Genomic DNA, 57,401 nt, shown 5'->3' on the forward strand with positions numbered 1-57,401 from the left:
GTTCCGATGATGATCGACGCAATCAAGGCTGCTAAGGAGTCTAAGTAATTTTTGACTGCGCGATAGCGGCGCATCCCGTCGTCAAACGGCTCGTTGCGTACTGTTGTACGCGGCCTCGCCGCTTTCCTCGGCCTGCTTGCTCTTGCTTGTCAAAATACTGCTTCGATTGAGCATCAATTCGAATAGAAAAAGCCTCTGTCCGATGGACAGAGGCTTTTTTGTGCCGCTTTAGGTTTCATTATCCGGAGAATACGGCGGATATTCGGGATAATGGTCGAAATAATATTCGACGTGATAAATACCATAGTAATCGTTTACGATTTTGCGGACTTCCTCGGCGTAGAGGTTTGTAGAAAGGCTGCCATAAGTACCGGTTAATATTTTGTACGGATTTTCTTCGTATCGAGTGACAAGATCGGTTGTTAGCTCTTGAAAACCGACAGAGGTTTTGTAGTTATGCGGCACAGCTGCACCTTTTGACGCCATAAATTCAGTGCGTTCGAGGTCTGACAGGTCAGACAGCCGGATTCCGGTCCGCATATATTCCGAAACCGGCGGCGTGTTTTTGACTGCAACGGTCATAATCACAATGGTGGCGAACAGCAGGACGAAAAGTGCTTTGATTCGTGGTTTCAGCATGGTATCACCGCCTTGTCTTGTATATGTTCATTATACTATAAAATCGGTCCGATTTGGAAGAATAGATTTCGATTGGTTGCGAATTACGGGTGCTTCCATTCTCCATTTTTCATTCTCAATTCTGTGCACAGACCCGAAAGACGCAAAACCCAAAGAGGTACGATTCTCACGAATCGTACCTCTTTCGCTATCCAGATAAGGATTATTCGTCCTTATTTTCAGTTTCTGCGGGAGCCTTTGCATCCTGATGCGTCAGCACCAGCTTATCATCGGCGGCATCGAGCGTTACGCTGTCGCCCTTCTTGATCTTGCCCTCAAGGGATTCCTCGGCAACAAGATCCTCGACCTCGTTGGTAACGGCACGGCGCAGCGGGCGGGCACCGTAAACCGGATCAAAACCAGCCTTGGCAAGGTGCTTCTTGGCGGCCTCGGTCCAATCCATGGTGATCTCCATATCCTGCATGCGGGCAGCAACCTTGCGCAGCATGCCGTCGGCAATCTGTGCAATTTCGTCCTCATTCAGACGGTTGAACACGATGATGTCATCAATACGGTTGAGGAATTCCGGACGAACCGCGGTCTTGAGTTCTGCCATAACGTCGGCCTTGATCTGCTCAAAGGTGCGCTCTGCGGCGTCCTCCGGCTTGCCGTCCGCGAAGCCGAGCGACTTGCGGCCGCTGCCGGTGATCTTCTGCGCACCGATGTTGGAGGTCATGATGATGATGGTATTCTTGAAGTCTACATGGCGGCCCTGACCGTCGGTCAGGATACCATCTTCAAGGATCTGCAGCAGGATGTTGAATACATCCGGGTGCGCCTTCTCGATCTCATCGAACAGGACAACCGAGTACGGATGACGGCGAACCTTCTCGGACAGCTGACCGCCCTCATCGTAGCCAACGTATCCCGGAGGCGAACCGATCATACGAGAAACGGCGTGCTTCTCCATATATTCGGACATATCAATGCGGATCATGGCGTTTTCATCACCGAACATCGCTTCGGCCAGCGCCTTGCTCAGCTCGGTCTTGCCAACACCGGTCGGGCCGAGGAACAGGAACGAACCGATCGGGCGCTTCGGGTCGCGCAGGCCGACACGGCTGCGGCGGATTGCTTTAGCAACGGCGGTTACAGCCTCGCTCTGACCGATGACACGCTGATGCAGCGTATCCTCGAGGTGCAGCAGGCGCTGACCCTCGTCCTCGGTCAGCTGAGCAACCGGAACACCGGTCCAGCCGGAGATAACGGCTGCAATGTCGTCCTCGGTGACAGCACCGTGCGACTTGGTCTGCTGGTCGGCCCACTCCTTCTTGCGAGCCTCCATCGCTTCGCGCTTGGACTTCTCCTCGTCACGCAGCTTGGCGGCGTTCTCAAAGTCCTGACCCTTGACGGCCTCTTCCTTCTTTGCGGCAACGGCGGCGATTTCGTCCTCGAGCTGCTTCAAATCCGGCGGAGTGGTCAGGCTGGACAGGCGAACGCGGGAGCAGGCCTCATCAATTACGTCGATTGCCTTATCCGGCAGATAACGACCGGTTACATAGCGGACAGACAGCTTGACAGCGGCTTCAATGGCCTCGTCCGGAATCTTGATGCGGTGATGTGCTTCGTACTTGTCGCGCAGACCCTTCAAAATCTCAACGGCATCCTCGGCGGACGGCTCGTTGATCTGAACAGGCTGGAAACGACGTTCCAGAGCGGCATCCTTCTCAATATTCTTGCGGTACTCGTCAAGCGTGGTTGCACCGATGACCTGTACCTCACCGCGGCTCAGTGCCGGCTTCAGGATATTCGCAGCGTCAGCCGCGCCCTCAGCCGCACCGGCGCCCATCAGCATGTGCATCTCATCAATGAACAGGATGGTGTCCTTCTTGGCGGTCAGCTCTTCGATGACCTTCTTGATGCGCTCCTCGAACTCGCCGCGGTACTTGGTGCCTGCGATCATGCCGGTCAGGTCGAGCGAGATCAGGCGCTTGCCCTTCAGGGTCTCCGGTACGTCGCCGGAAACAATCTTCTGAGCAAGACCCTCAACAACGGCGGTCTTGCCGACACCCGGATCACCGATCAGCGCCGGGTTGTTCTTGGTGCGGCGGGACAAAATCTGGATGACACGCTGAATCTCCTTGGAGCGGCCGATAACCGGGTCCAGCTTGCCCTCCTTGGCAGCGGCGGTCAGGTCGCGGCCGAACTGGCTGAGCGCGTCCTTGCTGTCAGCGCCGCCGTTTGCAGCAGTACCAGGCTCGCCAGAAACGCTGTCCTGTACGCCGCCGAGCGCCTCATTCAGCTTCTCGACAAGGATCTGCGGGGTGATACGCAGGTTGGCCAGTGCGGTCAGTGCCACATTCTGCCCTTCGCGCAGGATGCCGAGCAGCAGATGTTCGGTGCCGACATAGCCGGTGCCCATCTCATTCGCGGACTGTACAGACAGCTCCACAATGCGCTTGGTGCGCGGCGTCATGCCCTGCGGCGCGGTGGAATCCGGGGTGCCGCGGCCGGACAGTTCCTCGATCTGATGAACGAGAGCTTCGTCGGTCACGCCTGCGGCAGTGAGTGCCTTTGCGGCAGGGCCGCCGCCCTCACGCAGCAGGCCGAGCAGCAGGTGCTCCGAGCCAATGTAGCTGTGACCGAACGAAGCGGCCGCTTCCTGTGCAAGCGTCAGTGCCTGACGGGCACGCTCGGTAAAACGGTTTTGATAGAACATAAATAACACTCCTTTCAGAGTAGGAAAATAGTTTGATTTAGGGGTAAAACGTCCTCGCAGGGGCGCACAGTGTGCGTCCGGATTTCAGCATCGTGGTTGGAGTGGGCGCACACTGTGCGCCCCTGCGGGACAGGTGATTAGTTGAACTGAATACGCTTTGTCGCTTCACGCAGGATTTCCGCGCGCTTCTTATCGCGGTCCTGCGGTGCGCCGGTCAGCATTGCAGGACGGATGTGCTCCTCCAGTGCGTACAGCTTCTGCGCATCCATGCCGGACAGGAAGCCCATCTGCAGACCGATCAGCACATCGGAAATGCACTGTACGGCTTCATTCGTGTCAATCAGATATGCACTCCGCAACGTGCCTGCTGCGCGGTAAATACGGTCGCGCAGTGCGGGTTCGTTCTGGCTGCGTACCTGCTCACGCGCCTTTTTCTCGGCGTCGATGATAGTGGTCGCGGTCTCTACCAGCTTGTCGGTCAGCTCTGCGGCAGACGCACCGAGAGTAACCTGATTGGACACCTGATAGAATCCGCCGACCGCCTGCGAGCCTTCACCGTAGGTGCCGCGAACGGCACAGCCGCGGCTGCCCGCGTAGCCGATGATGCGGTCCATCTGCTCGGTTGCGGTCAGCATCGGCAGGTGCAGCATGATAGAGGCGCGGAGACCGGTGCCGATATTGGTCGGGCAGGCGGTCAGGTAGCCGAGGCGCTCGTCATACGCGAACGGCAGCGCCGCTTCGATGAGCGAAGCTACACGGTTTGCGGTTTCGAGACATTCCTTCGGGCAAAGGCCGGTGCCGATGACCTGCAAACGCAGGTGATCCTCTTCGCCGACCATGATGGACACGCCGCCGTCCTTGGAGACGATCAGCCAGCCGCCGTTCTGCGCCAGCTCAGGGGAGATGAGATGTTCCTCAACCAGTTGAGAGGCTTCGGTCGAACGAGGGATGATCTGCTTCTTGTCAAACTCCGGACCGATGGTCGGGTTTTCTTTCAGTGCAGCGAATATCTTGTCAGCAATTTCACTGTGCTGCTGTTCGGTCAGACGGAACGGATAGCCTTTAATATTTCGTGCCAGGCGTACGCGGCTGGACGCTGCCAGACCGGTAAAGCCGCCGTGAATCTCAAACATACTCATTTCTGTTCACCCTCCATTCTGCGGATCTCATCGCGCAGGCTTGCTGCGCGTTCGTAATCCTCGCTTTCAACTGCCGCCTTCAGCTGTGCCTTGAGGTCAGCCACCGGATCGGCCTTCGGCTGCTCGGGAGCCGCCGGAGCCGTGCCGATATGACGCGTTGCACCGTGGATCTTCTGCACATACGGATTCAGAATGTCCGCAAACGTGGAGTAGCAGTCCGGGCAGCCGACGCGGCCGGTACGGCGCAGTTCGCTTTCGGTCATGCCGCAGGTCGGGCACTTGCGCTCGGTGCCGAGCATGGTAGCGGTCGGAGCTACCTCGCCCAGCATGTCATTCCACAGGCTGCCAAAGCCGCCGCCGAGGAACGAATGGAACGGATCGCTCCAGAAGTGGTTCATCGACTGAAATGCGTTTTCAAACGCACCGCCGAGGTTTTCCTTCTGTGCACATTCCGGACACAGGTGCATCTCACGGGTGACACCGTTTACGGTTTCCTTATAATACATGGTAGCTTCATTCTTGCCGCATTTTTCGCATTTCATAAGTCAAAACTCCTCTCTGAGAGATTATATATAATGTAGTGTTTACGGAGAAAAGGGCATCACGTTGTTGCAATGCCCATGACTGCGCATCGGAAAATCGCAGAACGCAGTCTGTCGCGGTCGGTTTTATCAACCTCCGCCAGCGCACCGTCCGAGCAGGCGGACAGCAGCAGCTGACCTTCGCGCTGGGTAAGCAGCTCAGCGGAAACGAGAGCGCGTGTCAGACGCGCCGCGTCGTTCTGGCTTAGCCGTCCGCCGATACCGCGTGCCGCTTCGAGCAGCGTGCGCTGCTTGTCATCCAGCAGGCGGATGATGCGGATGAAACCGCCGCCGCCGCGCTGGCTCTCAACCAGATAACCATGCTCCGGTGTGAAGCGGGTCTCTATCACATAATTGATTTGACTCGGTACGCACGAAAACCGGTCAGCAAGGCTTTTGCGCTGCAGCTCAGCAACGCCGCCGCCGTCTGACAGCATCTCACCGATGAAGTCGGCGATCACATCGGACATTTTCATGGTGTTTCACTTCCTTCCGGGGAAGGCACTCACTCATCTGACCTTCCCTGATCATTGTCTATATTGTATATCCGGAGGCGTCCAAAATCAAGAGAAAAATTTGACCATTTCTGACTATTAAAGAGAGGTAGATAAGGCTAACCATGTGTTTTCTCGCTATATCGCTTTGAATCACGATTTTTCTCTGTTTTTCATAAACTGACCCAAATTGTGTACTATGATAAAAGTTACCAAAGACTAACCACTTGTTTTTGTTGCTTTTTTTAAATCTTGTGGTAAAATGATAATTGTAAAATACATTTGGAGGTGCAATACCAATGGCATATGTTATCGGTGGCGGCTGCATTATGTGCGGCTCTTGCGCTGGCGAGTGCCCGGTTGGCGCTATCGCTGAGGGCGACGGCAAGTACGAGATCAACGCTGACGCATGTGTAGATTGCGGTACCTGCGCAGGTTCCTGCCCGGTAGGCGCTATCTCTCAGGGCTAATTCCTGAACACATATAAAAGCGAAGTACAAAACCCTGTTCCGTTCGGAATGGGGTTTTTACTTTTGCCTAAAACAGCAGAGCGGTCGCGCATTCTTGGCACCGAATGGCTGGGGGACGCGAACTGTGTAAGCGTGTTCGTCCTTTTCCGGGCGGCACCTTTTTTTGCACCGGCTGAGCGGGGTATTTGAACCGCGTAGGCGGTTCACCCTAACGGGCGGAGAGTTTTTCGCTGAACCTCAGCAGGGAATTGCGCTCTGCGGAGCGCGGGAGAGTGCGGCGCCCGCCGCGGGGGCAAAAAGGAAGGACAACCTGCGGTTTTCCTTCCTCTTTGAACTCCTACCTTTCCCTTGTTTCCTAATCTGGCGCAGATTACCGACATGTGACCGCTCCGAAATGGGGGAACGGCAGTCGGGTTACCGTTGCGTGTCTTTCGCAACCTGTTCGCAGTTCACAAACAGCGTACTGCTACACATGTGGTTAAATCAACGCAGGCGCGACATAACAGTGTCGCGCAACACTTTGGCATGTTGTAACGCACGGCACCTGCGGATTAAGCATTCGGTACAATTTATCTTCGCAGGTGCCTTCCGGCACAACGCGCAAAAAAATTGCGCGGCACGGTTATGCCGCGCCTGCGTAGAGTAAACCACCTGTGTAGCAGTAATCTATCTGTGAACTGCGAATATTTCACGAAAGACACGCAACGGTAACCCGACTGCCGTTCCCCTCTTTCGGAGCGGTCGCCGGTCTCTGGTCTGCGCCAGACCCTCTAAGGGAAAGGGGAGATACACAAGAGGGTGGAAACCGCAGGTGTCTACCCTCTTGTGCGCCCGCGCGGCGTCAGCGCACATTTCGTTCGCTTCTCAAGCGGCGGCTATATTATAATAGGAATAGGCAAAGAAAAAACACTTGAAATTTCCGTGCAAATATAATAGAAAAGCTGAAATTTCAATGCCTTGCGGCATAGACGGGGCAGAAAAACAGTGTTCAAAACCAAGTTAGATGAGTTAGGCTTCCTGCTGGCGTATCCGCTGCGGATTTTCGTGGTCGGTCCGTTCTGCCGCGCCGTATTCCGCAGCCGCATGTGCGCGCGCACGCACGCGGCTGATGAGGAGGAACAGACGATTTCGGAAGGATTTGCTGAATAATGTCAGAAAATAGCGAAACTGGCAGACTGCACAGAGATTGGATGCGCTGTTTGGTAATTTCGTTTAAAATCACGGAGCAAAAATTGAAATCTTAGCTGGTTCTTTGCGTGAAAAAGAGTATAATATTCTATGCAAAAGGTTATCACATTAAGAAAGGGTGGGAACAATGTCATATGACTTTCTGTTGACGATTGCGATCATCATGTTGTTCACAAAGGTATTCGGCCTTACTTCGGAGCGCGTGCATATGCCGCAGGTTGTCGGTGCACTGATTGCCGGTGTGCTGGTTGGCCCGAGCTGCCTCGGCTGGGTAGGCGAGACCGATTTTCTGGTAAAGGCCGCTGAGATCGGTGTAATCATCCTGATGTTTAACGCAGGTATGGATACTGATCTGGACGAGCTGAAAACCACCGGTTTTGCGTCCTTCATTATCGCACTGATCGGTGTTATCGTGCCGCTGATCGGTGGTGTTGCATGCTATCTGGCGTTCGACAATGATCCGACCGACCCGATGAACATGCTGAAGGCTGCTTTCATTGGTGTCGTTCTGACCGCTACCTCGGTTTCGATCACCGTCGAGACCCTGCGTGAGATGGGCAAGCTGAAAAGTAAAGTCGGTACAGCAATCCTCGGCGCGGCTGTAATCGACGATATCCTCGGTATCGTGGTGCTGACCATTCTGACCGCACTGACTGACCCGTCGGTAAAGCCGATTCTGGTACTCGGCCGCATCGTTGCGTTCTTCGGTTTCGTACTGGTTGTTGGTCTCGTTATGTACCGCGTATTCCTCAAGATGGAGGAGAAGTGGCATCGTCATCGCCGTATCGCGATCTATGCGGTTGCATTCGCATTCCTGATGAGTTACGTTGCGGAGCGTTACTTCGGTATTGCAGATATTACCGGTGCATACTTCGCAGGCATCGTAATGTGCCGTCTGTCCTCCGCGCGTGACTATGTTGCAAGCAAGACCAACGTGCTCGGCTACATGCTGTTCTCTCCGCTGTTCTTCGCTTCCATCGGTATTAAGACCAACCTGGAAGGTCTGACCAGCACCATGGCGATCTTCGCAGTGGTACTGACCATCGTTGCAATCCTGACCAAGATCATCGGCTGTGGTCTCGGTGCCCGCGTCATGGGCTTCCAGACCTATGATGCATTCTCCATCGGTCTGGGCATGGTATCCCGCGGTGAGGTTGCGCTGATCGTAGCACAGAAGGGTGAGCAGGCCGGTCTGATCGACCCGCACATGTTCCCGCCGATCGTACTGGTCGTTATCGTTACTACGCTGGTAACGCCGATTCTGCTCAAGCTCGGCATGAGCAAGCAGACCCCGGCAAACACGGAGTTCAATGCACAGGAAAAGGTGCAGATGCCCAAGGTAAGCCAGCACTGATTGCTGTCGCGGAACCATGGTTCCGCCGGCAAGCAGGAACGGACCGCAGGCTGTTCCAAAGTTGTCCGAAAGTTCCCGTACGGAAATTTTCTCCCTCTCAAAGTCAAAAATCCTGCGCTATCCTTGCGCGGCTTCTCGGCCGCGCTGCGCCGGTACATGCTCCCGGATTTTTGGAATTTGCACGGCAAATTCTATTGAACACGCGCAATGCGCGAAACAACCGTCTGTTTTGAACAGGCGGTTGTTTTTATATGCAAATATCAATTATTCGCTGTATTGAAGCCTTGCGGCAAGTATGCTATAATAGTAGCGTTTAATACTATCTCTTAATGGAGGAAACAACATGAAAGCAACGAAGCTTCTGCCGATTCTGTCGGTCGTGCTGTGCGTTCCGGGGATTGCGCTGCGCGCGCTGCACCTGCTGAACGGTTTTGACGTAAGCACCGGCTTGCCGACGGCAGGCGATAGATGGATCTGGTTCGTGATCGCGCTGTTCGCTATCAGTGCAATCGTATATGCTGTGCTGGCGCTGCCGCTTAAGACGCGCAATAAGGTACCGTTTGAGCAGCTGCTCGGCACGAAAGAGGTGCTGTTCCGCATGGCGGCTGTCGTTGCGGGACTGATTGTAGCGGCGGGCAGTCTGGGTTACCTGTATCTGACCATCACCACGGCAGAGCAGGACGCGGCTGCATGGGCACGCGTTCTGGAGATCGTCTACGCGATCATGGGCGTGCTGACCGGCGGCTGCATGATCGGTCTGGCCAAGGCACAGGGCGTACAGATGACGGAAAAGAGCGCCGCAATGACGCTCGTACCGCTGTTCTGGAGCTGCCTGCATCTGCTGGTCAACTACCGCATGACCTGCACCGATCCGAAGCTGGCGTCGTTCGGCTTTGGTCTGGTTGCCGATGTGATGATTGTGCTGGCGTTTTATGAGTTGGCGCGTCTGCTGTTTGGCAAGCCGGCTCCGGCTATGCTGGCGTTCTTTACCGCAGTGGCGGTCACCATGTCGGTGTCGGATATCGGCGGCTACGGTCTGGCTATGCTGATGGGCATCCCGTCCATGTGGTCGATCAAAATGGTGCTGCGCGGCATTCTGGGTGCAGCAGCGTGCGTTATGCTGGCCGCTGAGCTGTTCTGCCTGTGCCGCTCGGACGCAGCGCAGACGGCAGATGAGAATTAACAGAGGAGGACAACGAAATGCTGTTTGTATGCTATCCCAAGTGCTCGACCTGCCAGAAGGCGAAGGCGTGGCTGCAGGAGCGCGGCGTGGCGTTTGACGAGCGTGATATCAAGCAGGACAATCCGACCGAGCAGGAGCTGCGTGCGTGGCACGAAAAGAGCGGTCTGCCGCTTAAGCGGTTCTTTAATACGAGCGGCCTGCAGTATAAGGCGCTGGGGCTCAAGGACAAGTTGCCGGCCATGACCGAGGACGAGCAGTATGCGCTGCTCGCGACCGACGGCATGCTGGTCAAGCGCCCGCTGCTCATTGGAGAGGACTTTGCTCTTCCGGGTTTTAAGGTAAAAGAGTGGGAAGAGCGGCTGTAACAGCCGTTCTTCTTGTAAAAAAGCTGTTGACAAGCAGGAGAAATTCCTGTATAATAAATCTTGCTTATCGGGCAAGATACGGAACGGTATCGAAGTGGTCATAACGAGGCGGTCTTGAAAACCGTTTGTCCGAAAGGGCGCGTGGGTTCGAATCCCACCCGTTCCGCCAATCACGAGATTGCGCGCGGAGGGTTCGATCGAGAATAACTCCGCGCACAACTCAATACCTTGACATGGAGACATACCCAAGCTGGTGAAGGGGCTCCCCTGCTAAGGGAGTAGGTCGAGAAATCGGCGCGAGAGTTCAAATCTCTCTGTCTCCGCCATGAAAGCTGCACTTTTTGTTATGGAAAGTGCAGCTTTTCTGCATTTATAGATAGAAAACGATAACTTTTAGAACGACTTAATTTTTCTTGACAGCAATCGTGACAGCAACGGGCTAATTTACGGCTCCCAGACTGGAGATCAGCTCCTCCATACGGGCGGCACTGCTGCGCTGCATTTGGTCACTGACATGAGCGTAGGTTTTCAGCGTAAACGAAGCCGTGCTGTGGCCTAAATTCGTCTGTACGGTCTTAATATCATCGCCGTTTTCCAGCGAAATCGTAGCGAATGAGTGGCGCAGAGAATGAAACGTATAATCCCCCATACCGCAGGAACGCAGCAGACGCTTGAGGTGCTTGTATACGGTCTGGTGGTTGAGTGCGCGGCCAAATTCATTGGTGAAAACCAGATCAAACGGATTGTTCCACAGCGGTCCGGCGGCTAAACGCTGACGTTGCTGCTTGGTGCGCTGCTTCTGAAGCGTAAGCATAGCCGTTTCCGCCAGAATAATACGCCGCTGCTTGTTCTCTTTCGGGTCAATGAGCGTATAACTGTAATCACCTTTCTTGCATTTCTGCTGGAGCTGCTTGCGTACAACAAGGCTGTTCCGGTCCCAGTCAATGTCAGCCCAGCGCAAGCCGAGAATTTCGGACTGGCGCATACCGGAGAAAATATCGAGGAAGAACAGATAATAGAATTCGTCCTTGCGGATCAGATCGAGAAACTGATTCAGCTCGGCAGAGGTGATCGCTTTGGCGCGGGTTTGCGTTACACGCGGCAGAGAGCAGAAGTCAGCAACATTGCGCTGTAAGATCTCATCGCGCTGTGCGGCGGTCAACAGGGCGTGCAGCGTGCCGAATACGGTGTGTACAGTCTTGGGGGCAAGTCCTTTACCGCCTACGCCTAAAGACAAAGCAAAGCGCTGTACCTCGCGGTGGGTGAGGTCGGTCAAACGGCGAGTACCCAGTGCGGGAAGAATATGCAGCCGAAGATTTTTCTCGTAACTGCGCTGTGTGGAATCGGTCAGCGTGGCAACATGAGTTGCCATGTATTCTGCGGCATATTCGGCTACCGTGATTTTACGCGGTTCCTGAAAGGTGCCGTTGTCAATACTGGAGGTTGCAGCACGCAGTTTCTCTGCGACCTCTTTCTGCGTTTTGCCGTAAATGGTATGACGACGCAGCTTGCCGGTTTTCGGATCATAGTCGGACACATACTGACCCTGCCAACGGCCGTCTTTCCGCTTGGTAATAGAGCCGCTTCCGGCTTCACGCTTTTTATTTTTTCGTGCCATAAGTAAAAGAATACTCCTTTCCGGCACATACAGTTCGATTGTATGTAAATAGTATAGCATAGGTATGCAAGTTTTGCACAAGCTGGGGATAAATGCTGTGCGTGAGATAAGCAGAGGGTAAGGTTTTAGACCTTGCCCTCTGCTGCATATTCAGGCGCTTTTCTTGGCGGCATCCTCTGTGAGCCATTGCATCAGCGCATCGTGCGTTACAAGCAGGCGGCGGCCTATTTTGAGTGTTGGGAAATCCTCGCGGTGAAAGAGCGCATAGGCAGCGCTACGGCTTATGCCGAGCAGTTCAGCCAGATCACGGGCGGATAAGGTGATACATTTTACTTGTGCTGTCATAGAATCAGACCTCCGTATTGCCTAAGTACTGCTGCATGAGCGACCGGACCGTGATAATACGGCCAAGCGGCAGTTCGAGTGGAATAGGAAGACCGGGTGCAATCTCTCTGAGGTGGTTCAGCGCATCGTGCTGTGCGTCTAAGTAAGAGCAATGTGAGATTTGACGTTTAGGAGAGCAGATGTACTTCTGGAAACATTCGTTTGCCTGATCCCAGTTGTAGGCGATCATAACGGCATTGCTGCCCTTGAGAACATAGTAGCGGCCATTTTTGCTTTTGTAGTTATTTTTATGCTTACTCATAATTTATTTCTCCTTATTGGTTCGATAGTTTAATTCCAATGTACCCATTGTAGGTCTTGTCACCGATCCGTATTTTTTTCGGCTCGACTTTATTCGCAAGCTGGCTGCGCAGTATGCGCGAAAAGCGTGTCCGATCGGTTATGATCGGCAAGTCGTGTCCCACGCAATAGGCGGTGCAGGCTTCGTGCAGGTCTTGCGTAGAGGTAAAGCTGTTATCGTCGGTCAGGATACAGCAATCATTCAAAAATGCAGCGATATTCTGGTTTTCGGACATAGGCGATGCATAGGACTGGGATAACAGTTGATCGACGAGGGCCTGTCCTGCAAAGATGTACTTGTCCGCAAGCAGACGGTGATATGCGTGGATTGCGCGGAGAAAGATGCCGTCCCGCTCGGCGAGGATTTTCTGCGTGAGTAGATGATCCTGCTGTTCCGTAGGGATAGAGAACCGAAAAGGTATCACCACCATGCGGGATAACAGCGCCGTATCTTCTTCGGCCATCCGAATCGGAAAGTTCGATGCGAACACGAGATTGATCGCTGGTGCCATGGTTGCAAGCGGCTTATACTTTTCCTCCACTGTCATAAGATCGCGTCCTGTGATCTGTTTAAGCGTTGCAACGGCCTGTGCCGAGAGCGTACGATTAGGAAGATCACCGCAGATATTGAGCTTCTTTTCAATCAGGGCTGCACCGGAAAAACGATCGCCAAGACGGTAAAGATCAAGTGTGCTCACAGCTTCGGGATTGAACATAGAGCGCAGCAGCTCAAGCAGCACGCTTTTGCCGCTGTTGCTGACACCTTGCAGCAGGAAGAATACCTTACCATCGGTATCACAGGCAAAAATATAGCCGAGCATTTGCCAGATACGCATTTGCAGAGCGTAATCATTTCCGGTGATAAAACCTATGAAATTGTCAAAGTGCGGCGTACCATGGCACAGAGTAGGCAGCGATACATTCAGACAATGCGTGAAAAAGTAGGCAGGAGTATGCGGCGATATGGTGTTCGTTGTCATATCATAGATACCGTTCTGGATGCAGAGCAGCGAATGGTTGCCTGGTGGTTCAGCAAGCAGCTTGGAATTGCTGAGCAGGAAGACTTCGATGTCCTCGAAAACCCGCTTGCTGCTGTGTTTTTCGATGTCATCAGCACAGAGCGCGCGCATTAGGCGGCGTAGCTCACCAATCTGCAATAGGTGATACCAGCCGTTCGCATACCAGTAAATGTGCTCTTGGTAGATGCGGATTTTTCCAGTTGCGGCAATGTGGTTGGCGATAGTCGCGGCATTGGCCGCTTTGGGACGCTCTATTACGGGTGGACAAACGGCTGTTTCCGTTGGCGCAGGCTGATTCTGTGGAATCGAAACTGCTGCCTGCTGTGCAGGTGCACAGGAAACTGGTGCCAGAGCGGGAACGGATATAGCCTTTTCAGGATTGTTCGTATTGTTGGCACACCCCTGTTGTGATATAGTAATATCAGAGGAATTGGAACAAAATGCAGACAGGACATTGTTCATCACATCTTCTGGCGATGCTGTCGGTGAATCAGTGGGTACTGCTTCATGGTTTTCGAAGTTGATCGCATCAAAGAGGATGGGAATAGCGTATCCGTTTTTGTCCAGTGGGTAATTGTTTGATGTCGTAGGAATACCTCCTTGTTTTTGTACTTGTGAGGCCTCGATGACATAATACACTAAGTAGTAAGAAATACAAAATCTACGAAATCAGCAACAATTAGAGGTGTTTGTGAAAAGAGAACATTGAGGGTTAGCACGGAATTAGCTATCAAAAGAAGATTTAGTTGTAATGAAATTTGCAGACCATAAAATAAGAGAATAGAAATTCATATAAGTTTATGGATAAAAACGAAAAAATCATTAACAGGAAGGAGAAAAATAGTATGTCTAATGAAAATAAAGTGCAAATAGAATGGGTACAGTGTTGTATAGCGCACAAGCCGCGCAACATAGCAAGACAAACACCTATACGATGGGAAGTTGATCCGGTGCTCTTTGGCAAGCGGTATCATGAGGAGCGAACAAAACGTCGCCTTTCACATGAGCAGGTGAGAAAAAAGGTTATGGATATGATAGGTGAAGATATATCGGTGTCCTATTTGCAGGAAATTGAGCAGGGAAAATGCAACAGTAGGGAATGGTGCCATTATCTTGCAAAGATTTTTGATGTATGTCCGGAATATTTTGCAGGTGTGGAAGATTTTCGTTGGATTACAAGAGAGAAGGCTCATAATAGCGTTTACCCTGAGAAACAGACAGAAGAAAAGCTGATAAAGGCTATTTCGTTTGAAGATGAATTGCGGCCATCGTTGCAAGCGCAGGAAAAGTTTGTTGAGAATTTTGTTGAAGAACAAAATGAAATGACATGGCAAAAGTCAAAAGGTCAGCAATCAGAATCTATATATGCAGACGTTTTTTATCGTTTAGCATATGCAACTCCTGAAGAACAGAAAAATTTTATGGATCTCTGGGAATTACAAAAGCAATATGTGAAAAACAGAGAGAAGGATCAACGTAAAGAAGATGAATTGCGAAAAAGTTTGACAAAGAAATATACATTGCATAAGGAAAATCCTGAAATTGAAAAGCGTATAGGATATGCTTTTTATAAGTTAGCAAAAGAAAATGAAGGATTGTTTAAGGTTCTGTATGAAGTGGCATCAGATTCCAATAGCAGAGCGCAGTTTCAAACGATTATGATGAGAAATTATCAATACAAGGAGTGGAGCGATTAACTGTTAAAAGAAATGGTCTGTTCCGCGTTCTGCGTTCCGCATAGATACTTTTTCCACAGTGTATATTAAGAATAATAGTAATAATAAGTATAAGTGTAAAAAGTATACCGTCAGAACGCGGAACGCGGAACACAGAAGATTTCCCCCATTTATGTGTGCATAAATGGGGGATTTGTACTATTTCTGTAAATAAGCGTATTTTCAATTATATATTATCTCCATGAAGTATCAACAACCCAACAAATACTGAATGGAGGAAACCAAAATGAAAGATACTCGAATTTGCGACAACTGCGGTGCAGAGCACCCGATCAGCAAAATGTTTGAGGTAGAGGGCGACTGGCTCTGTGAGGACTGTGTAGATCGTTTGACAGTAACCTGTGACCGCTGCGGCGATCGCATCTATCAGGAAAGCGCCGTTGAGGACGATCATCACACGCTCTGCGAGGGCTGCTTTGACGAGCACTATGTCCGCTGCCACGACTGCGGCTGCATCCTGCGCAGCTACGATGCATACTTTGATGACGACGATCTTCCTATTGCTCGGACTGCTGGGACGAGCACGAGGGCGCGATTCACGACTACAACTATACGCCCGACCTTGTGTTCCACGGCAAGGGCCTGCGGCATTTTGGCGTAGAGCTGGAGATTGATGAGGGCGGCACGGTGAACAGCAACGCACAGAAGTTGCTCGACATTGCCAACGCAAACGCCGAAAACTTGTACATCAAAACCGATGGCAGTCTGGATGAGGGTCTTGAACTTGTTACACATCCCATGACGCTGGAATACCACCTGAACGAAATGCCGTGGGAGCAGGTACTCTGTAAAGCACAGCGCATGGGGTATCTCAGCCATGCCGCCGGCACCTGCGGCCTGCACGTTCACATCTCTCGCCTGGCCTTTGGCTGTACTTACGAACAGCAGGAGGCCGCGATTGCCCGTCTGCTCTACTTCGTGGAAAAGTTCTGGGCCGAGCTTCTGCGGTTCAGCCGCCGCACGCAGTCGCAGATGAATCGCTGGGCGGCACGGTATGGTATCCGTCTTACGCCGTCCGAGCAGATGAGCCACGCGAAAAATTCTTGTGCTGGTCGTTACACGGCGGTCAACCTTACGAACTCTGACACCGTAGAAATCCGTATGTTCCGCGGAACCTTGAAGTTAAACACACTGAAAGCCACCTTGCAGATGGTAAATCATCTGGTCGAGGTGGCTGTTTCTTTGTCCGATTATCAGGTGCAGGACATGAGCTGGTTTGACTTCCTCGACGAAATCAAGGAGCCGGAGCTTATCCAGTATCTTAAGGAACGCCGCCTGTATGTCAACGAACCTGTCACCGCAAGCGAGGAGGAATGAGTATGTGCAGTCTGTTTGGCTTAATCGACTTCAAAGGTGTGCTCAACACCCATACGAAAAACAAAATCCTGAATACGCTGGCTCGTGAGTGTCAAGTGCGCGGCACGGATGCAACCGGCATTGCCTACAACTTTAATGACCGCCTGCGGATTTATAAGCGCCCGATTCCCGCTCGAAAGATGAAGATTCACATTCCGAACGGCGTGAATACCATCATGGGCCATACCCGCATGACAACACAAGGCAATGCGCAGTTTAACCAGAATAATCACCCGTTCCTTGGTCATGTTGACGGCAGTAGCTTTGCTCTCGCGCATAATGGCGTACTTTGGAACGATCGCGAATTACGTTTGAACGAAAATCTTCCGCAAACGAGCGTTGAGACCGACAGCTACATTGCCGTCCAGCTCTTAGAGAAAAACAAAACCCTCGACTTTGACAGCCTCAAAAATATGGCTGAAAAGGTCGAGGGTTCTTTTGTGTTTACCGTTTTGGATACAGACAATTCCATCTGGTTCGTAGTCGGAGATAATCCGCTGTGCATCATGTTCTATGATGGTTACTTGCTCTACGCTTCTACGAGGGATATTCTCTGCAAAACCATCAAGAAGTTAAAGCTGAACACACCCTCTGATATTCTGGATCCAAAGGAGGGTGAGATTTTGAAGATTGACCGAGCAGGACATATCACTACCGGCAGCTTTATGCCGAAAACCAGCTATGAGCATTGGTGGCGGCGTTATCCTTATTACTGCAGTTACTACGAGGATACGACTGCGAACTACGATGATCTGTTCAGCGTGGCAAAGGCGTTCGGCATAACGGCGGATGAAATTCAGGCACTGCTCGACTACGGCTGTTCCATGGAGGAAATCGAGGAAATGCTCTACGATCCTACTCTGCTGCACGAAATGACCGGAGAGTTGTTATACGCATACTAAGAGGGGAGGACGAACAACATGGGCTTATTTAGTGTAATCTGGGTACTCGGTGAAGTGCTGGAAGCATTGGACGAACTGCTCGATCTGACCGATGATGTGTAGTTTCAAAAACGCCTGACTTTTGGCACATTGATTTTGAAACGAGTTTTGGAACAAAAACTGCCCTCGGAATACCACATTCCGAGGGCAAATTTTTTTGTTTCATAAACGAAGATTTTTGCAACCGGAGGACGATATGAAGCACTATAAATTCGGCTATGCCCGTGTCAGCACCGAACAGCAGAACCTTGCGCGGCAGCTTGATATGCTGTCGCAGTACGGCGTGGACTACATTTTCAATGAGAAAATGACGGGCACCAAACGCGATCGTCCGGAGCTGAACAAACTGCTCGACCGTATGATGGAGGGCGACACGGTGGTGATTGAGAGCCTGTCCCGCTTGGGCCGCAGCACGAAAGACCTGATTGAGCTGGTGGAACTGTTCCGCGAACGCGGTGTGCATCTGGTCAGCCTGAAAGAGCAGATCGACACCTCCACACCGGCAGGCAAGCTGCTGTTTACGCTGATGAGTGCCGTCGCGCAGTTCGAGCGTGATGTGATTGCAGAGCGCACCAAAGAGGGTTTGGATGCCGCCAGAGCACGCGGCCATATCGGCGGCAGACCGCGCACCAATGCACAAAAAGTCAAGCAGGCTGTGAAGCTCTATCATACCAAACAGTATACCGTTCGGGAGATTGAGGAGCTGACCGGGGTGAAGAAGGCAACGTTGTATCGGAATCTAAAGTAGCAATCATCCGCATTAACGCTCTTCCACAATAACGCCAATAATCTGAAAATCTGTGACTTCACCATATAATGTACCTTCATGAACCAACATATCTCCTTCATATTCAGAACCATATCCCGTTTGGTTCATAAAAGTCTGACCGCCTAAGTGACAAGGCATTGTGAAGGGTATCCTTGCCCCCTCTTTAATCTTCCCTTCCGGAATACGAGATAATTCCTTGAATAGTTCGGCAGCAAAAGAAGGGCGTCGTAAATAAGTACTGGAGATATATGCTCCGGAGAGCTTCTTTAAACCTGTCATGGTAAGAATATCTTTCGTCTTTATTACCTGATAAGGACTTCTCATGACAACCAGCGATAAACTCTTCCAATTAGATGTAATACCAAATTTTCTAAATACTAAAAACTTCTTTTTAGAATAATAGAACTTATCCATAATCGGTGTAGTTTTGGTCCTTGCATCTAAAAATGCATACATAGAATTATCTGTATTCACCTCATAAATGCAAGAAACACACGAATCAGCAATCTCCTGCCGTTGAATATTATTTAATTGCTGATACAGCTCAATTTGCTGTTTCTCTGCATCATCTATTTAATGCCGCAGATTTTCAATCAATTTATCAAGATCCGCAATTTTCTGATTAATTACATCCTTAGTATTCATAAAGCACTCTCCTTTTCCCTAAATTACTCTAACAGCGGCTGGTTCTGTGCCTCCAATTTGGTATTGCACGCAATGATGCCGCATCGCTGGTACAGACACTCTATAATAACCACATCACGCGCGTTTCGCGGGTACAGCACAGCATGACCTGCGGCTTTGAGAAGCGCCTGCGTTTCCTCTACCGTAAGCTGAAAGCCAAATGCAAGCTGTATCAGCTTGTCCCGTGTCGGTGTATAAGTACCGTCGAAAAGCTGGTAGCCATAGGTACGCGCCAAGCCTGCCGCACAGATTACTGCCGCTCTTGTCAGCTGTTTACGTTCCAGCAGGTCCGCTAATAGCTCCGGTACGGTTTTATTCTGCAACTCGTCAGCGTTCTCCCGAACAAAGGCTGCTGCATCTGGCTTGCTGCGCAGAATATCCATCAATTCGCCTGTGGTCTTTTCCATCTGTATCACCGTTTCTGTCATCTATTGATTCCCATTATAGCACAGAACCATTTCACCTTAAAATCAAATTCTAACCCGATCCGAACTCATCAGTAAAACCGCATCGGAGGCATTACAGATGAACAACAATAAGAAGACTAAGAAAAAGCGTCACAACGGTGAGGGCAGTATCCGCCAGAAACCGAATGGGCGCTACGAAGTCCGCGAGATATGGAAACCGGTAAATCGACTCGTATTTCCAAGTACGCCGATACACTTGATGAAGCTGTTGATATACAGCACGCTTTGAGTGTCACTATGGTACAGACACCGCAGTATTTACAGAACAATACGACCGTAGGCGAATGGCTGGATAACTGGCTGACAACTTATATGCAGCACACGCTCAAGCAGTCCACCTATAAGAGTTATGAAACCTATGTCCGCAAGCATTTCAAACCGTCGCTCGGCACTATCAAGCTGAAAGAGCTGACCCCGCGTACGCTCCAGATATTCTACAACTACAAGCAGGAGCAGGAGAACTTATCTCCCAAAACCATTTCCAATCTGAATATGTGCTTACATAAGGCTCTCGCACAGGCACAGTCAGAGGGACTGATTCTCTCCAATCCGTCCGGCAGTGTAAGCCTGCCGCCGCTCATCAAACCGCATATTGAGGTTTTGACCCGTGAACAGCAGGCCCGTTTGGTGCAGGCAAGCTATCAGTTCCGGTATGGCGTATTCGTGCGGATGACCTTGGTAACTGGCTTACGATTGGGTGAGGTCGTCGGCCTGCGCTGGTGCGATATCGATTTCTATACGAATATGCTTCATGTCAACCAGACGCTCAATCGCTTACAGCGCTATGATGATGACGAGGCCGACAGCAAAACCGAGATCGTTACGCAGACACCGAAATCGCAGAACAGTATCCGCAGTATCCCTATGCTGCCCGATCTGGTGATGGACCTCCAGAACTGGCGAACCGTGCAGATGCAGGATGCAGCCGCACTGGGCACTGCCTACTTCGACAGCGGTCTGATTGCTACGCAGGAGAACGGCCTCTATGTCGAGCCGCGCCTCATGCGCGAATATTATCAAAAGATGCTGGCGGCGGCCAATCTGCCGAACTGCAACTTTCATGCACTGCGGCATACCTTTGCGACCCGTGCAATGGAGCAGGGCATGGATGCGAAAACGCTCTCGGTTCTGCTGGGACATTATTCTGTTGGATTTACGCTGGATACCTATGCCCATGTGCTGACCGACCAGAAGTGGACCGCGATGCAGACGATGGCGAATATGTATAATATGGAGCCGCCGCTGCGTCAACCGATCCAGTTCTTTTGAGAGAGAAATAAAGCTGCCCGAGCGGGCAGCTTTATTTTTTTGCCTAAATCTTATAGTAATTTCTTCAGCAATCGATCCATCTTTTCATACTGTCCTGCAGAATCTATTCCTTCTATTAAGGGGAATATTTCTATAAATGGATAGATTTCAGTGCCTAATATTTGCTTATCATATGCTGTTTGCAGTCGTTCCTTAGACTTGCATTTACCATACATAATACAAAGACCGCATACTAATTCATTTTCCTCGATTGGACTAATTGAAAATAAATACTTAAACACCAAATCTTTTACATAATAGCGTCGTACACTACTATAATCACTAAATTTTGCATCTACGATCATATATTGGGAATCGCCATTTTCTTCAATTTTAATCAGAAAATCTGGCACATAGTAATGACCGCCTTGCCTACAGTCATCTTCATTACCCGCATACACAGATATAGAATTATTTCTATACAACCCGATACCATTTACAGAGCGCTGATCTGTATCAAAAATTACAGGCTGATAATATAAAGTAATCCTTTTCTGACCATTTTTTAATACAAATGTATTTCGTACAGAAGTATTTTTGTATTTCCATCGTTTTGATACCGGATATACGCAACGTCTAGAAGACTCCAATGAATACCCTCTATCTCTGAAATAGCAAAGGAATTTCGCCAAAAGATAACTTTCATACAAAGCTGAAATTTTAATAAAGGAGAGCATAAAATGTTCTTTAGAAAAATTATATATTCCAAAACTAAACCATTGATGAATTCTAACGAATATTCGATTATATTGTGGAACGGAGAGAAAAATTGCAGTCGGTCTAGGGGGTACTATATGTTGATCTAGGGGGATACGAAGAATATCACTATACATTCCCCATAAATATGTAAATTTTTCAGACAATTTCTCCAACTGAGTCTTTCCATCTTCTATCATTTTTCTTGTTTCAGAAAACATAAAAAATGATGAATAAATGTACTCTGAGCTATAATCTTCATCATTGGGGATTTTACTTAATAGATTACAGCAATATCCTTGCAAAGATTGTACCGAATCAATCATATTCCTTAGAAATGCTAAAATCACTCTATTCTCATATATATCATATGAGCGTGTATTTTGAACAGTTTCTGTTTTCTGTGGTTGATACACACGATTTCCAATAAATATACCTTGCGTACTATTTACTTGCCGCAAGTACTCTGGATGCGTTGCTGTATATGACAGCGTTCCCTGCGTCACATATTGTATTCGCTCTAGTCTCTCAATTACAGACATCTTTTTCAACTTGAATCTGCTATTAGCTTTGAAATATCCATAACTACTCTCATATATAGCTGCAATCTCTTCTGCTAACAAAATCTGTGTCGCAAGACTACGGTACCCATTCTCTTTAAGCCCAGATGGTTTTTTCGGTTTGAGTTCTCCATTTAACAAAAGCCATTCTTGATTATTATAAACAAATCTAGCCATTGCTTCTACCGAATTATTAAGTTCCTCTCGTCGCACCAAAATCGGTAAATACTCTGAATTCAGCGTACATTCTTGTCCATCTACTAATATAAGCGTAATAGACAACTCCGCAAACCCATAACAATCTAGAAAAATTCGTCTATTGCTTATCCCTCGACTAGGAAAATAAATTCGTCCATTATTGTAAACAGAGGACTCAAGCACATCATTGACATATACACGAACATCAGCAATTCGGTTCAAATCTTCACAATTCAATCGCATTTCATAACTTAAATCAGCGAAAATTTTATTGTTATTGCCCGTAGAATTCTCTATAATATGCTCTAGTCCAGCTTGGCGATTATCTATCCACCTACAAACTTACCCCCAGAGAACTTGCAATGAAAATTATCCTAGATGTGATCGAGAATACCGGAATTACAGCCACCGCAGGTATTGGTACGAATCTTTATTTATGTAAAGTCGCAATGGATATCTTGGCAAAACATATCCCTGCGGATGAGAACGGCGTGCGCATCGCAGAGCTGGATGAGATGACCTACCGTCAAACCATGTGGTCGCACCAGCCACTCACCGATTTCTGGCGGGTTGGACGTGGATACGCCAAGAAGTTAGAGGCACACGGAATGTTTACCATGGGCGATGTTGCGCGAATGTCGGTATGCAATGAGGATCTTCTTTACCAGCTCTTTGGGAAAAACGCTGAGTTGTTGATTGACCATTCGTGGGGCTGGGAACCCTGTACCATCCAAGCGGTTAAGGCATATCATCCCAGTGAAAACAGCCTTGGTTCCGGTCAGGTCCTGCATTGCCCGTATTCCGCAGAAAGGGCTCGGTTGGTGCTGAGAGAAATGGCAGAGCAACTGGCACTGGATTTGGTGAGTAAGAAGCTGATGACCGACCAGATTGTTCTGACGGTCGGCTATGACATTGAGAACCTAACTGATCCGGCACGGCGAAATCGTTATCATGGCCCAATAGTCAAGGATCACTATGGCCGCGAGGTTCCAAAGCACGCCCATGGAACCGAGCGCCTGAACGATTATACCTCCTCTACAAAGAAAATCATGGGGGCAGCTACAGCGCTCTTTGATCGTATTGTGAATACCGACCTCATGGTGCGGCGACTTAACATCGTTGCGGGTCGGGTGATTTCAGAGAGTGAGGCGATGACCAGAGAGGGCGAATTTGAGCAGATGGATCTGTTCACCGATTATGCTGCCGTTGAGGCTCGTCGAAAACAAGAGCAAGCAGAACTGGATCGGGAGCGAAAAATGCAGGAGGTTATGCTCACTATTAAGAAGATGGTGCCCATACGAACTATGAATTATCGGCGCATAGACCGCACGGTTGCAGGACATATTCGACCCATCCGTTACATCTGTACCCTCAGTCTGTGAGGGGGAACATCGTATAGGAGAAGGCGGCAGCGGGATGAATCTGCTGTGGCTGCAGATAAACTTTGCGCGCTTCCAAGCTGAGGAGTTTACACTGAATTTGGGATGGCCGCTATGCCCGTGTCAGCCTGCCCAGTGGAAACTTCAGCAGCACACACGCTTCTGTAACGGCTGTGTCGGCTGACAGAAGCGTGGAATGGGCTGGAACTTTAATCAGTTTTTGTGGATACAGTGGTCAAAACATCCATAGACTCCCTTGAGCCGCTGGCGGCTCAAGGGAGTTTTTTACGATAAATTCAGATTCCTCGATAAATCTCGATTTGCCCTTGCATAAAGAAAAAAATAAATGTATAATTATTAGACACTTGATTGTGAGGAGTGCAGAGAAGAATGTCCATTGAAACGTCGAAAAAGAAAAAAGGCATCCAGATGCCCCACACGTACATTATTCTGTTTCTGATCGTGTTGGTTGTCTGCCTGCTGACCTACGTGATTCCTGCCGGCCAGTTTGAGCGCCAGGAGGATGCCAGCGGCCGTATGCTGATTGTACCGGGTACATACACTCAGGTGGAATCGTCACCGGTTTCACCGCTGGAAATCCCCATGGCTTTTGTGAGAACTCTGGGCAGCTCCAGCGTAAACGAGATCATCTTCTTTATTTTCATCATCGGCGGCGCCTTTGAGCTGATTATGCAGACAGGGATGATCACCGCCTTTTGTGCCAAACTGGGCAAGATGTTTGCGGGAAAAGAAAAGCTGCTCATCCCCATCTTCATTACGGTCTTTGCCGTAGGCGGCTTCACCATGGGAATGTCTGTGGAGGTTCTGGTGTTTGTGCCTATTGGGATTGCAGTGGCCAAGGCAGTGGGCTATGATACCATCACAGGTACAGCCATGATCGCCATGGGCTCCATCGTGGGCTTTACGGCGGGCATCTATAATCCCTTTAATGTGGGTGTGGCTCAGTCCATCGCGGGTGTGACTCCCATGTTCTCCGGAGCCTGGTATCGCTGGATTATCCTGGTGGCGTTTATTGTTGCGACCAGCCTGTATATTATTCATTACGCGGAGAAGGTAAAGAAGAATCCCTCCAAGAACCTGATGGGGAACGAGGATTCCAACCTGGAGGATGTGGATGTATCTGCGATTGAAGTGACCGGACGGCACAAGCTGATCCTTCTGGCCGTTGTCATCGCGCTTGCCGTTTTGATTTACGGCGTGGCCTACTTGGGATGGTTTATCACCGAAATGGCTACTTTGTTTTTGGTGCTGGGTGTGGTATGCGGTATTCTGGCCGGGTTCAGCGGCAACAAGATCTGCGATCTGTATGTGCAGGGCATGGCCAATATCACCTTCGGTGCGATGATTGTGGGAGTGGCCGGTACGATCAATACCGTTATGGTGGACGGCATGATCATTGATACCATTATCAATGCCTTGGCCAATGCGATTGTGGCACTGCCCAGCTCGGTAAAGATCATCGGTATGTTCCTGGTGCAGAACATCATCAACCTGCCCATCAACTCTGGTACGGGCCAGGCGGCAGCCACCATGCCGATCATGGCGCCTGTGGGCGATCTGGTGGGCCTGACCCGCCAGAGCACTGTGCTGGCCTTCCAGCTGGGTGACGGCCTGACCAATGCCATCTACCCCACTTCGTCCACCATGCTGGGATTTTTGGCTGCGTCCAAGATTCCCTATTCCGTGTGGCTGAAGTACGTCATTAAGCTGGTGATTTTGCTCAGCCTGGTTTCTATGGCCTTCCTGGCTTTGGCTGTGGTGATCGGTTACTGATCCGTTTAGAGCTGGCCGCCGCAACTGCATGGCGCGACGGCAGGATATTATAAATTTCAAAGATATAGGATGGGACATGCCATGGAAGAAATTCAGAAGCAAATTGCGAATATCGTTTCAGAGCTGATGCCGCAGCTGTGCGCGCTGAGCGACGAAATTTTTGATTACGCCGAGCCGGGCTATGAGGAGTACCGCTCCTCAGCTGCGCTGACAAAGTGGCTGCGAGCCCACGATTTTGAAGTAACCATTCCCTACGCCGGGCTGGATACGGCTTTTTGTGCCGTGTACCGCCACAAGGGAGGGCGGGCTGCCGGAGGGCGCGCAGTAGGATTTTTAGGGGAATATGATGCGCTGCGGGGCCAGGGACATGGCTGCGCCCACCATATGCAGACCCCTGCCATGATCGGCGCGGCAATGGCCCTGCGGGGAGTGCTGGAGTCTTCGGACCAGCCCTTTGAGATCCATGTGATCGGGACGCCCAGCGAGGAGTCGCTGGACGGAGGCAAAAACGAGATGGCCGCCCACGGCGGGTTTGACCATATTGATGTGGCCTTCATGGTGCACGGCAGCACATTGACCCAGCTGGAGACGCCCTCTCTGGCTCTGATCGAGATGGATGTGGAATTTCACGGCAAAACCGCCCACGCGGGTATTGCGCCTTATGCTGGGCGCAGCGCAGTGGATGCGGTGACCATGCTGCAGACAGGGCTTGGGCTCATGCGCAATCACCTCAAGGATTCCAGCCGGGTGAGCAATATTGTGCTGGCTGGGGGGACGGCAGTCAACTCCGTGCCCGATTTTGCCAAGGTTAAGGTAGAGATCCGCCACTCCTCCATGGCGTATCTGGAGAGCGTGGAGCAGTGGACCCGGGAGATTGCCCAGGCTGCTGCCATGGCTACCCAGACACAGGTACAAATTACCCCTGTGGCGCATATTTACAACACCACCATCAATGATGCCATGGGTGCGCTGCTGATGGAGTGTGCAGAAAAATTTGCGTGTGACGGAATTGCTCCGCCCCGGAAGGACTGCGGTTCTACCGATTTCGGCGCGGTGACCCACCGGCTGCCCAGCTGCTGCCTGCGGGTAAAGACCATCGAGACAGATGATCCTCCTCACACGGACGCATGGGTAAAGACCGGGAAAGAGGCGCGGGCTCATCAGGGCATCTATGACGGTGCTGTGTGCTGTGCACTGGCTGCCTTCCGCCTTGTGACGGATGAGGCTGCCTGGCAGGATGTGTACCAGTGTTTCCTTGCGCACCAAAAGGAGAATTGAGGAATGGAAGAACTCTCACGGGAATGCCTGATGGAGACACTGGATGTGTTTTCCGGGCTGAAGCGCATCGGCGGTTCGGAAGATGAGCACCGTGCCTGCGGCTATCTGATCAAGAAGCTGCAGGAATGGGGCATTCCATGCCGCGTGTATGAGTGTGACGGATATGTCTCCACTCCTATAGAAGCGTCAGTTACTGTAGAGGGGATGGATCAGACCTTTGAAGCCCTTCCCCGTTCCTTCTCCGCCCATTGTCCGGACGGAGTGACCGCCCCCTTGTTTTATGATGTCCATGCCCACGACCAGCTGAAGCCCAGACAGGAGCAGGATTGGTACGCGGGGGCGCGGGGCTGCATCGTGATTGGGGACAATTTTTATGAGGACTATGTTCAAAAGCTGCGGGGATACGGTGTAAAGGGCCTGATCCATCTGTGGACCAGCGAGGAGCCTGTGCTTCACTACGAGACGGTCAGCCCTGTGTGGGGCACCGCGGAGCCTGAAAACGGAAAAACCTATCCTGATTTTCCGGTGGTGGGCCTGAGAAGCTGTGACAGAGAATCCATACTGCCCTTGCTGACGCCTGGAGCCTGCAGCCGTACCGCGACGGTGCGCAGCGTACTGCAGTGTGGATGTGTGCGTCTTCAGATCCCTGTAGCCGAGCTGGCCGGTGAAACGCCGGAGTATGTGCTGGTGGGCAGCCACTATGACTCCTGGGATTATGGTGTGACGGATAATGCCACCGGGAATGCCGCTGTGTTGGAACTGGCACGGGTACTGTCCCAGAAGCAGCTGCGGCGGGGTGTCAAAATCGCGTGGTGGCCGGCCCACTCCAACGGACGGTATGCCGGGAGCACTTGGTACTGCGATGAGCAGTTTGAGGACCTGGATGCCCGTTGTGTGGCGCTGGTCAACATGGACTCTCCCGGCTGTATGGGAGCGCAGGAGATCGGGTTTTCCACGTCCGGTGTGGCAGGGGATACCCTTGGGGATATCCTGCGTCGGTGCACCGGGCAGGCTGAGGTGGTGATCCGCCCGCTGGGGCGGGGATCAGACCTGTCATTTTTCGGACCGCGCATTCCCATCCAGGTGTCCTTTGACTTTTATCAGGCGCCGCCCAACCGTGGCCGCTGGCACTGTGCAGGCAGCGGCGGAGGCTGGTGGTGGCATTCCGTGGAGGATACCATGGATAAGGTGGACCCCCAGCTTCTGATGAGGGATACACGGGTGCTGGTGGAGCTGGTAAAAGAGTTTGCTGATGAAGCGCATCTTCCCTTTGACGCGGCAGGGTGTCTGGCGCAAATGAGAGATACTGTGGCAGACATCCGGACCCATTGCGGCGATGGCTTTGATTTCGCTCCTGTAGAACGGGCACTGGAGGAGCTGGACAAGGCCTGTGCCGGGCGTATCTGCTTTTCCAGTGACAGACAGGCGAAGGAGGCAGGAGGCCGGCTGACGAGACTGCTGTGCAGTGCCTGTGATGAATATCACTTTGACAACACATTTGCAGTGGGCCTGCTGCCCGGTCTGCAGCTGGTCAGGGGCAAGCACCGCAACGACCTGCCACCTCAGGAATTTTTGTATTGGCGGACAGCCTTCCGCCGGCAGGTGAACCGCTTTGTATCTGAGTGCACAAGCATTGTCCAAGCACTGAACAGCGACGCGGACAGTGTGGTATGATAGAGAAAGGGGATATGGATTATGCAGACCAATATCAAAGAGTATGACGAATCGTTTGATCTTACCCAGGCACTCCAAAAGAAGGGCACCAAGGAATATGGTTTTATTCATTTGGCCCAGCGGGCCAACGGTTCATGGGTGAATATTCCCATTATGCTGGCGGTGGGCGCCCAGGACGGTCCCACGTTGGTGGTGGATGCCTGCAACCACGGCGACGAGTATGAGGGTACTGAGGGAATTATCAAGACCTTTGAGGGGCTGGATGTATCCAAGATGAAGGGAAGCTTCATTGGAATCCCTGCCCTGAATGCAGAGGCCTTTGCCGAAATGAAGCGCTATAATACCCTGGACTTTGTGCCCCAGGATCTGAATCGCATCTATCCGGGCGGAACCGGCCCCATGACGGCTTATGTGTGCAGCTGGTACTGTGAGAACATCATCAAGAAGGCTGACGCGGTGATCTGCATCCACGGCGGCGGCAACAGCGAGTATCTGGAGCCTGTTGTGCTGTACTGCGGAGAGGAGTCTCCTGTGGCGTATAAGTCCCGTGAAATGGCCCAGTGCTTTGGCTTTAAGGTCTTGTGGAAGAACACCCGCTACGCGGAGAACAGCGGAATTGAGGATGAGTATGCCTATCAGATGGGCATTCCCTGCATTACACCCGAGATCGGCGGACAGTGCACCCGCATGTATCAGCGGGATGAGCACAAGCAGATGTTGGAGACCGGAATTCGCAATGTGATGACCCTGCTGGGGATTCTGGAGGGCAGCGTGCCCGCCAATGAGGGCGTACACCACTATGACATTGATTATATCTATAACCGCAACGGCGGGATTCATGTGCCTGTGAAGAAGGCAATGGATTCTGTGCGTAAGGGCGACACGCTTTCCATCATTACGAACCTGTTCGGAGAGGAAGTGGATCGGGTCATTGCTCCCTTTGACGGTGTGGTCATCGGGTACTGGACATATTCTGTCTGTCCTCCTCATGGCTGGGTATACATGGTTGGCAAGCCTGTGGATGGGGAGTAAAGCGCCCAGATCCATGCATCCTGCAAATCGAAGTGCCAGTTGAGTATCCTAGATACGAACAGGGCAGAAGCAGAGTGGGCTGTACATGGCCTGCAGAAATGAAAAAGGGCACCCTTTTGGATGCCCCAGTCTGTCGAAAAAGTCCAGCGAAAGCTGGGCTTTTTCGTTTGTAAACGGGAAAAATGAGTGGTGAGGGATGCTGAAACGGGGAAAAATGAGGCACAATGACCGGGTGTCTGGACATGCTGACAGCCAGCTTAGCTGGTGGTTTTGACTTGAGCTTATGCAATCAACAGCTTCTTATTGTTGGATAGACAACTTGATTTTCTGATAGGTGTTCCAATCAATGAGGTTTTGTTTGCGAAGGACCTCATTGAAGTAATCAAACCAGATTCGTTTCGTCAAAGCCTCGCGGCTTGGTTTTCTCATACGCAGGCCCCCTTTGCTACAGTATGCCTGATCTTTTGGGCGGTCATACCTGGCATGATGATAAAAAATGAATCTGCTCATTTTCCAAGGAGCAGGGCCTGTGCGAGGGTAATTGGGCCCCTTTTGGTGATCGACTGCACTGAGATTGTTCCGTAGGGTAAGGTTGTATCTCATATACCGCTCTTGTTGCTTTGTGGATGGCGATGGAACATATATTCCAGATCTGGCTCTTTTGTGGACAGGATTCCCGCTTGTAATCTCTGGTTGCTTAACATATGCCAAAGCGACGAGCAAACGGGGAGGGAAATATCCGCAAACGAAAGGACGGACGCTGGGAGGGTCGGTACACAGTCGGTCACGATCCAGAAACAGGAAAGGCCATCATTAAAAACGTCCTTGGAAAGACGCAAGCGGAAGTCAAGGAAAAGCTGAAGAAAGCCATCGAGGAAAATGTGGGCATCGACTACGGACGGGCCAAGACCTACACCGTGGGTAACTGGTTAGAAGTGTGGTATGAGAACTATGCCAAAATCAAAATGCGCCCATCCACCTACCTGACCTATCATGGCTACATCGAAAACCACATCAAGCCGCAGCTCGGCAAGATCCCGTTGAATGATCTGACGACGCTGCATCTGCAACAGTTCTACAAGAAATTGTTGGCAGAAGGGCGGGTAGAGCGAATCGAAGCACAGAAGCAGCCCAAGGGACTGAGCGCCAAAACAGTGCGCAACATCCATCAAATCATTTCCTCTGCCCTGAAGCTGGCAGTCGAGCAGCGGCTGATCGCCCACAATCCGGCAGACGGCTGTGCACTGCCGAAGGCGGAGCGCAAATCAGATTTGATCTTATCATCAATTCCGTTGATAGAATCTATATTTGTAGCTTTAGAAATCCAGCCTTTTGATTTCAGATATTCATAGATTTTCTTTTTAGTGACTTTGCCTTTTTGCTTGGAAACAGGGTGTATGAACATATCTTTAATCAACTGCTTTTTATGCTCTGTAGAAAGCGGTTGACCATCAATTTTTAATGGATTTAATTCGTTGAGCAACATATACTCGCTATATAGTAAAGAATCCTTAGGCAGAACAGGGTCACCAGTGTAAGTACAGCGACCGATTAAATTGACGAGAAATGCTTCAGCTGAATGATCAAGATCAATCAGTTGATTAAAGTTCCACGGATAAATTTTTTCTTTGCTATCAGTATCAGAACGAACAGCCCAGTGATGTGCTGCTTTATCATTTAGTGGACCGACATAATACGGAACACGGAATTCAAATGTTTTTCTAATCTTTTCAGCAGGAGTGTAACCATCACTTTGCTGTTGCACCAGAAAAGGTAGATATGAAGAAGCATTTTTCAATATTGCATCTAATTCGCGCAGTTGAAGCTGATAGGGGATAACTCCATTTTCAGAGCTTCGCAAACGCGGCAGAAAAGAACCATCAACGATTTTTTGATATATAGTTGCAATGACAGGGGATTTGGATTCCGCCATTTCAGGCAAAGACTTTTTTAGGAATTTGCAAAAAGCCTCCTGTGAGCAAGTGTAATCGCCGCTTTTATGATGATATTGGCTATAGGCAGCATAATTATCAAGCTTGTCCTCTTTGTCACAAAAATAGAGTTATATCGTTCAATGCAGTGCGCCTTAATATAATCTTTAAGTGCTCTTAAGTCAATGTTATTTTGCTTATATACAGCAATTTTGGCATCGCAAAGGTATCTGTGCGTACCGATAATTTCCGAAAAGCGTGCGGCATCGTATACATCTTTGGCAGCAGTAACTACGGATATATGATCATCTAATACCTCACAAAGTTCATTGTAATTTGCATCAAGATCATTTTGCAGCGTAATTTTCTTGGCATCTTTAAATCGGTCATCACCGAACAGATTGGAGAGTGCAACAGACCTTCCTGCCAGCAATTCAGAAATGTAAAAGGGAGAAATTCCGGCTTCATTTTTGCTGGGCTTCTTTAGACCTTCGTAAGTAAAGCTGCCTTTTCCGTAACTCGCATATTAGGAGTTTTCAAAATGTTTAGATAATTATCCATATTGTGCGGAACAAAATCCAATCCGTATGCATCTGATAAAAGAGTACAAAAATCATCGAACTTATCCCTTAAAGATGAGTCATTGTCCGATGTTTCCGATATTTCGTAGAGGAAATGTCCCCGTGATTTCATCAAATGATGTAGTGCAAGATAGACAAGACGGACATCATGCGAATCTGTGGAATGTGCTAATTCACTGCGAAGATGATATGTGGTTGGATACTGGGCGTGATAATCGCAGTCATTAAAATTGGAATCGGAGAATAGAGAATATTTAGAATTTATACTTTTATCTTCCTGCCATAAATCACTCTCATGCATACGGGCTAAAAATTGAGGATCCTTTTCATTTAATGCAGGAGCAAAGAGCATTTCTAAAATATCAAGACGTTGTTTTCTGCGCTGCAAGCGACGCCTTGCAGCACGATGAGTACGGCGCTCTGCAGCAGTTGATGCATCGGGGAACAGACGAACACCCCACATGGCTTTTCCTTTAGTTTTTAGAACATGATACATTGTATCCGTGACGGCCCAGCCGATAGAACTGCTGCCGGCATCTATTCCGAGATAATAAGGAATCTGTGTTTTTTCTTTCATTTTCTTTATCTCCCTGATTGACAAATTGGTGGTTTTGGTGGATAATAACGATGTACCAATGATTTACTACCATTAGGTATTACACTACAAGTTCAAATAAGCTTTTAGCGCAAGCGCCGTGTATGCGGCTCCACAGTGTGTGGAACAAGAGATCTCTTAGGAGATCTCTTTGTATTTTGTCCAATTATTTTGCGACAATTTAACTTTTATTGGTTTAATATTACCACAATGGGCATCGAATAGCAATATTTTACAATGTGTATAAACTACAAAATATAAAAGACTGACTGATACCACATAAGTATATCAGTCAGTCTTTTTGTTTTCTTCATCAAAACGGCGGCGGAATATGCGAATGATGCGCAGTATATCCTTCTGCTCGTCCAAAGTCATGGAGGACAACTGTGCGTCGATTTTCCGTTTGATCTCATTGGTTTCCGGTTGTTTCTGCGGGACTTCCTCGACCGAGCCGATCAGTTCATAAAACGATATGTCCAACGCAGTGGCGATACGGTTCAGCGTTTCAATCGTCGGATTGCGCAGACCGCGTTCGATTTGTCCCAAGTGTGCAGCGTTCAGATCGGCTTTGAAAGATAATTCTTCCAAGCTGATGCCTTGTGCGTTGCGGAAAAGCCGGATTCGTTTGCCGATTGCGGCCGAAATATCAGTCATTGGCAACACCTCTCATACCATCATAGAGGTAGTTGTTCCAATCGGCAAATTGATATATACACTGATAAATAGTAATTGTTATATCATTTACAAATGAGGCTGGAAATGATATACTGTGCATAAGAAAGAAAAGGGGAGGGGATCGCGTGAAGTGTCCAAAGTGCGGTTCGGAAAATACGCAGTATGTGGCTGTTCATCATTCTGGCAGCAGCGGATCGTTTACAGATGCCTGCTGCGGTATGATGATTTTCGGGCCGATCGGCATATTGTGCGGCTTGTGCGGAGCAAGTCCGGGATTTACCGATGATTACTGGGTGTGCCATTCCTGCGGTAAAAAGTTTCAAGCGGGGACTGCGAAAGCAGCGGAAAAGGCTCGGCAGGAGAAAATTCAACAAGAACTTAATGCAAAAGCTAGGCGAAAAGCATTGCTGTCGGCAGCGAATCCAGTAATACTCCAGAATATCGACAACGAAGTGATAGAAGCTGAAAACCGCTATAAGGCTTTGAAAGCTCGCCTGAAAGCGGATAAGCAGGCATTTTTGCAAGAGTACCCGGCGTGTAAGGTACAGAATACATTCCGGATGATTGGGAGAGGAATCATCATTGCATTGATGGGCTTTATAGCATTTCTGGCTATTGATATGGACGAACTGATTACGATAATTATCTGGTTTCTTGCTGCAATGGTGATTGGAGTAATGTGCATGATGCCGCCGTATTACATAAAGCTATCACCAGCCTTAACCGAGTTAAACGAAGCAGTCGAAAATGCAAAGAAATATCAAGAGTATTTGAGTAAACTGAAAAAGGCTCGTGATGAAGAAAACGGTGTATGAATGGCTGATGGCAGTCGGCCATCGAGCAGGCTGTCATCAACGCGCAGACAGGAGCTTTTACTGGAAAGGCATGAAGTTTCCGCTGTGTGCCCGATGCACAGGCGTTCTGGTGGGATATATTCTCGCTGTGCCAGCGTATACGGTTTGCAGAAAGAACGTGAGCGTGTATGCCGTTTGCTGTATCCCACTGGTGATAGACGGTTTAACTCAGCTATGGGAGTGGCAGGTGTCTACCAATCGAAGAAGATTTGCAACAGGCGCTTTAGCGGGATATGGTATCTGCTCCATGGCGATAACGTTGCTGTTATTCGTAAAAAATTTAATGCTAAGGAGTTGGTAAAAGATGTTCTGTCCAAATTGCGGTACGGAAATTAAGGAGAAGAAAACATTTTGTCCGAAATGCGGCTCTCCGCTGGGCGTAGAGGCAGTTCAAGAGGACACAAAGACGGTGGAAGCTGCTGCAAGCACAGAAAACGTTCATGAGAATGTAATACCACCACAGGGAGCGCCAGTACCATCGAAAAAGGGCGGTAAAAAGAAGTTTATCATCGGCGGTATTGTGGCGGTTGTACTGATTTTGATTGCAGTGATGATTGGTACGTCTGGTGGTAATACAGGCTCGACCAGCACGGACACTTATATCGAAACCGTACAAAATGGCTATCTCGGCGAATTTACCGATATGACGATGCAGGAATTGCTCAGCAGCTACTATGAAGATCTGCTGGGTTGCACAGCCGAGTGGGACGGCGGAGAGAACGATGATGGTCAGCAGATTGTTGAAGTAAAATATACAGATGAAACTGTGGGCGACACAACGATTCAGTTCAAAATGCTGGACGAGCAGGTGTTCAAAATTTCTGCTTTTCATGATCCCAATACAGAGATTGAAAAGGCAAGCGACCTTGCGGCAGAGTTAAACAGTCTATACTTTATGGCTTACACCACAAAGCATGAAACAGAACTCGACAGCGCAGAGAAGATGAAAGTCTTTATTGATCAGCTGGATCAGATCTCTGGTTCTGCAGTGTTGTATGGTGCGGCAGCAAACTATACGGGTGATCGCGCACAGCTTTGCACGCTGTTTGGTGAGGACGCATTGGAAACCTCGGTTTCGTGGCTGCTGGATGCTTACGGTTATCTGGACATGAGCGACTATATGCAGCAGGATACTGCCGATACGACAGCAGCAGAATCGGCATCGACCGCAGATACTTCGTCGGCTGATTATATTTTCCCGAGTGACCGCCAGTATATCACTGAGGCCGATATGGCAGGTTGGAATCAAAAAACGGCTCTGCTGGCTCGCAACGAGATTTATGCTCGACATGGTTATGTGTTCAAGACGCAGGAAATCCAGAATTACTTTGCGGCTAAATCGTGGTATACGCCAAATTCGTCCTATGATGGAAGCGATTTGAGTGATGTAGAAAAGGCGAATGTCGATACTATTTCTGCATATGAGCAGAAGATGGGCTGGACAGAGCAGGATGTTGCTCCTGCAAAGTTGGCACAAGGCGCAGTCAGCAGCTATGTGGAGAGCCAAGGCGATTACTGTACGGGTTTTGATTATGTTGAACCGTATGCAGAGAACGAATATCTGGTCTGTGCAAAGATTGGTGAGTATGAATGGGAAGCCGAATATATTGTAGAGGTCAACGGATCCAACGCATGGGTGATCGGCCGTCTGGACGGCGGTGTGTTTAGACCGGTATAAAAGTCAAAAGCCCGAGCGGGAAACCGCTCGGGCTGACAGCAACGTGACAGCAATCACGATAAAAACAACCGAAACTGTATGTGCTATATGTACTCAAAAAACGGGATGATGAACTGAATAAGACGGAATAACACAGAAAAAGATGCAAAAAATCAAAACTTTGCTTTTCAAATCTCTCTGTCTCCGCCATGAAAGCTGCGCTTTTTGCTATGAAAGTGCAGCTTTTCTGCATTTATAGATAGAAAACGATAACTTTTAGAACGACTTAATTTTTCTTGACAGCAATCGTGACAGCATTTGTTGTAAAACACCAAAAACATAGCATAGCTTTTATGAAAAAGATGAAACTTCAAAAACTTCGTAAAAAACAGTTGACAGCTGCGTGCTTATCGCGCTACAATAACATCGTCAGATAACGAGGACGTACTCGTAAAATAACGAGGACGTACACGTTAACTAATAAAGCACTGTTATGCCGATGAAAGTGAGGTGTCGTTCGGCATGGGAGTTACCATGAAGGAAATCGCCGAGCGTGCCGGCGTTCATCCGTCAACGGTCGATAAGGTCGTACATCACCGTGTAGGTGTCAGCGATGAGGTCCGCGCAAGAGTGCAGGCCATTATTAACGAGCTGGGCTATACGCCCAATCCGAGCGGCCGTGTGCTGCAGCGTCAAGGCAAGGTGTACCGCATTTCTGCCATTCTGGTGCAGGTGGATGCACTGCCGTACCTGAAAAAAGGTATCGAACGCGGTGTAAAAGAGCAGACAGGGTTCGATATTGAAGTCAGCTATGCAGTTACCGGGTTCCAGGAAGCCAAGAGGCAGAGCGAGTATATCGACAAGGCCATCAACGAGCAGTCCGACGGCATCATCCTCAGTCCGATCAACGCAGATTGTGTGCGTCGAGCGATTAACCGGGCGGCTGATGCAGGTATTCCTGTTATCACCACCGATTCGGATATCGCCGGTTCGCGCCGTACCTGCTGTGTCAGCATTGACAGCGCAAGAGCCAGCCGCATTGCCGGTCGGTTGATGGGGCAGTTTCTGAACGGAAACGGCAAGATTGCCATCATTTCGAGTGCGATTGAGACAGAAAACAACAACTACTATGTGCAGATGCGTGAACAGGGATTTGCGGATTTTCTGAAAGTGGAGTATCCGCAGATTGAGATCGTATCGCGCGTGGAGAGCTTCGAAAATCCGCAGATCACCTATGAAAAAACGGTGCAGCTGTTAGCAGAACAGCCGAATCTGCGCGGAATTTACATTACCTGCGGCGGCGTAGCACAGGTCGGCAGGGCGCTGATCGAAACCGGTCGTGCGAACGACGTTCGTGTGCTTTGCTACGAGGATTATCCTGAAATCGTAGAGCTGATGCGACAGGGCGTTGTAGATTGGACACTCGGCGGTGAAAAAGACGAGCAGGGCGCGCTTCCGGTCAAGCTGATCATGGATCAGCTCGTATTCGGTAGAAAACCCGTGATCGATCGTATTTTTACCGACATCCGTATTCTGGTCAAGGAATGTTTTTCATAAAAATATTTGCGAATCCCGCAGATATTTTTTATAGAGATTTACGAGTACGTCCTCGTAAATCGAAAAATCGGCTGATACAGCGATAAAACATAAAATCCCGTCAAAAGATATTTGCTAAATAACAGCAGATATTTTTTATAGAGAATTACGAGTACGTACTCGTAAAGAAAAAATTGCATAAATGAGAAGAAATGACATACTTGAGGAGGAAATATCATGGAAGAACTGAAAATCGGTCTGGTAGGCACGGGCGCAATCGGCCGCACGCACATTGAGCGTATCAACAACACCCTGCAGGGTGCAAAGGTAGTCGGCTGCGCGGACGCAAATGTTGATTTCTGCAAGTCGGTTGCCGAGAAGTACGCCATCAAGGCTTGGGAGAGCGGCGAGGAGATGATCGCTTCGGACGAAATCGACGCCGTTGTTGTTACCACGCTCGATCCGTTTCACGAGCAGTACGTCATGGCGGCAATCAAGGCCGGCAAGTATGTATTCTGCGAAAAGCCGCTCGCACCCGAGGCGGATGCCTGCAAGCGCATCGTAGAGGCCGAGATGGCCGCCGGCAAGCAGCTGGTTCAGGTCGGCTTCATGCGCCGCTATGACCCGGGCTACAATCAGCTTAAGAAAGCTATCGATTCCGGCAAGTACGGCCTGCCGCTCATGCTGCACTGCGTACACCGCAACTATGACGCACCGGGCTTTACCACCTCTATGCCGGTTGAGAACTCCATGATCCACGAAATCGACGTTCTGCGCTGGCTGCTCGGTGAAAACTACAAGACTGCCGAGGTCGTATTCCCCAAGACTACCCGCAACGCGGAAGGCGAGCTGCGCGACCCGCAGATCATGTATCTGACCACCGAATCCGGCGTGCGCATTGATGTAGAATCCTTCGTAAACTGCCGCTACGGCTATGACGTCCGCTGCGAGGTCGTCTGCGAGGAGGGCTGCATCAACCTGCCCGAGCCGGCAAACGCCATGATCCGCACCAACGATTCCCGCGTAACGCCCATCTGCCACGACTGGTCCGAGCGCTTTCCGGAAGCATACAACATCGAATTCCAGTCCTGGATCAACGCTTGCAAGGAGGGCCGCGTAGACGGTCCGTCCGCGTGGGACGGCTATACCGCACAGGTAACTGCAAAGGCCGCTTCCAAGGCGCGTGACACCCAGTCCGTTGTTGAAATCAAGTATGACGCAATGCCGGACTTCTATAAGAAATAACTTATCTTCTCTTTTTATTTTCTACTTCTCTTTCGCGTGCCGCGGTGCATCGGACGCCGTGGCACGAGCGAAGACCACTCTGAAAGGATATGCAAAATGAGATTCTGCTTAAATACCGACTGTCTCGGCTACATGCCGTTTGAAGAAATGCTTGATACCGTTGCGGAGCTCGGCTACGAGTCCATCGAAATCGCCTGCGGCAACTGGTCCAAAGCGCCGCATATTGACCTCGATGCCATGCTTGAGAGCGAGCAAACCCGCAAAAGCTTTATGGACGCTATCGCAAAGCGCGGACTGGTGCTTGAGGTGCTCAACTGCTCGGGCAACCAGCTCGCACCGAACGAGGAGGGCAAGCTGCATCATGAGGTAGTCGAAAAGACCTTTAAGCTGGCAGGTCTGCTCGGCGTCAAGAAAATCGTTATGATGAGCGGCTGCCCCGGCGGTTCGGCGGAGGATCACACCCCGAACTGGATCGTAACGAGCTGGCCGCCGATCACCACCAAGATTCTCAACTGGCAGTGGGAAGAGGTGCTCATTCCGTACTGGAAGAAAACCGTCGAGTTGGCAAAGACCAACGGCATCGAGAAGATCGCACTCGAGAATCACGGCTGTCAGATGGTCTACAATCCGGAAACGCTCATTCGTCTGCGTGACGCAGTCGGCCCGATGGTCGGCATGAACCTAGATCCGAGCCATCTGATGTGGATGGGCGGCGATCCGGTAACGGCTGTTCATAAGCTCGGCGCGGACCGCATTTACCATGTACACGCCAAGGACGTCCGCATCGAACGCAACTATATCGGTCCGGACGGCGTACTCGACACCAAGACCATCGACCAGTTCGCAAAGCGCACCTGGAACTATGTTGCGCTCGGCCACGGCCATGATGTCAGCTGGTGGAAGGAATTCCTGTCCTGCCTGAGCATGGAGGGCTATGACGGCCCGATCAGCCAGGAGATGGAGGATCTGACTATGCCGGCACTGACCGGACTGAAAAAGTCCACCACCGTACTCAAGGAAGCAATGCCCTGCGATCTGTAAAAAGTAACGCTTCGGCGCTATTGAATAAAAAAGAGGGACCCCTGAAGAGAAAAACGAGAGGAAAGAAAGGACAATTATCATGAAAAAGAGACTGTTAGCGATGACTCTGGCAAGCGCACTGTGCGCAGGTATGCTGGCGGGCTGCGGCAGCGGCACCTCTGCGAGCGACAACGGCGGCTCCTCCGCAGACAGCGGCAGCAGCGGTAACGCATACAACATCTCGGTTATCGTAAAGCTGACCGACGGCCACTTCAACAAGGTTATGGCAGGTGCAAAGGCATACGCCGATGAGCACGACAACGTAAACGTAGATATCCAGTCTCCGACGTCGGCAACGTCCTACGATGAGCAGGTCAACATGATCGAGACCTCGCTCGGCAACCCGAGCATTGACGCGCTGGTACTGGCTCCGCTGCAGTCGAATTCTGCTTCCACGCTGGTTGCGAACACCGATAAGGTTGTAATCGCACTCGATACCGACTTTACCTCGGACAAGAAGCTCGCGTTTGTCGGCACCGGCAACAAGGACGCTGCCAAGAGCGGCGGCACGGCAGCCGTAGAAGCCGCCAAGGCGAACGGTGTTGACAAGCCGACTGTCCTTATCGTTACCGGCGTACAGGGCGACGAGACGCACGAAGCACGTCTGGCCGGCTACAAGGAAGGCGTTGAGGAAGCCGGCGGCGAGGTCATTGAGGTGCAGTACTGCGACGGTCTGGCTGAGAAGGCTGCAACCGCAATGGAATCCGTTATGCAGATGTATCCGGACGGCATTGATGTTGTTCTTTCCTCCAACGATGACATGGCAATGAGCGTTGTTAAGATCATCAAGGACTCCGGCAACGCCAAGTATGCTGACACCATCGTGTGCGGCTTTGACGGCAATACCTCCGCTATCTCCGCCATCAAGGACGGTACGCTCGGCATGGATATCGCCCAGCTCGGCTACGACATGGGCTATAAGGCAGTGGAAGCTGCGGTAAAGGCGCTGGAAGGCGAACAGGTTGATTCCTTTATTGATTCCGGTTCCAAGGTCGTTGACTCCACCAACTGCGATGAGTACATCGACGACATGAAGGCTAAGGGTCTGTGGGAGTAATTCGCAGACCGGCTGCACGCTGTTAAATCTCTTTTTCCTTTGGAAAAACGGTCGGGTCTGACGCTCCAACGTTCCCAATCGTACCGCCTCGGGCGGCGGTATTTGCCCAAGGGTGATAATGCTGAAACACACAGCGCACGGAACGAAGGTTCTGTGCGCTGTTTCGGTTCTTTGCTTGCAAAGCGGACACAAACAAAAAGTATCCACAGCCTGTGGATACTTTTGCGGCCGCACATCATATTATAAAAAAGGAATCAGCCGGTCGGCTGATTCCTTTTTGCTCAATATCCCGTTTTAAGCAGTTTTCGTGCAGCCGCAAACGCCCTTTCTTCGCCCTCGTCGCGCAGAATACGCAGCAGGGATTCCAGCGCGGCGGCGGTATCCGGATGGATGATATAGTGATCGACCGAGTGTGCATAGTAATCATACGGATCGCTGTCGCGGTAGGCAGCACCGCGATAGGTCTTGCTGGCGGCTACGCGGTCACAGAACATCTCTATTACATATTGAATGGGCATTTTCATGCCGCACATACCGGAGCCGTCGGCGGCGTAGTCGATCCAGTACTCCAGATGATGCTTATTCCGGCCCTTATGATGCAGCCATGCTGCGCTGTAGCCCTTTTCGCGGCGTTCGATCTCGTTCGGGCTGCGGTTGCCCTGATAATATTTTGCACCGGCGGAAAACTCCACCGGACTGAACTTGCTCAAATCGTGCGTTAGTCCCTGCCAGTATAATCCAACGCGCCAGCAGTGCCGGAGAACCAGAAAACGATGGTGCTGCACCGTGCGCAGATGTGAAAGCCATTTCATGGCATGCGCCCTCCTTTTTTCGGACTGATAGTATTCTACCATGCTGTGCGGAAAAAGAAAAGCAAAAAACAAGGTACAATGTGTGTCACAGGGAACTCGCGCTTTACGTTTTTTGCGCATTGTGATAAACTATAGCAGTTCAGACAGATACTGCAGCGGGTGCATGCATACAGCACACAAATACCATTATCAATTTCATTTGCCATGCGGCAGCATGCCCGCGTAAAATTTCCGCGCTCTTTACGCGTGGTGCACTCTGCTTTAATTGTGCGGTGTTGCCTTATATGAATGGAAAAAGAAAAATTCCGTGCATATGGGAAAATACATAGAATCGGATGAATTTGTTTACATACTATCATGAGGAAAAGAGGAAACTATGAAGGTACACAAGCGGCTGATCGCCGGAACGGCGGCTGCGGTCATGCTGGCGCTGACATGCGGCGGCTGCGGTGCGGAAAAGGAGCCGGTGACGATCACAATCTGGAACTACTATAACGGTGAGCAGCTCGAAGCATTCAACCGGATGGTGCAGAATTTTAACGATACGGTCGGCAAAGAGCAGGGGATCACGGTGGAAAGCGCCAGTCAGGGCAGTGTAAATGATCTGGAGACTAACGTGCTGAACGCTGCGGAAGGCAAGGTCGGTGCGGAAGAACTGCCGAATATCTTTTCCGGCTATGCGGATACCGCCTACGCGCTCGATCAGCAGGGCATGGTCGTGGACCTGAACGACTACCTGACCGAAAGCGAGAAAAGCGAGTACATCGAAGGCTATCTCACCGAGGGCGACTTTGACGGTGATGGCAGCATCAAGATTTTCCCGACCGCAAAGGCCACCGAGGTGCTCTATCTGAACGATACCGACTGGCAGGCGTTTTCGCAGGCGACCGGCACGACCTATGACGATCTTGCGACGGTTGAGGGATTGACTGCAGCGGCCGAGAAATACTATAACTGGACGGACGCACAGACCGAGGCGCCGGATGACGGCCGTGCTCTGTTTGGCAGAGATGCGATGGCAAACTATCTGCTCATCGGTGCAAAGGAGCTTGGCTGCACGATTTTTGACGTGCAGAACGGCAAAATGACGCTTGATTTTGATAAAAATGTTATCCGTAAGCTGTGGGACAACTACTATGTGCCGTTTATCAAGGGCTATTTTGAGGCAAACGGCCATTTCCGCAGCGACGACATCAAAACCGGTACGATCCTGTCCTATGTCGGCTCCAGCTCGAGCGCGACCTTCTTTCCGGACAGTGTAATGACCAGTGATGACGACAGCCATTCGATCGAGCTGAAAGTGCTGCCGAATCCGCATTTTGCGGGCTGTGAACCGGTTTCGGTGCAGCAGGGTGCGGGCATGGTTGTCACCAAGGGCGATGAGGCGGAGATCAAGGCGAGCGTAACCTTCCTTAAGTATTTCACCGCACCGGAGAACAACATTCAGTTCTCGATCGGCTCGGGTTATCTGCCGGTCACCCGGGAAGCGAATAAAGAAGAAATGCTGGCTGACAGCGAGGTTGCTATGACACCCGAGGTCAAGTCCGTTCTGCAGATGGCGGTCAAGACGGTAAACGAGAATAAGCTGTACACCACCCGTGCCTTCGAGGGCAGCAAGAACGCGCGCAAGGTGCTGGAATACGCGATGAGTGATCTTGCTGTGGCAGACCGCGACACGGTGGAGCAGCGTATTGCAGCCGGGCAGAGCGCGGAGCAGGCCGAGGCGGAATTTCTGACAGATGCATATTTTGACAGCTGGTATCGGGATACGCTGGCGCAGCTTCAGGCATACGAAGGATAAGAGAAACAGCTCGAGAGATCAGGTTTGAACAGGCGGTGCGGTATGAAGGCTCACAGTAAGCCAACAGAAAAACGGGAAAGATCGGTCTTTTCCACTATATTTATATCGGTACTGGTCATTCTGGCGGTCGAGGTCACACTGCTGATCGGCTCCATCGCGGTAAGCCGCGTGCCGCAGCAGCTGGACCGGAATGCGGAGGATATTTTAGCCAAACAGGTTGAGAACCGCAGCAGATATCTGGAGGATTTTCTCGTGCAGGCGCAGAATCTCGGCGATATGCCGAATCGGATCAACGAGAAGACCGAAGCGCTGCTGACCTCCGGTCAAATCTCAAAGGATACGCTGGGACAGAGCAGCGCTTCGAGCGAGCCGCTGCTTGAAGCGATTGCGGATGATTTGGTGACGCAGCTGCGCAGCTCGTCGGTGACGGGCGTATTCGTGGTGCTCAATATATGCGATCTGGATGCCCGCAAGACCAATGGGCGTCTGCCGGGCATTTATCTGCGCGATCTGGACCCGGATGCGGCGGCTTCCGAGCGCAACGAGGATCTGATGCTGTCGTTTGCACCGGCAGGAATTGTGAAGTCCATGCGTATTTCGACGGACTCCTGCTGGCAGCCCGCGCTGGACTATGAAGAGCTTGATGATTTTGTGTATCAGCCGTTCATGACCGCCTATCAGGACGGCGGCAAGCTGCTGATGGCGCAGTACGGCCGCTGGACGACCTCGCCGTATGTTTTGCCGGGGGACAAGCGGGAAGCAATCGCGTACGCGCAGCCGCTCATCCTGCCGGACGGCACGGTGTACGGCGTTGTCGGCGTGGAGCTGCTGTGCAGCTATCTGGAGGAGCAGCTGCCGCTGACCGAACTGCAGAATGACGGCACCGGCGCATACCTGCTCGCCGTAACGACTGATGAAAAGCAGGCCGGCGGCATCCCGCTGCAGCCGGTGACGTTTTCTACGCAGGATCGTTCGCTGAAAAGCGCGCAGAGCATTGTCATGCGGGACAACAGTGCTGCCGGCACCATTGTCATCAATAAGACAAAATACTTCGCTTGTGCGGAACCGCTGACGCTGTACAACCGCAATGCACCATTTTCGGATGAGCACTGGCTGCTGCTCGGCATGGTGCCCAACAGCACGCTGTATAAAATCTCCAACGATATGCAGAGTCTGCTGCTGGTGGCAGTCGTGCTGACGCTGGGTGTTGGTCTGGTATGCAGCTATCTGGTCAGCCGCGGACTGGCGCATCCGATCCGGCAGCTGTCCGACGAGGTAGCCGCTATACAGGATAAGAGAACGGCGATCCCAAAGCTCTCGCGCACCGGCATCCGCGAGATAGACGGCTTTTCCACCGCAATCACCCAGCTCAGTCAGGATATTCTGGATACCTCCACGAAATTCCTGCGTATTATGGATATGGCAAGTATTGAACTCGGCGGCTATGAAATTCGTGAGGACAGCGATAAAGTATTCGTGACCGACAACTTTTTCTCCATGCTTGGCATACAGAACGCCAACCCGAATGATGTGACGCGGGAGCAGTTTGAGATGTTGATGGAGGAGCTGGTGCTGCAGAAGGAGAGCTTCAGTCTGCAGGATGGCGGCTGTGTGTTCACCATTCCGCAAAAGGACGGCAGTGAGCGGTTTGTCATGCTGCGCATCACCGGCGAGGACGAGGTGCAGGTCGGTCTGGTCGAGGATGTGACTGCAGCGACACTTGAGCGCCGCCGCATCGAGCATGAGCGCGATTACGATGTGCTGACCGGTCTGTACAACCGCCGTGCCTTTGATGCACGGGCGAAAAAATTGTTCCGTATGCCGGAAAAGCTGGGGCATGCTGCACTGCTGATGATGGATATGGATAACCTCAAGCAGATCAACGACACGTTCGGCCATGACTGGGGCGACCGATATATCAATCTGGCGGGTCAGTGCTTTGCACAGACGCTGCCCCAGAATACCATTTGCGCCCGTATGTCGGGAGATGAATTCATTGTGCTGTTCTATGGCTACGACAGACGGGACGAAATCCGTCAGGTGCTGAACAGGCTTTCCGAAGCAATAAAGGAGCGTACGGCGCTTCTGCCGAACGGCGACACCATGCGCATCAGCATTTCCGGCGGTATCGCGTGGTATCCGGAGAACGGCAGGGATCTGGCTACGCTTAAAAAGTATGCGGATTTTGCCATGTATCAGGTGAAGCATGAGTCCAAGGGCGAAATGGGTGAATTTGATATCGGCGCCTATAATCAGGAGGTCTACGCAGCACAGCTGCGCAGGGAATTCCTGCAGATGCTGCGTGAGAACAGCGCGGGCTACCATTTTCAGCCGATTTTCTCGGCGCATACCGGCAGGGTGGCGGCGTATGAGGCGCTGATGCGTGTGAAAATGCAGCTTCTGAATTCGCCGCTGACCGTGATGAAGCTGGCGCGCGAGATGGACAAGCTGTACGAGGTTGAGCGGCTGACCATCTTCAAGGCGACATCCACGTTTGTGATGATGCAGAACAGGGGGCGGCTGCATAGGAACACCAAACTGTTTCTCAACTCGATTGCCAGCAGCAGCCTGACGGATGAGGATGTTGCGGAATTTAAGGCGCAGTTTGCCGAGCTGCTGAATAATCTGGTCATCGAGATTACCGAGGAAGAGGAGATCGACCGCGAGGCGCTGGAGCGCAAGCGCAGAGCACTGGGCGATCAGGGCGCGCTCGCGCTGGATGACTGGGGCAGCGGCTACAGCAACAGCAACAGTCTGCTCGAGCTGTCGCCGGACTATATCAAGGTGGATATCACCATCATCTGCGATATTGATACCGATGCGGATAAGCAGCAGCTGGTCAAGGATATTGTGGAATACGCACACGGACGCGGCATGAAGATCGTTGCCGAGGGCATTGAGACCGAAGCCGAGCTGCGCAAGGTTATTGAGTTGGGCGTTGATCTGCTGCAGGGATATTTTCTGGCGAAGCCGGCGGCGTCTCCGAGCGAGATCGCGCCGCAGGCGCTGCGCGTGATTCGGTGGATGAATCGGTGAGCGGGTCGCTTGCAAAGCGGGAGAAGCTGCAGTTTCCATCCGCAATTCTCGATGGTTCAACCGGAACGAAAAAATCTTTACAATATGAAAAGTTTCCTCTTGACAAAAGAGCCGATATAGGATAGAATAAACACGTTCGATGTAAAGGCAAAACACTTTACACTTCAGAGGGAGGATCACCATGAAGGCAACACCGCTTGAAATGAGCCTGCTGTTTGACTTCTACGGCGAAACCCTCACCGAGAAGCAGCGCGAGTTGTTTGATCTGTATTACAATGAAGATCTTTCGCTTTCCGAGATCGCCGAGCACGCCGGCATCACCCGTCAGGGTGTGCGCGACAGCATCAAGCGAGCGGAGCACGCCCTTCATGAGATGGAGGACAAGCTCGGTCTGGTGGCCCGATACGGCGACACCGAGCGGTGCGCAGAGGAACTTCAGCACGAGGTTGAGCAGCTGCATGAATTGAACGCCGCACAACTGCACAGTGCCGAGGCGGACGAAATCGTTTCCCGCATGACGGCACTGCTCGAACAGCTCAGGCAGGAGGCTTAACATGGCATTTGAAGGGCTTACCGAAAAAATTTCATCTGCTTTTAAGCACCTGCGCAGCAAGGGAAGGCTGACCGAGTCCGATATCAAGGACGCAATGAAGGAAATCCGCATGGCACTGCTCGAGGCGGACGTCAACTTCAAGGTCGCAAAGGACTTCATCAAGACCGTTACCGAAAAGGCAACGGACGCGGAGATCCTCGAAAGCCTGTCTCCGACCCAACAGGTCATCAAGATCGTAAATGAGGAGCTGGTTTCGCTCTTAGGCGGCCAGACCACTCGTTTGACTATATCGCCGAACCCGCCCACCATCGTGATGATGGCCGGTCTGCAGGGCGCCGGCAAAACCACCAACTGCGCAAAGCTGGCCGCTCTGCTCCGCAAGCAGCAGCAGCGCCGACCGCTGCTCGTAGCCTGTGACGTTTACCGTCCGGCAGCTATCGAACAGTTAAAGGTAGTTGGCAAGCAGCTTAACATCCCCGTTTTTGACGAAGGTCAGGGCGATCCGGTCGAGATCGCAAAGCACGGCATCGACTTTGCCCGCAAGAACGGCTATGATCTGGTTTTCCTCGATACCGCAGGCCGCCTGCACATCGACGAAAAGCTGATGGATGAGCTGAAGAACATCAAAGCAACGGTCAAGCCCACCGAGATCATCCTCGTGGTGGACGCAATGACCGGTCAGGACGCTGTAACGGTCGCACAGACCTTTGACGAGGCCCTCGGTATCGACGGCGTGCTTATGTCCAAGATGGACGGCGACGCACGCGGCGGTGCAGCGCTTTCGGTCAAGGCTGTTACCGGCAAGCCGATCAAGTTCATCGGTACGGGCGAGAAGCTCGGCGATATCGAGCCGTTCCACCCGGACCGTATGGCAAGCCGCATCCTCGGCATGGGCGATGTGCTGACGCTGATCGAAAAGGCGCAGGAGTCCTTCGATCAGAAGCAGGCAGCCGAAACCGCCAAGAAGATGATGGCCGGCAAGCTGACGCTGACCGATTTTTACGATCAGCTGCAGAAAATGAAAAACATGGGCTCGATGGAGGAAATGCTCGGCATGCTGCCGGGTGTGGACGCAAAAGCCCTCGCCGGTGCAAAGATCGACGAAAAGCAGATGGCGCATACCGAAGCCATCATCCAGTCTATGACCCCGAAGGAGAGAGATAATCCCTCCATCATCAACTACTCCCGCAAGAAGCGCATTGCAAACGGCTGCGGATTGTCGGTCGAGCAGGTCAACAAGCTGCTCAAGCAGTTTGAGGCCATGCAGAAGATGACCAAGCAGCTTACCAGCATGGCACGCAGCAAGGGCAAAAAGCGCCGCGGCTTCCCGGGACTGGGCAGCTTCAAGCTGCCGTTTTAATCGCTATTCGTTTGTAAAGTAAATTTACAATAGATAAATTTCTATAACAGGAGGTGAAATTTCAATGGTAAAGATCAGACTGCGTCGCATGGGCGCTAAGAAGACTCCGTTCTACCGCATCGTTGTCGCTGATTCCCGTTACCCGCGTGACGGTCGTTTCATCGAGGAGATCGGCACTTACAATCCGCTGGCAGAGCCGGCTGTTGTCAACGTAAACGCTGACCGCGCTCAGGAGTGGATCAAGAACGGCGCTCAGCCGACCGATACCGTTCGCGGTATCCTGAAGAAGGCCGGTGTGCTGAATTGAGTGAGGTCGTCGAAATGAAAGAGTTACTGACTTATATAGTCGAAAATCTGGTTTCCGATCCGGCTGCGATTGCCATTACTGAGGAGATCGACGGCGATAACATCACCTACTCGCTGCGTGTAGCACCGGGAGATATGGGTCGCGTTATCGGTCGCCACGGCCGCATCGCAAAGGAAATCCGCACACTCATGAAAGCGGCAGGCAATCGCGAGAACAAGCGCGTCACAGTTGATATTCTCGACTGAGCCTGCGCGGATCGCGCCGAAGTGTTAATCACTTCAACTTGAATGAAGAGCCGGTGCCGTCAGGCGCTGGCTTTTTCCGAAAATCGCCGCAGCGCGGCGATTTTTTGTTTTATCTGCACCGATCCAGCGGGGTGTACGAACTGCGTAAGCGTGTTCGTCCCTAACGGGCGGGGTGTTTTTCGCTGAACCTCAGCGAGGAGTGGCGCCGCCTGCGGGCGGCGAGGACGCTGCGGCTGCGCGCCGCGGGCGCACAAGAGGGTAGACAACCTGCGGTTTTCCACCCTCTGATTTTCTCCCCTTTTCCCTTAGAGAGCACGGCGACAATCAGAGAACTGAGACTATCGGGGAACGGCAGAGGATTTTTCCTTCCGTGTCTTTCTCAACCGTTTTGCAGTGCCAGATACCGGACTGCTACACAGGCGGGTTCATTAGCGCTGGGTGCGGCATAACAGTGCCGCACAAACTCTTAACGTGTTGTGTTGGAAGGCACCTACGCAGTTCAGTGGTGGTGAATGCCTAAATTCGCAGGTGCCGTGCGTAGTAACGGGCTAAAGAATTGCGCGACCCGTCCGCAGACGGTGAAATCCCCGACAGATAAACGAATCACCATCAATCAAACATCGCAGAAATAAAAACGCTCACAGGCAGGAGGAAAGAACGAATATGCCGAAGAAATTTTTAGAGGCCGGCAAGATCGTCGGCACGCACGGCGTGCGCGGCGACCTGAAGGTGCAGAGCTGGTGCGACAGCCCTGAGGTGCTGTGTGACTTTGACACGCTCTATCTGGACGAAAAAACGCCTGTGACCGTCGAAAAGGCGCAGGTTCACAAGAATGTTGTGCTCATGCACATCAAGGGAATTGATACGGTCGAAGCCGCCGAGGCGATGCGCAACAAGGTGCTCCACCTCGACCGCGAGGACGTAGAGCTGCCCGAGGATCTCGTGTTCATTCAGGATATTCTGGGCTTCAAGGTGTTCGATCTGCGCGTTGACCGCGTAATCGGCCGCATCCGCGATGTGCTGACCAGTAATCCGGCGCATGATATGTACGAAATCGCCGGTGAGGACGGCCGCCTGATCTACATTCCGGCCATCAAGCCGTTCCTCAAGGAGATCGATATGGAAGCCGGCGTGATCTACGTTGAGAGCATCGAGGGCCTGATCGAATGAAAATCGACATTATGACGCTGTTTCCGGAGATGATCAACGCGGTTATGCGCGAAAGCATCATCGGACGCGCACAGGACAAGGGTGTTGTCGAGGTCAAGGCAACCAACATCCGCGATTATGCGCTTGACAAGCACCACAAGGCGGATGACGCGCCCTATGGCGGCGGACGCGGACAGGTCATGCTGGCTGAGCCGCTGTATCTGTGCCATCAGGCGCTGAGTGCCGGTGAGCATGTGCACACGGTGTTCCTCTCTGCACAGGGACAGCCGTTTAACCAGCAGAAAGCGCGTGAGCTGCTCGCAAAGGAGCACTTTATTCTGGTCTGCGGCCATTATGAGGGCATTGACCAGCGCTTTATTGACGAGTGCGTGGACGAGGAGATCTCCATCGGCGACTTTGTGCTGACCGGCGGGGAGATTCCTGCGATGGCTGTCGCGGACGCGGTATGCCGCATGGTGCCGGGCGTTCTGCCGGACGAGGAAGCGTTCACGGCGGAAAGCCACTGGGACGGTCTGCTCGAGCATCCGCAGTACACCCGCCCGGAAAACTGGCGCGGCAGAGAAGTGCCGGAGGTGCTGCTCTCCGGGCACCATGCCAATATTGAAGCATGGAGACGCGAAATGAGCCTGCGCCGCACGAAAAAGGATCGGCCCGACCTGTTTGCACGGTTTGAGCCGCAGAATAAGCGGGATAAAAAGATTCTCGATAAAATTCACAGCGATGAGCGGTAAAAAGAACCCTTCGGGGTTCTTTTTTGTTGTGCAAACGCGAAAAGAGAGCCTGCTTACACAGACTCTCTTTCCGGACAGCTCCAAAAGGAAAATTATGCGTTTGTATCATTGGACTGCTCGAGTGCGGCCTGTTCGTCCGCAAGAGCAGCTTCGCGCTTTTTCTCCAGACGCGAGCCGATAAAATAGCCGACAGCGGCCACAACGACCGCCCAGACGGTTGTGCTCGGGGATTTCGCCAGAATATCGCCCAGACCGGTACCCTGCATCTTCTCACTGAGAATACCGACCAGTCCGCACAGGATATAGCCGACAGCGGCGCCCAGACAGGTCAGCTGGAACACATGGCGCTTCATGCCGAAGATCTTCACATCGGCAGGATCAATATCTTCTTCTTCCTCTTCTGGTTCCGCATCGAGGATGGCGGGTGCATTTTCGTCCTGCGCAGCGGGCAGGGTATCTTCGGCTGCGGCAGGCAGGGTTTCCTGCTCCTGCACATCGGAAACCGCCTGTTCTTCGTCCAGCGGCTGCTGGTTTTCGCTCATAGTGAGCACTTCCTCTCTTTTCCGGAGAAACGGCGATGGGTCACATCATATTGTTATTGCGCGTGCTCTCGGACGGAATGATGATCGCGGCGATAATATACGCCAGGATACCCGAACCGCCGAGGAAGCATACAAGCGCCCATGCCAGACGGATCAAAGTCGGGTCGAGATCAAAATATTCCGCGATGCCGGCACAGACACCGCACAGCATGCGGTTGGATTCACTGCGATACAATTTCTTGCCATTCATCGTAAAGTCTCCTTTTCTTTTATCATACGTTGTTTTGTGGATTTCGTCAAGTTACAGTTCAGACAGGGGCATCGGCGTTAGCGAGTGTGACTTGGGAAAGCAGGCTGATCTGGCCGGAGCCGGACACCGTGGCAGTTACGCTGCGGGGGAAGTCCAAACGATAGGAACCCGTTTCGGTATTATAGCTGTTGTCATACTGTGCAGTGCCGCTGCCGTCCTCGTTGATTTGAACCAGCGGCGTGCCGTTCATCGTGACTGTACCCCAGTTGGTGCCGGCTTGCACATGGTACTGGTCTGCCGGTTCGGGCAGAAGTGCAGACAGGCGGCCGTCAGTTGCTGCAAGGGTGATGTTGTTTGCATCCAGCTCACCGGCGATGAGCGTACCGTTTCCGGCGGACAGTTCGATGGTTTCCGCGCGCAGACGGTCGCTGATGGTCACATTTGCCTGATGGTCGCAGGAAATGTGAACCTGCAGATAACTTGCGTTGTCAGGCAGGGTGATCGTGACCGGTTCATCGTTCGCCCAGAGTGAAGCGGTCCATCGTATACCGTTTACCTGCGTGTCTCCGAAATTAGCGCTTGCGCTGACGGCAAAGTCCGAACCATTCTCGATAGTAAAATTGCCGCCTTTAAGCGTCAGGTCGATGCGGGAGATATGATCGACCGACTGGATAGGCATATCGCCGTGCTTAATAGCGTTCTGACGGGTCTCAAGGTAATCCTGCACCCAACCGGTGTCGTAATCGCTGTCGATTTCATCATCCGGAGAAACATAATGATCGCGGATATTCTCAACCGTATCGGAAAAATCGCGTGCGGCATCGCTGAACGGGTGCAGCGCACCATCGTAGTACACGCTGTAAAACTGTCCGCCGAGTACATGACCGACCGTTGTCAGTCCCAGACCGAGCACCAGCACGGCAGTGCAGGCAATAATGAGCTTTTTCATACATTTCCACCTCCTGTACGGCGGCATCTGTTGCGAATCCAGTTAAACGGCGCACGCAGCACGGCGACAAAGGCGCGGAACACCGGCGGCACAAACAGAATGCTCAGCTTGATGGACAGCAGTCCGAGCAGGATACCGGCGGCAAAGGCAGCCAGTCCGTTGCCGAGCGTAACGAGCGCGTTCGCCGGTGTCGCCCACAGTGTGCAGGACAGCAAGGCAAGGACCGCTCCGCCGCAAATCAGCGCAAGCGGAATGCCGTACAGAATGAGCAGTACAGCGAAAATCACCGCGAGCACGGTCACAACGATCGCCAGAAGCACGCCAAGCACGGTTGCACCTGCGCCGAATACGAGCGGCAATCCAATCGGGATGGCGAGCAGCACCAGCACAATCAGCAGCAGCGGACTGATGCCGCGCCAGCGGCGCTTCTCTTTTATCGGCTGTGCATGCGGTACAGCGGTCAGTTCGCGGTAGTCCGCAAGAATCTGCGCCGCAACTTTTGCCGGCTCGCCGAGTTCCTCGATGGCCTTCGCCTCGTTTTCCGGGCCTGCGTCATCAAAATATTCTTCGTAATAGCGCAGAGCGTTCGCGCGTTCCTCCTCCGGCAAAACCGAAAGCGCACGCCGCAGCGCTGCCATGTAATCTGCTCTGTTCATTCGTTCACCCCTCCAAAAAAGATCGTGTCGATCCCGCTGCGGTAGTTCTGCCAGTCGATGCGGTGCTGCCGCAGAGCGGCTCTGCCGTGCTCGGTGATCTGGTAGTAGCGGCGGTTGCGGCCCGCATAGGCCTGATCGTAGGTGGTCAGGCAGCCGTCCTTCATCAGCCGCCGAAGTACCGGATACAGCGTAGATTCGGAAATATCCAGTACCTTTTGCACGTCCTGCGTGATACGGTAGCCGTAGGTGCTTTCTCGCTCGACTACGGCAAGCACGATGCCGTCCAGCAGGGAGGACGAGATGGGATAGGACATATGGAATCCTCCTCTCCTGTGTTTCTAATAATATTATATGGAATATAATATAGTCCGTCAACAGGTATATCAAAAATAACTATGAAGGAATTGTAAATTTTGTGGGATCAGTGCAGGAAAAACACTGTTTTCGCATTGTATTCGCCGGAAAGATAGCGTATAATGGTATCTGTATAAGTATGGGCAGAGGAAACGAACGAAAGGGCGAATCTGATAAATGAAACTGGCTGTATTATTCGGCGGTATTTCGAGTGAGCACGACATCTCGTGCCTGTCTGCCGCTTCTATTTTGCGAAACCTGAATAAAGATAAATATGAAATCTATCCGGTCGGCATCACCCGCAGCGGCGAGTGGTTCTACTGCCCGGACTGTGATCCGGACCGTGTAGAGAGCGGTGCGTGGGAGCGCATGACCGGCAAGGTAAAGGTCGTTCTCGCACCCGACCGCGGCATGCACGGCATGGTGCTGCTCCGTGAGGGAGAGATCGAGATTGTCCGTCTGGACTGTGTATTCCCGGTGCTGCACGGCGTCGGCGGCGAGGACGGCACGATGCAGGGTCTGCTCGAGCTGGCCGGCATTCCGTACGTCGGCTGCGGCGTAGCTGCAAGCGCGAATACGATGGACAAGGCGCTGACCAAAAAGGTCGTTGAGGGCACCGGCGTCCGTCAGGCACGCTACTATCTGGCGCTGAGATATGACTTTGAGCGCAATGCCGAGGCAGTAATCGCCGCGGCTGCGGAAACGCTGGGTGCGTTCCCGGTATTCGTCAAGCCGTGCTCGCAGGGCTCGTCCGTGGGCGTTGCCAAGGCGAACAATCTGCTCGAGCTGGCCGAGGGCCTGACCGAAGCCTTTAAGCTGGATACCAAGGTGCTCGTCGAGGAGTTCATCGACGGTCACGAGGTCGAGTGCGCTGTGCTCGGCAACCTCGAGCCGCAGGCCTCCACGGTCGGCGAGATCGCTCCGACGCAGGAGTTCTACACCTTTGATGCCAAGTACAAGGACGAAAGCTCGCGTCTGTACATTCCGGCACACATCACCGAGGAGCAGATTGCGGCCGTCCGTCAGGACGCTGTCCGCGTTTACACTGCACTCGGCTGCCGCGGCCTGTCGCGCGTAGACTTCTTTGTCACCCACGACAGCGGTGAGGTCGTTTTCAACGAGCTGAATGCGATTCCGGGCTTTACCTCGATCAGCATGTACCCCAAGCTGTTTGATTACGAGGGCATCGGCTATGCCGAGCTGCTCGACCGCCTGATCTCTCTGGCACTGGAGGAGCATCATGGATAAGCGCGCCATCGGCGTATTTGACTCCGGCTTGGGCGGTCTGACCGCCGTGCGCCGTCTGCACGCCCTGATGCCGCAGGAGAATATCATCTATTTCGGCGATACCGGCCGTGTGCCGTACGGTACGCGCGGCCGCGATATCATTACCAAGTATGCGAGGCAGGATGTGGCGTTTCTGCGCCAGTTTGACCTGAAATCCATCATCATTGCCTGCAACACCGTGTCCGCTATCGCGCTCGACCTGCTTTCCGAGGAGAACGACATTCCAATCATCGGCACGGTAGAGCCTGCCTGCCGCCGCGCCATGACCATGACGCAGACCGGCAGAGTCGGCGTGATCGGCACGGCGGCAACCATCCGTTCGGGTGCATATGAGAAGTATCTGCACAAAAAGGACGGCACGCTCGACCTGTTCACGCAGGCGTGTCCGCTGTTCGTGCCGCTGGTCGAGAACGGCCGCGTGCACCGCGGCGATGTGGTCATCGAAACGATCGTGAAGGAATATCTCACGCCGCTGAAAAAGGCGGGTGTGGATACGCTGATTCTCGGCTGCACGCACTATCCGCTGCTTGAGGAGGTCATCGGCGACTTTATGGGTCCGGATGTGACGCTCATTGACTCGGGCGCCGAGGCGGCAAACCTCGCTTCCACGCAGTTTGACCCGAACGAGGGTACGGGCACCACGCAGTATTTCGTTTCGGACGATCCGCAGGGCTTTGACCAGCTCGCCGAGCTGTTCCTGCAGGAAAAGGTCGATGTCGGTGCGGAGCTTGTGGATATTTCCCGCTATTAAGGAGCATAGAGATATGAAGAAGGACGTTTGGCTGACGATTTCCTCCCAGCAGCAGTTTGCGGGCTGTGACGAGGAGAACATCGACCTGCAAACCGCTGCCACGCTGTACGAGCGCGGCGGAAAATATTACATCGCATACGAGGAAAGTGAACTGACCGGACTCGAAGGCACCAAGACCACCGTCAAGCTGGACGGCAAAACGGTTGCCCTCATCCGCACGGGTACGTTTCCCTCGCACATGCTGTTCGCTGAGGACGAGCGCCATGTCGGTCTGTATCAGACGCCGGTCGGCAGCGAAATGGCTATCGCCACCCACACCTCGCGGGTGCACAACACCATCGGCGAGAACGGCGGACACCTTATCATCGACTATACGGTCGAGGTGGACAACTCTCTCATGGGCGAACACCACTTTGAGATGACGGTATCGACCAAACCGAACATTCAGGTCGTTTAATAAAGTAAAAATAAGAGATTTAGATATAGGAGTGTACACATGAACGCATACGAAATCGCACGCGCCGAAGCAACCCGCGTTGTAGAAGCGGCGTACCGCAAGGCTGTAGCCGCAGGCGAGCTGCCTGAGGGCACCATTCCTCCGGTTGCAGTAGAGACCCCGAAGGATTCTTCCAACGGCGACTGGGCATCCACCTTTGCCATGCAGTGTGCAAAGCCGCTGCACATGGCGCCGCGCAAGATCGCAGAGAGCATCGTGGCAAACCTCGACCTTGAGGGCAGCTGCTTTGACACCGTGACCATTGCAGGCCCGGGCTTTATGAACTTCACGCTGAATCAGGGCTGGTACGAGCAGGCTGTCCGCGGTGTATTCACCATGGGCGAGAATTACGGCCGTACCGAGAGCAAAAAGCCGGAAAAGGTCATGGTAGAGTTCGTTTCCGCCAACCCGACCGGCCCGATGCACATGGGCAACGCGCGCGGCGGTGTTTTGGGCGACTGTCTGTCCTCGGTTCTGGACTGGTCCGGCAACGACGTTACCCGTGAGTTCTACATCAACGATGCAGGCAATCAGGTAGACAAGTTCGCGCACTCTGTTGAGGGCCGCTATATCCAGGAGATCAAGGGCGAGGACGCCATCGAGTTTGACGCTTCCTGGTATCAGGGCGACGACATTAAGGCGCTGGCGCATGATCTGGTAGAGCAGTACGGCGACAGCCTGCTCGAAAAGACCCCGGAGGAGCGCTTCGCTGTTATCGAGGGTTACGGTCTGCCGACCAACATTGCCCGCATGGAGCGCGACCTCAAGCGTTACAAGATCAACTACGACGTATGGTTCCGTGAGTCCACTCTGCACGAGAGCGGCTACGTCAAGGAGACCATCGACATGCTGACCGCCAAGGGCGCAACCTACGAGACCGAGGACGGCGCACTGTGGCTCCGTTCAACCGACTTCGGCTGCGACAAGGACGACGTTCTGCGCCGTGCAAACGGCTTCTATACCTACTTTGCGGCCGATATCGCTTACCATCGCAACAAGTTTGAGAAGCGCGGCTTTGACCGTGTTATCAACATCTGGGGCGCTGACCATCACGGCCATGTAAAGCGTCTGCAGTGCGCTCTGGATGCACTCGGTCTGGACGGCTCGCACCGTCTGGAGATCGTGCTCATGCAGCTTGTCCGCATGATGCAGGGCGGCGAGGTTGTCCGCATGTCCAAGCGTACCGGCAAGAGCCTGACCCTGACCGACCTGCTCGACGAGATTCCGGTCGATGCAGCGCGTTTCTTCTTCAACAGCCGCGCCGCTGAGACCCAGATGGAGTTCGACCTTGACCTTGCCATCAAGCAGGATTCCGACAACCCGCTGTACTATGTGCAGTACGCGCACGCGCGTATCTGCTCCGTGCTCAAAAACGCACAGGAGAGCGGCATCGCGCTGCCGGATACCGGCAAGACCGATCTGTCCGTGCTGACCGGCGCAGATGAGCGTCAGCTCATCAAGCAGGTTGCTCTGCTGCCCGAGGAGATCGTGCAGTCCGCTGTCAGCCGCGATCCGTCGCGCCTCAACAAATACGCCGTTGCACTGGCGCAGCAGTTCCACCATTTCTACAATGCCTGCCGTATCAA

Annotated in this window: 56 protein-coding genes, 2 tRNA genes and 2 pseudogenes (1 of these 60 running past the window's edge); 38 read left to right on the forward strand and 22 right to left on the reverse strand. The window is 52.0% G+C overall.

What is annotated here, in order from left to right:
- Positions 1-228: 228 nt before the first annotated feature.
- From PGY33_RS05255 to PGY33_RS05275, 5 genes are all read right to left on the reverse strand, one after another.
- Complete coding sequence (locus PGY33_RS05255) at positions 229-639, reverse strand: hypothetical protein (protein WP_118481154.1); 411 nt, start codon at positions 637-639, stop codon at positions 229-231.
- Between the two features lie 202 nt (positions 640-841).
- Positions 842-3,337 carry an ATP-dependent Clp protease ATP-binding subunit gene (locus PGY33_RS05260; RefSeq protein WP_118481153.1) on the reverse strand — a complete coding sequence of 832 codons (2,496 nt, stop codon included), beginning with the start codon at positions 3,335-3,337 and terminating at the stop codon, positions 842-844.
- A 137-nt stretch (positions 3,338-3,474) separates the two neighbouring features.
- On the reverse strand, positions 3,475-4,476 hold the full coding sequence (locus PGY33_RS05265; RefSeq protein WP_118481152.1) for an ATP--guanido phosphotransferase: 1,002 nt from the start codon (positions 4,474-4,476) through the stop codon (positions 3,475-3,477).
- On the reverse strand, positions 4,473-5,018 hold the full coding sequence (locus tag PGY33_RS05270; protein ID WP_118481151.1) for a UvrB/UvrC motif-containing protein: 546 nt from the start codon (positions 5,016-5,018) through the stop codon (positions 4,473-4,475). Before PGY33_RS05270 ends, PGY33_RS05265 begins: the two co-directional genes overlap by 4 nt.
- A gap of 59 nt (positions 5,019-5,077) precedes the next feature.
- Positions 5,078-5,533, reverse strand: a complete 456-nt coding sequence (locus PGY33_RS05275; protein WP_118481150.1) for a CtsR family transcriptional regulator — start codon at positions 5,531-5,533, stop codon at positions 5,078-5,080.
- A 317-nt stretch (positions 5,534-5,850) separates the two neighbouring features.
- Here PGY33_RS05275 and PGY33_RS05280 point away from each other — a divergent pair, with 317 nt between their 5' ends.
- From PGY33_RS05280 to PGY33_RS05310, 7 genes are all read left to right on the forward strand, one after another.
- The gene (locus PGY33_RS05280; RefSeq protein WP_110435960.1) at positions 5,851-6,021 is read left to right on the forward strand and encodes a DUF362 domain-containing protein; all 171 of its coding nucleotides are present in this window, start codon (positions 5,851-5,853) and stop codon (positions 6,019-6,021) included.
- 984 nt (positions 6,022-7,005) lie between these two features.
- Entirely contained in the window at positions 7,006-7,170 is a 165-nt protein-coding gene (locus tag PGY33_RS05285; RefSeq protein WP_158575246.1) for a hypothetical protein, read from the forward strand.
- Positions 7,171-7,336: 166 nt separating this feature from the next.
- A complete protein-coding gene (locus PGY33_RS05290; protein WP_118481149.1) occupies positions 7,337-8,563 on the forward strand; it encodes a cation:proton antiporter in 1,227 nt (408 codons plus the stop codon).
- Between the two features lie 343 nt (positions 8,564-8,906).
- Positions 8,907-9,746 (forward strand): hypothetical protein, encoded by an 840-nt coding sequence (locus PGY33_RS05295; protein ID WP_118481147.1) that lies wholly within the window; start codon positions 8,907-8,909, stop codon positions 9,744-9,746.
- Between the two features lie 17 nt (positions 9,747-9,763).
- Positions 9,764-10,111: an arsenate reductase family protein gene (locus tag PGY33_RS05300; protein ID WP_117492355.1), complete on the forward strand. Its 348-nt coding sequence runs from the start codon at positions 9,764-9,766 to the stop codon at positions 10,109-10,111.
- Between the two features lie 80 nt (positions 10,112-10,191).
- Positions 10,192-10,280 (forward strand) — tRNA-Ser (locus PGY33_RS05305).
- Between the two features lie 66 nt (positions 10,281-10,346).
- A tRNA-Ser gene (locus tag PGY33_RS05310) sits at positions 10,347-10,437 on the forward strand.
- A 113-nt stretch (positions 10,438-10,550) separates the two neighbouring features.
- Here PGY33_RS05310 and PGY33_RS05315 read toward each other — a convergent pair.
- The 4 genes from PGY33_RS05315 to PGY33_RS05330 form a co-directional block, all read right to left on the reverse strand.
- Entirely contained in the window at positions 10,551-11,729 is a 1,179-nt protein-coding gene (locus PGY33_RS05315; protein WP_158575244.1) for a tyrosine-type recombinase/integrase, read from the reverse strand.
- A 150-nt stretch (positions 11,730-11,879) separates the two neighbouring features.
- On the reverse strand, positions 11,880-12,074 hold the full coding sequence (locus tag PGY33_RS05320; RefSeq protein WP_118481145.1) for a helix-turn-helix domain-containing protein: 195 nt from the start codon (positions 12,072-12,074) through the stop codon (positions 11,880-11,882).
- A gap of 4 nt (positions 12,075-12,078) precedes the next feature.
- Entirely contained in the window at positions 12,079-12,375 is a 297-nt protein-coding gene (locus PGY33_RS05325; RefSeq protein ID WP_118481144.1) for a hypothetical protein, read from the reverse strand.
- A 13-nt stretch (positions 12,376-12,388) separates the two neighbouring features.
- A complete protein-coding gene (locus PGY33_RS05330; protein ID WP_118481143.1) occupies positions 12,389-13,894 on the reverse strand; it encodes a DNA primase family protein in 1,506 nt (501 codons plus the stop codon).
- A gap of 383 nt (positions 13,895-14,277) precedes the next feature.
- Here PGY33_RS05330 and PGY33_RS05335 point away from each other — a divergent pair, with 383 nt between their 5' ends.
- From PGY33_RS05335 to PGY33_RS05350, 5 genes are all read left to right on the forward strand, one after another.
- Positions 14,278-15,129, forward strand: coding sequence for a helix-turn-helix domain-containing protein (locus PGY33_RS05335; protein WP_118481142.1), 852 nt, complete (start codon positions 14,278-14,280; stop codon positions 15,127-15,129).
- A gap of 265 nt (positions 15,130-15,394) precedes the next feature.
- Positions 15,395-15,769: a hypothetical protein gene (locus tag PGY33_RS14370; RefSeq protein WP_330423323.1), complete on the forward strand. Its 375-nt coding sequence runs from the start codon at positions 15,395-15,397 to the stop codon at positions 15,767-15,769.
- Positions 15,733-16,485 carry an amidoligase family protein gene (locus PGY33_RS05340; RefSeq protein WP_330423322.1) on the forward strand — a complete coding sequence of 251 codons (753 nt, stop codon included), beginning with the start codon at positions 15,733-15,735 and terminating at the stop codon, positions 16,483-16,485. The genes PGY33_RS14370 and PGY33_RS05340 overlap by 37 nt, the downstream gene beginning before the upstream one ends.
- A 2-nt stretch (positions 16,486-16,487) precedes the next feature.
- On the forward strand, positions 16,488-17,426 hold the full coding sequence (locus tag PGY33_RS05345) for a class II glutamine amidotransferase (protein ID WP_118481141.1): 939 nt from the start codon (positions 16,488-16,490) through the stop codon (positions 17,424-17,426).
- A 235-nt stretch (positions 17,427-17,661) separates the two neighbouring features.
- Positions 17,662-18,213: a recombinase family protein gene (locus tag PGY33_RS05350; RefSeq protein ID WP_118481140.1), complete on the forward strand. Its 552-nt coding sequence runs from the start codon at positions 17,662-17,664 to the stop codon at positions 18,211-18,213.
- A 12-nt stretch (positions 18,214-18,225) separates the two neighbouring features.
- On the opposite strand, the gene PGY33_RS05355 is transcribed toward PGY33_RS05350, so the two are convergent.
- Positions 18,226-18,690: a hypothetical protein gene (locus tag PGY33_RS05355; RefSeq protein WP_118481139.1), complete on the reverse strand. Its 465-nt coding sequence runs from the start codon at positions 18,688-18,690 to the stop codon at positions 18,226-18,228.
- A gap of 212 nt (positions 18,691-18,902) precedes the next feature.
- Entirely contained in the window at positions 18,903-19,346 is a 444-nt protein-coding gene (locus PGY33_RS05360) for a helix-turn-helix transcriptional regulator (protein WP_118481138.1), read from the reverse strand.
- A 189-nt stretch (positions 19,347-19,535) separates the two neighbouring features.
- On the opposite strand from PGY33_RS05360, the gene PGY33_RS05365 reads away from it, so the two are divergent.
- Positions 19,536-20,654, forward strand: a complete 1,119-nt coding sequence (locus PGY33_RS05365; protein WP_270477649.1) for a tyrosine-type recombinase/integrase — start codon at positions 19,536-19,538, stop codon at positions 20,652-20,654.
- Between the two features lie 50 nt (positions 20,655-20,704).
- On the opposite strand, the gene PGY33_RS05370 is transcribed toward PGY33_RS05365, so the two are convergent.
- Complete coding sequence (locus PGY33_RS05370) at positions 20,705-22,384, reverse strand: hypothetical protein (protein WP_270418829.1); 1,680 nt, start codon at positions 22,382-22,384, stop codon at positions 20,705-20,707.
- Between the two features lie 83 nt (positions 22,385-22,467).
- Between PGY33_RS05370 and PGY33_RS05375 the strand changes: the two are divergent.
- The 6 genes and pseudogenes from PGY33_RS05375 to PGY33_RS05400 form a co-directional block, all read left to right on the forward strand.
- Positions 22,468-23,529, forward strand: a pseudogene (locus PGY33_RS05375) (DinB/UmuC family translesion DNA polymerase); the annotation flags it as partial.
- Between the two features lie 387 nt (positions 23,530-23,916).
- Positions 23,917-25,320 carry a YfcC family protein gene (locus PGY33_RS05380; RefSeq protein ID WP_118481135.1) on the forward strand — a complete coding sequence of 468 codons (1,404 nt, stop codon included), beginning with the start codon at positions 23,917-23,919 and terminating at the stop codon, positions 25,318-25,320.
- 81 nt (positions 25,321-25,401) lie between these two features.
- Positions 25,402-26,598 carry an amidohydrolase gene (locus tag PGY33_RS05385; RefSeq protein WP_158574692.1) on the forward strand — a complete coding sequence of 399 codons (1,197 nt, stop codon included), beginning with the start codon at positions 25,402-25,404 and terminating at the stop codon, positions 26,596-26,598.
- Positions 26,599-26,601: 3 nt separating this feature from the next.
- Complete coding sequence (locus PGY33_RS05390) at positions 26,602-28,272, forward strand: M28 family peptidase (protein ID WP_270477652.1); 1,671 nt, start codon at positions 26,602-26,604, stop codon at positions 28,270-28,272.
- Positions 28,273-28,293: 21 nt separating this feature from the next.
- Positions 28,294-29,304, forward strand: a complete 1,011-nt coding sequence (locus PGY33_RS05395) for a succinylglutamate desuccinylase/aspartoacylase family protein (RefSeq protein ID WP_110435970.1) — start codon at positions 28,294-28,296, stop codon at positions 29,302-29,304.
- A 965-nt stretch (positions 29,305-30,269) separates the two neighbouring features.
- Complete coding sequence (locus PGY33_RS05400; protein ID WP_243105758.1) at positions 30,270-30,656, forward strand: phage integrase SAM-like domain-containing protein; 387 nt, start codon at positions 30,270-30,272, stop codon at positions 30,654-30,656.
- Here the strand turns inward: PGY33_RS05400 and cas9 (PGY33_RS05405) are convergent.
- The 4 genes and pseudogenes from cas9 (PGY33_RS05405) to PGY33_RS05420 form a co-directional block, all read right to left on the reverse strand.
- A pseudogene (cas9, locus tag PGY33_RS05405) lies at positions 30,620-31,279 on the reverse strand (type II CRISPR RNA-guided endonuclease Cas9); the annotation flags it as partial. The gene PGY33_RS05400 and the pseudogene cas9 (PGY33_RS05405) sit on opposite strands and share 37 nt — an antisense overlap.
- Positions 31,255-31,668, reverse strand: a complete 414-nt coding sequence (locus tag PGY33_RS05410) for a CRISPR-associated endonuclease Cas9 REC1/REC2 domain-containing protein (protein ID WP_270477655.1) — start codon at positions 31,666-31,668, stop codon at positions 31,255-31,257. The gene PGY33_RS05410 and the pseudogene cas9 (PGY33_RS05405), both read right to left, overlap by 25 nt.
- Before the next feature lie 50 nt (positions 31,669-31,718).
- Positions 31,719-32,393: a type II CRISPR RNA-guided endonuclease Cas9 gene (cas9, locus tag PGY33_RS05415; protein ID WP_270477657.1), complete on the reverse strand. Its 675-nt coding sequence runs from the start codon at positions 32,391-32,393 to the stop codon at positions 31,719-31,721.
- A gap of 306 nt (positions 32,394-32,699) precedes the next feature.
- Positions 32,700-33,065, reverse strand: coding sequence for a helix-turn-helix domain-containing protein (locus PGY33_RS05420; protein WP_118480887.1), 366 nt, complete (start codon positions 33,063-33,065; stop codon positions 32,700-32,702).
- 146 nt (positions 33,066-33,211) lie between these two features.
- Between PGY33_RS05420 and PGY33_RS05425 the strand changes: the two genes are divergently transcribed.
- The 7 genes from PGY33_RS05425 (at position 33,212) to PGY33_RS05450 (ending at position 40,515) form a co-directional block, all read left to right on the forward strand.
- Positions 33,212-33,901 (forward strand): hypothetical protein, encoded by a 690-nt coding sequence (locus PGY33_RS05425; protein ID WP_118480889.1) that lies wholly within the window; start codon positions 33,212-33,214, stop codon positions 33,899-33,901.
- Between the two features lie 7 nt (positions 33,902-33,908).
- Positions 33,909-34,241 (forward strand): DUF2085 domain-containing protein, encoded by a 333-nt coding sequence (locus PGY33_RS14465; RefSeq protein WP_442865564.1) that lies wholly within the window; start codon positions 33,909-33,911, stop codon positions 34,239-34,241.
- A gap of 3 nt (positions 34,242-34,244) precedes the next feature.
- Positions 34,245-35,618, forward strand: a complete 1,374-nt coding sequence (locus tag PGY33_RS05430; protein WP_270477658.1) for a YARHG domain-containing protein — start codon at positions 34,245-34,247, stop codon at positions 35,616-35,618.
- A 501-nt stretch (positions 35,619-36,119) separates the two neighbouring features.
- Positions 36,120-37,154, forward strand: coding sequence for a LacI family DNA-binding transcriptional regulator (locus tag PGY33_RS05435; protein ID WP_118361088.1), 1,035 nt, complete (start codon positions 36,120-36,122; stop codon positions 37,152-37,154).
- A 216-nt stretch (positions 37,155-37,370) separates the two neighbouring features.
- A complete protein-coding gene (locus PGY33_RS05440) occupies positions 37,371-38,378 on the forward strand; it encodes a Gfo/Idh/MocA family protein (RefSeq protein WP_118480895.1) in 1,008 nt (335 codons plus the stop codon).
- A gap of 96 nt (positions 38,379-38,474) precedes the next feature.
- Positions 38,475-39,419, forward strand: a complete 945-nt coding sequence (locus tag PGY33_RS05445; RefSeq protein WP_118480897.1) for a sugar phosphate isomerase/epimerase family protein — start codon at positions 38,475-38,477, stop codon at positions 39,417-39,419.
- Positions 39,420-39,498: 79 nt separating this feature from the next.
- Entirely contained in the window at positions 39,499-40,515 is a 1,017-nt protein-coding gene (locus tag PGY33_RS05450) for a sugar ABC transporter substrate-binding protein (RefSeq protein ID WP_118480899.1), read from the forward strand.
- A 281-nt stretch (positions 40,516-40,796) separates the two neighbouring features.
- Here the strand turns inward: PGY33_RS05450 and PGY33_RS05455 are convergent, their stop codons facing one another.
- The gene (locus PGY33_RS05455; RefSeq protein ID WP_110435976.1) at positions 40,797-41,327 is read right to left on the reverse strand and encodes a DUF5662 family protein; all 531 of its coding nucleotides are present in this window, start codon (positions 41,325-41,327) and stop codon (positions 40,797-40,799) included.
- Between the two features lie 376 nt (positions 41,328-41,703).
- Between PGY33_RS05455 and PGY33_RS05460 the strand changes: the two genes are divergently transcribed.
- The 8 genes from PGY33_RS05460 (at position 41,704) to trmD (ending at position 50,530) form a co-directional block, all read left to right on the forward strand.
- Positions 41,704-43,128, forward strand: coding sequence for an extracellular solute-binding protein (locus PGY33_RS05460; protein WP_270477661.1), 1,425 nt, complete (start codon positions 41,704-41,706; stop codon positions 43,126-43,128).
- A gap of 42 nt (positions 43,129-43,170) precedes the next feature.
- The gene (locus PGY33_RS05465; RefSeq protein WP_270477663.1) at positions 43,171-46,164 is read left to right on the forward strand and encodes an EAL domain-containing protein; all 2,994 of its coding nucleotides are present in this window, start codon (positions 43,171-43,173) and stop codon (positions 46,162-46,164) included.
- Between the two features lie 181 nt (positions 46,165-46,345).
- Entirely contained in the window at positions 46,346-46,717 is a 372-nt protein-coding gene (ylxM, locus tag PGY33_RS05470) for a YlxM family DNA-binding protein (protein ID WP_110435979.1), read from the forward strand.
- Between the two features lies 1 nt (position 46,718).
- Entirely contained in the window at positions 46,719-48,077 is a 1,359-nt protein-coding gene (ffh, locus tag PGY33_RS05475; RefSeq protein WP_118480905.1) for a signal recognition particle protein, read from the forward strand.
- A gap of 64 nt (positions 48,078-48,141) precedes the next feature.
- On the forward strand, positions 48,142-48,384 hold the full coding sequence (gene rpsP / locus PGY33_RS05480) for a 30S ribosomal protein S16 (protein ID WP_110435981.1): 243 nt from the start codon (positions 48,142-48,144) through the stop codon (positions 48,382-48,384).
- Positions 48,385-48,398: 14 nt separating this feature from the next.
- Positions 48,399-48,629 (forward strand): KH domain-containing protein, encoded by a 231-nt coding sequence (locus tag PGY33_RS05485; RefSeq protein WP_110435982.1) that lies wholly within the window; start codon positions 48,399-48,401, stop codon positions 48,627-48,629.
- A gap of 663 nt (positions 48,630-49,292) precedes the next feature.
- Positions 49,293-49,799, forward strand: coding sequence for a ribosome maturation factor RimM (gene rimM, locus PGY33_RS05490; RefSeq protein ID WP_116705292.1), 507 nt, complete (start codon positions 49,293-49,295; stop codon positions 49,797-49,799).
- Positions 49,796-50,530 (forward strand): tRNA (guanosine(37)-N1)-methyltransferase TrmD, encoded by a 735-nt coding sequence (trmD, locus tag PGY33_RS05495; protein WP_118480907.1) that lies wholly within the window; start codon positions 49,796-49,798, stop codon positions 50,528-50,530. The genes rimM and trmD overlap by 4 nt, the downstream gene beginning before the upstream one ends.
- A 92-nt stretch (positions 50,531-50,622) precedes the next feature.
- On the opposite strand, the gene PGY33_RS05500 is transcribed toward trmD, so the two are convergent.
- The 5 genes from PGY33_RS05500 to PGY33_RS05520 are packed head-to-tail and all read right to left on the reverse strand — an operon-like array spanning position 50,623 to position 53,241.
- Entirely contained in the window at positions 50,623-51,072 is a 450-nt protein-coding gene (locus PGY33_RS05500) for a hypothetical protein (protein WP_118480909.1), read from the reverse strand.
- A gap of 40 nt (positions 51,073-51,112) precedes the next feature.
- Positions 51,113-51,322, reverse strand: coding sequence for a PspC domain-containing protein (locus PGY33_RS05505; RefSeq protein ID WP_110435986.1), 210 nt, complete (start codon positions 51,320-51,322; stop codon positions 51,113-51,115).
- Positions 51,323-51,380: 58 nt separating this feature from the next.
- Positions 51,381-52,271 (reverse strand): DUF4097 family beta strand repeat-containing protein, encoded by an 891-nt coding sequence (locus tag PGY33_RS05510; protein WP_118480911.1) that lies wholly within the window; start codon positions 52,269-52,271, stop codon positions 51,381-51,383.
- Positions 52,268-52,927 carry a DUF1700 domain-containing protein gene (locus PGY33_RS05515; protein ID WP_118480913.1) on the reverse strand — a complete coding sequence of 220 codons (660 nt, stop codon included), beginning with the start codon at positions 52,925-52,927 and terminating at the stop codon, positions 52,268-52,270. Before PGY33_RS05515 ends, PGY33_RS05510 begins: the two co-directional genes overlap by 4 nt.
- Positions 52,924-53,241 (reverse strand): PadR family transcriptional regulator, encoded by a 318-nt coding sequence (locus PGY33_RS05520; protein WP_110435989.1) that lies wholly within the window; start codon positions 53,239-53,241, stop codon positions 52,924-52,926. The genes PGY33_RS05515 and PGY33_RS05520 overlap by 4 nt, the downstream gene beginning before the upstream one ends.
- A 217-nt stretch (positions 53,242-53,458) precedes the next feature.
- Between PGY33_RS05520 and PGY33_RS05525 the strand changes: the two genes are divergently transcribed.
- The 4 genes in view from PGY33_RS05525 to argS are tightly spaced (at most 39 nt apart) and all read left to right on the forward strand, a layout consistent with a single transcriptional unit that may run on beyond the window.
- Positions 53,459-54,529 carry a D-alanine--D-alanine ligase family protein gene (locus PGY33_RS05525; protein WP_118480915.1) on the forward strand — a complete coding sequence of 357 codons (1,071 nt, stop codon included), beginning with the start codon at positions 53,459-53,461 and terminating at the stop codon, positions 54,527-54,529.
- Positions 54,522-55,319 carry a glutamate racemase gene (gene murI / locus PGY33_RS05530; RefSeq protein ID WP_118480917.1) on the forward strand — a complete coding sequence of 266 codons (798 nt, stop codon included), beginning with the start codon at positions 54,522-54,524 and terminating at the stop codon, positions 55,317-55,319. The genes PGY33_RS05525 and murI overlap by 8 nt, the downstream gene beginning before the upstream one ends.
- A 13-nt stretch (positions 55,320-55,332) precedes the next feature.
- Positions 55,333-55,776, forward strand: a complete 444-nt coding sequence (locus PGY33_RS05535) for a DUF1934 domain-containing protein (protein WP_118361062.1) — start codon at positions 55,333-55,335, stop codon at positions 55,774-55,776.
- Positions 55,777-55,815: 39 nt separating this feature from the next.
- On the forward strand, positions 55,816-57,401 hold the 5' portion of the coding sequence (gene argS, locus PGY33_RS05540; protein WP_118361060.1) for an arginine--tRNA ligase. It continues 112 nt past the right edge of the window; the window shows 1,586 of its 1,698 coding nt (coding positions 1-1,586); it begins with the start codon at positions 55,816-55,818; its stop codon lies off the right edge, out of view.

Origin of the sequence: Butyricicoccus sp. AF18-9LB (genome assembly GCF_027684505.1) — a bacterium.
GTDB classification, from domain to species: domain Bacteria; phylum Bacillota; class Clostridia; order Oscillospirales; family Butyricicoccaceae; genus Agathobaculum; species Agathobaculum butyriciproducens.

Coding starts and splice junctions, on each gene's coding strand:
- PGY33_RS05500 (WP_118480909.1), bottom strand. CDS start 51,072: ATGAGCGAAAACCAGCAGCCGCTGGACGAAGAACAGGCGGTTTCCGAT.
- PGY33_RS14465 (WP_442865564.1), top strand. CDS start 33,909: ATGGCAGTCGGCCATCGAGCAGGCTGTCATCAACGCGCAGACAGGAGC.
- PGY33_RS05485 (WP_110435982.1), top strand. CDS start 48,399: ATGAAAGAGTTACTGACTTATATAGTCGAAAATCTGGTTTCCGATCCG.
- PGY33_RS05265 (WP_118481152.1), bottom strand. CDS start 4,476: ATGAGTATGTTTGAGATTCACGGCGGCTTTACCGGTCTGGCAGCGTCC.
- rimM (WP_116705292.1), top strand. CDS start 49,293: ATGCCGAAGAAATTTTTAGAGGCCGGCAAGATCGTCGGCACGCACGGC.
- PGY33_RS05280 (WP_110435960.1), top strand. CDS start 5,851: ATGGCATATGTTATCGGTGGCGGCTGCATTATGTGCGGCTCTTGCGCT.
- PGY33_RS05460 (WP_270477661.1), top strand. CDS start 41,704: ATGAAGGTACACAAGCGGCTGATCGCCGGAACGGCGGCTGCGGTCATG.
- PGY33_RS05295 (WP_118481147.1), top strand. CDS start 8,907: ATGAAAGCAACGAAGCTTCTGCCGATTCTGTCGGTCGTGCTGTGCGTT.
- PGY33_RS05465 (WP_270477663.1), top strand. CDS start 43,171: ATGAAGGCTCACAGTAAGCCAACAGAAAAACGGGAAAGATCGGTCTTT.
- PGY33_RS05445 (WP_118480897.1), top strand. CDS start 38,475: ATGAGATTCTGCTTAAATACCGACTGTCTCGGCTACATGCCGTTTGAA.
- PGY33_RS05380 (WP_118481135.1), top strand. CDS start 23,917: ATGTCCATTGAAACGTCGAAAAAGAAAAAAGGCATCCAGATGCCCCAC.
- PGY33_RS05335 (WP_118481142.1), top strand. CDS start 14,278: ATGTCTAATGAAAATAAAGTGCAAATAGAATGGGTACAGTGTTGTATA.
- trmD (WP_118480907.1), top strand. CDS start 49,796: ATGAAAATCGACATTATGACGCTGTTTCCGGAGATGATCAACGCGGTT.
- PGY33_RS05525 (WP_118480915.1), top strand. CDS start 53,459: ATGAAACTGGCTGTATTATTCGGCGGTATTTCGAGTGAGCACGACATC.
- PGY33_RS05395 (WP_110435970.1), top strand. CDS start 28,294: ATGCAGACCAATATCAAAGAGTATGACGAATCGTTTGATCTTACCCAG.
- PGY33_RS05290 (WP_118481149.1), top strand. CDS start 7,337: ATGTCATATGACTTTCTGTTGACGATTGCGATCATCATGTTGTTCACA.
- PGY33_RS05275 (WP_118481150.1), bottom strand. CDS start 5,533: ATGAAAATGTCCGATGTGATCGCCGACTTCATCGGTGAGATGCTGTCA.
- PGY33_RS05420 (WP_118480887.1), bottom strand. CDS start 33,065: ATGACTGATATTTCGGCCGCAATCGGCAAACGAATCCGGCTTTTCCGC.
- PGY33_RS05455 (WP_110435976.1), bottom strand. CDS start 41,327: ATGAAATGGCTTTCACATCTGCGCACGGTGCAGCACCATCGTTTTCTG.
- PGY33_RS05315 (WP_158575244.1), bottom strand. CDS start 11,729: ATGGCACGAAAAAATAAAAAGCGTGAAGCCGGAAGCGGCTCTATTACC.
- PGY33_RS05450 (WP_118480899.1), top strand. CDS start 39,499: ATGAAAAAGAGACTGTTAGCGATGACTCTGGCAAGCGCACTGTGCGCA.
- PGY33_RS05510 (WP_118480911.1), bottom strand. CDS start 52,271: ATGAAAAAGCTCATTATTGCCTGCACTGCCGTGCTGGTGCTCGGTCTG.
- PGY33_RS05390 (WP_270477652.1), top strand. CDS start 26,602: ATGGAAGAACTCTCACGGGAATGCCTGATGGAGACACTGGATGTGTTT.
- PGY33_RS05385 (WP_158574692.1), top strand. CDS start 25,402: ATGGAAGAAATTCAGAAGCAAATTGCGAATATCGTTTCAGAGCTGATG.
- PGY33_RS05515 (WP_118480913.1), bottom strand. CDS start 52,927: ATGAACAGAGCAGATTACATGGCAGCGCTGCGGCGTGCGCTTTCGGTT.
- ffh (WP_118480905.1), top strand. CDS start 46,719: ATGGCATTTGAAGGGCTTACCGAAAAAATTTCATCTGCTTTTAAGCAC.
- PGY33_RS05300 (WP_117492355.1), top strand. CDS start 9,764: ATGCTGTTTGTATGCTATCCCAAGTGCTCGACCTGCCAGAAGGCGAAG.
- PGY33_RS05430 (WP_270477658.1), top strand. CDS start 34,245: ATGTTCTGTCCAAATTGCGGTACGGAAATTAAGGAGAAGAAAACATTT.
- PGY33_RS05520 (WP_110435989.1), bottom strand. CDS start 53,241: ATGTCCTATCCCATCTCGTCCTCCCTGCTGGACGGCATCGTGCTTGCC.
- cas9 (WP_270477657.1), bottom strand. CDS start 32,393: ATGAAAGAAAAAACACAGATTCCTTATTATCTCGGAATAGATGCCGGC.
- murI (WP_118480917.1), top strand. CDS start 54,522: ATGGATAAGCGCGCCATCGGCGTATTTGACTCCGGCTTGGGCGGTCTG.
- PGY33_RS05325 (WP_118481144.1), bottom strand. CDS start 12,375: ATGAGTAAGCATAAAAATAACTACAAAAGCAAAAATGGCCGCTACTAT.
- PGY33_RS14370 (WP_330423323.1), top strand. CDS start 15,395: ATGAAAGATACTCGAATTTGCGACAACTGCGGTGCAGAGCACCCGATC.
- PGY33_RS05435 (WP_118361088.1), top strand. CDS start 36,120: ATGGGAGTTACCATGAAGGAAATCGCCGAGCGTGCCGGCGTTCATCCG.
- PGY33_RS05360 (WP_118481138.1), bottom strand. CDS start 19,346: ATGACAGAAACGGTGATACAGATGGAAAAGACCACAGGCGAATTGATG.
- PGY33_RS05255 (WP_118481154.1), bottom strand. CDS start 639: ATGCTGAAACCACGAATCAAAGCACTTTTCGTCCTGCTGTTCGCCACC.
- PGY33_RS05505 (WP_110435986.1), bottom strand. CDS start 51,322: ATGAATGGCAAGAAATTGTATCGCAGTGAATCCAACCGCATGCTGTGC.
- PGY33_RS05350 (WP_118481140.1), top strand. CDS start 17,662: ATGAAGCACTATAAATTCGGCTATGCCCGTGTCAGCACCGAACAGCAG.
- PGY33_RS05345 (WP_118481141.1), top strand. CDS start 16,488: ATGTGCAGTCTGTTTGGCTTAATCGACTTCAAAGGTGTGCTCAACACC.
- rpsP (WP_110435981.1), top strand. CDS start 48,142: ATGGTAAAGATCAGACTGCGTCGCATGGGCGCTAAGAAGACTCCGTTC.
- ylxM (WP_110435979.1), top strand. CDS start 46,346: ATGAAGGCAACACCGCTTGAAATGAGCCTGCTGTTTGACTTCTACGGC.
- PGY33_RS05400 (WP_243105758.1), top strand. CDS start 30,270: ATGCGCCCATCCACCTACCTGACCTATCATGGCTACATCGAAAACCAC.
- PGY33_RS05365 (WP_270477649.1), top strand. CDS start 19,536: ATGGAAACCGGTAAATCGACTCGTATTTCCAAGTACGCCGATACACTT.
- PGY33_RS05440 (WP_118480895.1), top strand. CDS start 37,371: ATGGAAGAACTGAAAATCGGTCTGGTAGGCACGGGCGCAATCGGCCGC.
- PGY33_RS05260 (WP_118481153.1), bottom strand. CDS start 3,337: ATGTTCTATCAAAACCGTTTTACCGAGCGTGCCCGTCAGGCACTGACG.
- PGY33_RS05355 (WP_118481139.1), bottom strand. CDS start 18,690: ATGTATGCATTTTTAGATGCAAGGACCAAAACTACACCGATTATGGAT.
- PGY33_RS05270 (WP_118481151.1), bottom strand. CDS start 5,018: ATGAAATGCGAAAAATGCGGCAAGAATGAAGCTACCATGTATTATAAG.
- PGY33_RS05320 (WP_118481145.1), bottom strand. CDS start 12,074: ATGACAGCACAAGTAAAATGTATCACCTTATCCGCCCGTGATCTGGCT.
- PGY33_RS05535 (WP_118361062.1), top strand. CDS start 55,333: ATGAAGAAGGACGTTTGGCTGACGATTTCCTCCCAGCAGCAGTTTGCG.
- PGY33_RS05330 (WP_118481143.1), bottom strand. CDS start 13,894: ATGAACAATGTCCTGTCTGCATTTTGTTCCAATTCCTCTGATATTACT.